The organism is Siphonobacter sp. SORGH_AS_0500, assembly GCF_031453245.1.
Taxonomy (GTDB): Bacteria; Bacteroidota; Bacteroidia; order Cytophagales; family Spirosomataceae; genus Siphonobacter.
Genome location: NZ_JAVIYT010000001.1, coordinates 954,902 through 1,012,572, shown reverse-complemented (window position 1 = coordinate 1,012,572; position 57,671 = coordinate 954,902). Strand labels below are relative to the sequence as shown.

At 45.6% G+C, this 57,671-nt stretch carries 49 protein-coding genes and 2 tRNA genes (1 of these 51 cut by a window edge); 24 read left to right on the top strand and 27 right to left on the bottom strand.

Going from position 1 to position 57,671, the window contains the following annotated elements:
* The 9 genes from QE357_RS04265 to QE357_RS04225 all read right to left on the bottom strand — a co-directional run.
* Nucleotides 1–369: the 5' end (the start) of an inositol oxygenase family protein gene (locus QE357_RS04265; RefSeq protein WP_309706094.1), read on the bottom strand. 507 nt of this gene lie to the left of the window's left edge; only the first 369 of its 876 coding nucleotides appear in the window; the start codon lies at nucleotides 367–369; the stop codon falls past the left edge of the window.
* Between the two features lie 138 nt (nucleotides 370–507).
* Complete coding sequence (locus QE357_RS04260; protein ID WP_106635134.1) at nucleotides 508–2,118, bottom strand: sodium/sugar symporter; 1,611 nt, start codon at nucleotides 2,116–2,118, stop codon at nucleotides 508–510.
* A 175-nt stretch (nucleotides 2,119–2,293) separates the two neighbouring features.
* Nucleotides 2,294–3,427, bottom strand: a complete 1,134-nt coding sequence (gene lepB / locus QE357_RS04255; RefSeq protein ID WP_307142130.1) for a signal peptidase I — start codon at nucleotides 3,425–3,427, stop codon at nucleotides 2,294–2,296.
* Nucleotides 3,428–3,501: 74 nt separating this feature from the next.
* The gene (dapB, locus tag QE357_RS04250) at nucleotides 3,502–4,221 is read right to left on the bottom strand and encodes a 4-hydroxy-tetrahydrodipicolinate reductase (protein ID WP_106635131.1); all 720 of its coding nucleotides are present in this window, start codon (nucleotides 4,219–4,221) and stop codon (nucleotides 3,502–3,504) included.
* Between the two features lie 137 nt (nucleotides 4,222–4,358).
* The gene (locus QE357_RS04245; RefSeq protein WP_106635130.1) at nucleotides 4,359–4,973 is read right to left on the bottom strand and encodes a DUF5683 domain-containing protein; all 615 of its coding nucleotides are present in this window, start codon (nucleotides 4,971–4,973) and stop codon (nucleotides 4,359–4,361) included.
* Between the two features lie 73 nt (nucleotides 4,974–5,046).
* Complete coding sequence (locus tag QE357_RS04240) at nucleotides 5,047–5,958, bottom strand: ParB/RepB/Spo0J family partition protein (RefSeq protein WP_106635129.1); 912 nt, start codon at nucleotides 5,956–5,958, stop codon at nucleotides 5,047–5,049.
* A 65-nt stretch (nucleotides 5,959–6,023) separates the two neighbouring features.
* A complete protein-coding gene (locus QE357_RS04235) occupies nucleotides 6,024–6,803 on the bottom strand; it encodes a ParA family protein (protein ID WP_106635128.1) in 780 nt (259 codons plus the stop codon).
* 198 nt (nucleotides 6,804–7,001) lie between these two features.
* Complete coding sequence (locus QE357_RS04230) at nucleotides 7,002–8,024, bottom strand: SPASM domain-containing protein (RefSeq protein WP_309711315.1); 1,023 nt, start codon at nucleotides 8,022–8,024, stop codon at nucleotides 7,002–7,004.
* Between the two features lie 107 nt (nucleotides 8,025–8,131).
* Nucleotides 8,132–9,907, bottom strand: a complete 1,776-nt coding sequence (locus QE357_RS04225; protein ID WP_309706084.1) for a cytochrome c peroxidase — start codon at nucleotides 9,905–9,907, stop codon at nucleotides 8,132–8,134.
* A gap of 189 nt (nucleotides 9,908–10,096) precedes the next feature.
* Here QE357_RS04225 and dprA point away from each other — a divergent pair, with 189 nt between their 5' ends.
* Nucleotides 10,097–11,194: a DNA-processing protein DprA gene (dprA, locus tag QE357_RS04220; protein WP_106635126.1), complete on the top strand. Its 1,098-nt coding sequence runs from the start codon at nucleotides 10,097–10,099 to the stop codon at nucleotides 11,192–11,194.
* A 72-nt stretch (nucleotides 11,195–11,266) separates the two neighbouring features.
* Entirely contained in the window at nucleotides 11,267–12,091 is an 825-nt protein-coding gene (locus QE357_RS04215; RefSeq protein WP_309706081.1) for a DnaJ domain-containing protein, read from the top strand.
* Nucleotides 12,092–12,671: 580 nt separating this feature from the next.
* Here the strand turns inward: QE357_RS04215 and pyrE are convergent.
* The gene (gene pyrE / locus QE357_RS04210) at nucleotides 12,672–13,319 is read right to left on the bottom strand and encodes an orotate phosphoribosyltransferase (RefSeq protein WP_307142124.1); all 648 of its coding nucleotides are present in this window, start codon (nucleotides 13,317–13,319) and stop codon (nucleotides 12,672–12,674) included.
* A 207-nt stretch (nucleotides 13,320–13,526) separates the two neighbouring features.
* On the opposite strand from pyrE, the gene QE357_RS04205 reads away from it, so the two are divergent.
* On the top strand, nucleotides 13,527–14,216 hold the full coding sequence (locus QE357_RS04205; protein WP_106635123.1) for an NUDIX hydrolase: 690 nt from the start codon (nucleotides 13,527–13,529) through the stop codon (nucleotides 14,214–14,216).
* A 55-nt stretch (nucleotides 14,217–14,271) separates the two neighbouring features.
* On the opposite strand, the gene namA is transcribed toward QE357_RS04205, so the two are convergent.
* The 5 genes from namA to QE357_RS04180 form a co-directional block, all read right to left on the bottom strand.
* Nucleotides 14,272–15,336 carry an NADPH dehydrogenase NamA gene (gene namA / locus QE357_RS04200; RefSeq protein ID WP_106635122.1) on the bottom strand — a complete coding sequence of 355 codons (1,065 nt, stop codon included), beginning with the start codon at nucleotides 15,334–15,336 and terminating at the stop codon, nucleotides 14,272–14,274.
* A 94-nt stretch (nucleotides 15,337–15,430) separates the two neighbouring features.
* Complete coding sequence (gene coaD, locus QE357_RS04195; RefSeq protein WP_106635121.1) at nucleotides 15,431–15,889, bottom strand: pantetheine-phosphate adenylyltransferase; 459 nt, start codon at nucleotides 15,887–15,889, stop codon at nucleotides 15,431–15,433.
* 52 nt (nucleotides 15,890–15,941) lie between these two features.
* Nucleotides 15,942–16,781 (bottom strand): DUF3822 family protein, encoded by an 840-nt coding sequence (locus QE357_RS04190; RefSeq protein ID WP_309706075.1) that lies wholly within the window; start codon nucleotides 16,779–16,781, stop codon nucleotides 15,942–15,944.
* 141 nt (nucleotides 16,782–16,922) lie between these two features.
* Nucleotides 16,923–17,300, bottom strand: a complete 378-nt coding sequence (locus tag QE357_RS04185; RefSeq protein WP_106635119.1) for a hypothetical protein — start codon at nucleotides 17,298–17,300, stop codon at nucleotides 16,923–16,925.
* Between the two features lie 135 nt (nucleotides 17,301–17,435).
* Nucleotides 17,436–18,680, bottom strand: a complete 1,245-nt coding sequence (locus tag QE357_RS04180) for an ABC transporter permease (protein ID WP_307142122.1) — start codon at nucleotides 18,678–18,680, stop codon at nucleotides 17,436–17,438.
* Nucleotides 18,681–18,886: 206 nt separating this feature from the next.
* Here QE357_RS04180 and queA point away from each other — a divergent pair, with 206 nt between their 5' ends.
* The 11 genes from queA (at nucleotide 18,887) to QE357_RS04125 (ending at nucleotide 28,769) form a co-directional block, all read left to right on the top strand.
* A complete protein-coding gene (queA, locus tag QE357_RS04175) occupies nucleotides 18,887–19,942 on the top strand; it encodes a tRNA preQ1(34) S-adenosylmethionine ribosyltransferase-isomerase QueA (RefSeq protein ID WP_106635117.1) in 1,056 nt (351 codons plus the stop codon).
* A gap of 49 nt (nucleotides 19,943–19,991) precedes the next feature.
* Nucleotides 19,992–20,678: a 2-C-methyl-D-erythritol 4-phosphate cytidylyltransferase gene (locus tag QE357_RS04170; RefSeq protein WP_307142121.1), complete on the top strand. Its 687-nt coding sequence runs from the start codon at nucleotides 19,992–19,994 to the stop codon at nucleotides 20,676–20,678.
* Between the two features lie 248 nt (nucleotides 20,679–20,926).
* Entirely contained in the window at nucleotides 20,927–21,889 is a 963-nt protein-coding gene (locus QE357_RS04165) for a YitT family protein (protein ID WP_106635115.1), read from the top strand.
* 607 nt (nucleotides 21,890–22,496) lie between these two features.
* Nucleotides 22,497–22,868 (top strand): BlaI/MecI/CopY family transcriptional regulator, encoded by a 372-nt coding sequence (locus QE357_RS04160; RefSeq protein WP_106635114.1) that lies wholly within the window; start codon nucleotides 22,497–22,499, stop codon nucleotides 22,866–22,868.
* Nucleotides 22,869–22,968: 100 nt separating this feature from the next.
* Complete coding sequence (locus QE357_RS04155; protein WP_309706070.1) at nucleotides 22,969–24,201, top strand: M56 family metallopeptidase; 1,233 nt, start codon at nucleotides 22,969–22,971, stop codon at nucleotides 24,199–24,201.
* Between the two features lie 95 nt (nucleotides 24,202–24,296).
* Nucleotides 24,297–24,722: an energy transducer TonB gene (locus tag QE357_RS04150; protein ID WP_307142118.1), complete on the top strand. Its 426-nt coding sequence runs from the start codon at nucleotides 24,297–24,299 to the stop codon at nucleotides 24,720–24,722.
* Nucleotides 24,723–24,860: 138 nt separating this feature from the next.
* Nucleotides 24,861–26,162, top strand: coding sequence for a tetratricopeptide repeat protein (locus QE357_RS04145; RefSeq protein WP_309706067.1), 1,302 nt, complete (start codon nucleotides 24,861–24,863; stop codon nucleotides 26,160–26,162).
* 102 nt (nucleotides 26,163–26,264) lie between these two features.
* A complete protein-coding gene (locus QE357_RS04140) occupies nucleotides 26,265–27,080 on the top strand; it encodes an energy transducer TonB (protein ID WP_309706065.1) in 816 nt (271 codons plus the stop codon).
* 209 nt (nucleotides 27,081–27,289) lie between these two features.
* Entirely contained in the window at nucleotides 27,290–27,613 is a 324-nt protein-coding gene (locus QE357_RS04135) for an isoamylase early set domain-containing protein (RefSeq protein WP_307142115.1), read from the top strand.
* Nucleotides 27,614–27,919: 306 nt separating this feature from the next.
* Complete coding sequence (locus QE357_RS04130; protein WP_106635108.1) at nucleotides 27,920–28,273, top strand: hypothetical protein; 354 nt, start codon at nucleotides 27,920–27,922, stop codon at nucleotides 28,271–28,273.
* Between the two features lie 103 nt (nucleotides 28,274–28,376).
* Entirely contained in the window at nucleotides 28,377–28,769 is a 393-nt protein-coding gene (locus QE357_RS04125) for a gamma-glutamylcyclotransferase (RefSeq protein WP_106635107.1), read from the top strand.
* Here QE357_RS04125 and QE357_RS04120 read toward each other — a convergent pair.
* The 5 genes from QE357_RS04120 to QE357_RS04100 form a co-directional block, all read right to left on the bottom strand.
* Nucleotides 28,766–29,431 (bottom strand): response regulator transcription factor, encoded by a 666-nt coding sequence (locus QE357_RS04120; RefSeq protein ID WP_232793546.1) that lies wholly within the window; start codon nucleotides 29,429–29,431, stop codon nucleotides 28,766–28,768. The two genes, QE357_RS04125 and QE357_RS04120, sit on opposite strands and share 4 nt — an antisense overlap.
* Nucleotides 29,428–30,237 carry a sensor histidine kinase gene (locus QE357_RS04115; protein WP_106635105.1) on the bottom strand — a complete coding sequence of 270 codons (810 nt, stop codon included), beginning with the start codon at nucleotides 30,235–30,237 and terminating at the stop codon, nucleotides 29,428–29,430. Before QE357_RS04115 ends, QE357_RS04120 begins: the two co-directional genes overlap by 4 nt.
* Nucleotides 30,238–30,250: 13 nt before the next feature.
* Nucleotides 30,251–30,400, bottom strand: coding sequence for a hypothetical protein (locus tag QE357_RS04110; RefSeq protein WP_157830186.1), 150 nt, complete (start codon nucleotides 30,398–30,400; stop codon nucleotides 30,251–30,253).
* Between the two features lie 3 nt (nucleotides 30,401–30,403).
* Nucleotides 30,404–31,057, bottom strand: a complete 654-nt coding sequence (locus tag QE357_RS04105) for a hypothetical protein (RefSeq protein WP_106635104.1) — start codon at nucleotides 31,055–31,057, stop codon at nucleotides 30,404–30,406.
* A 118-nt stretch (nucleotides 31,058–31,175) separates the two neighbouring features.
* Nucleotides 31,176–31,511 carry a hypothetical protein gene (locus QE357_RS04100; protein WP_309706059.1) on the bottom strand — a complete coding sequence of 112 codons (336 nt, stop codon included), beginning with the start codon at nucleotides 31,509–31,511 and terminating at the stop codon, nucleotides 31,176–31,178.
* Between the two features lie 282 nt (nucleotides 31,512–31,793).
* On the opposite strand from QE357_RS04100, the gene QE357_RS04095 reads away from it, so the two are divergent.
* Entirely contained in the window at nucleotides 31,794–33,068 is a 1,275-nt protein-coding gene (locus QE357_RS04095) for a replication-associated recombination protein A (RefSeq protein ID WP_309706058.1), read from the top strand.
* 214 nt (nucleotides 33,069–33,282) lie between these two features.
* Here the strand turns inward: QE357_RS04095 and QE357_RS04090 are convergent, their stop codons facing one another.
* A complete protein-coding gene (locus QE357_RS04090) occupies nucleotides 33,283–33,663 on the bottom strand; it encodes a DUF423 domain-containing protein (protein ID WP_307142112.1) in 381 nt (126 codons plus the stop codon).
* Nucleotides 33,664–33,853: 190 nt separating this feature from the next.
* Between QE357_RS04090 and QE357_RS04085 the strand changes: the two genes are divergently transcribed.
* On the top strand, nucleotides 33,854–36,523 hold the full coding sequence (locus QE357_RS04085; RefSeq protein WP_309706055.1) for an MGH1-like glycoside hydrolase domain-containing protein: 2,670 nt from the start codon (nucleotides 33,854–33,856) through the stop codon (nucleotides 36,521–36,523).
* A 146-nt stretch (nucleotides 36,524–36,669) separates the two neighbouring features.
* Here QE357_RS04085 and purH read toward each other — a convergent pair whose 3' ends face one another.
* From purH to QE357_RS04055, 6 genes are all read right to left on the bottom strand, one after another.
* A complete protein-coding gene (gene purH / locus QE357_RS04080) occupies nucleotides 36,670–38,205 on the bottom strand; it encodes a bifunctional phosphoribosylaminoimidazolecarboxamide formyltransferase/IMP cyclohydrolase (protein ID WP_106635100.1) in 1,536 nt (511 codons plus the stop codon).
* A 148-nt stretch (nucleotides 38,206–38,353) separates the two neighbouring features.
* Nucleotides 38,354–38,424 (bottom strand) — tRNA-Cys (locus tag QE357_RS04075).
* A 379-nt stretch (nucleotides 38,425–38,803) separates the two neighbouring features.
* Nucleotides 38,804–40,582 (bottom strand): 30S ribosomal protein S1, encoded by a 1,779-nt coding sequence (gene rpsA / locus QE357_RS04070; protein ID WP_106635348.1) that lies wholly within the window; start codon nucleotides 40,580–40,582, stop codon nucleotides 38,804–38,806.
* A 991-nt stretch (nucleotides 40,583–41,573) separates the two neighbouring features.
* The gene (locus QE357_RS04065) at nucleotides 41,574–41,990 is read right to left on the bottom strand and encodes a hypothetical protein (protein ID WP_309706051.1); all 417 of its coding nucleotides are present in this window, start codon (nucleotides 41,988–41,990) and stop codon (nucleotides 41,574–41,576) included.
* Between the two features lie 103 nt (nucleotides 41,991–42,093).
* The gene (locus QE357_RS04060; RefSeq protein ID WP_309706049.1) at nucleotides 42,094–43,767 is read right to left on the bottom strand and encodes an IPT/TIG domain-containing protein; all 1,674 of its coding nucleotides are present in this window, start codon (nucleotides 43,765–43,767) and stop codon (nucleotides 42,094–42,096) included.
* A 48-nt stretch (nucleotides 43,768–43,815) separates the two neighbouring features.
* Nucleotides 43,816–46,683, bottom strand: coding sequence for an outer membrane beta-barrel protein (locus tag QE357_RS04055; protein ID WP_309706047.1), 2,868 nt, complete (start codon nucleotides 46,681–46,683; stop codon nucleotides 43,816–43,818).
* Between the two features lie 320 nt (nucleotides 46,684–47,003).
* Between QE357_RS04055 and QE357_RS04050 the strand changes: the two genes are divergently transcribed.
* The 8 genes from QE357_RS04050 to QE357_RS04015 all read left to right on the top strand — a co-directional run bounded on the left by QE357_RS04050 (nucleotide 47,004) and on the right by QE357_RS04015 (nucleotide 57,301).
* On the top strand, nucleotides 47,004–49,364 hold the full coding sequence (locus QE357_RS04050; protein WP_106635347.1) for a M1 family metallopeptidase: 2,361 nt from the start codon (nucleotides 47,004–47,006) through the stop codon (nucleotides 49,362–49,364).
* Nucleotides 49,365–49,496: 132 nt separating this feature from the next.
* Nucleotides 49,497–49,570 (top strand) — tRNA-Pro (locus QE357_RS04045).
* A 479-nt stretch (nucleotides 49,571–50,049) separates the two neighbouring features.
* A complete protein-coding gene (locus QE357_RS04040) occupies nucleotides 50,050–51,717 on the top strand; it encodes a carboxypeptidase-like regulatory domain-containing protein (protein ID WP_309706043.1) in 1,668 nt (555 codons plus the stop codon).
* Nucleotides 51,689–52,678: a TonB-dependent receptor domain-containing protein gene (locus QE357_RS04035; protein ID WP_309706041.1), complete on the top strand. Its 990-nt coding sequence runs from the start codon at nucleotides 51,689–51,691 to the stop codon at nucleotides 52,676–52,678. The genes QE357_RS04040 and QE357_RS04035 overlap by 29 nt, the downstream gene beginning before the upstream one ends.
* A gap of 73 nt (nucleotides 52,679–52,751) precedes the next feature.
* The gene (locus QE357_RS04030; RefSeq protein ID WP_309706039.1) at nucleotides 52,752–54,092 is read left to right on the top strand and encodes an MFS transporter; all 1,341 of its coding nucleotides are present in this window, start codon (nucleotides 52,752–52,754) and stop codon (nucleotides 54,090–54,092) included.
* A 12-nt stretch (nucleotides 54,093–54,104) separates the two neighbouring features.
* Nucleotides 54,105–55,295, top strand: coding sequence for a glycoside hydrolase 100 family protein (locus QE357_RS04025; protein ID WP_309706037.1), 1,191 nt, complete (start codon nucleotides 54,105–54,107; stop codon nucleotides 55,293–55,295).
* Nucleotides 55,296–55,306: 11 nt separating this feature from the next.
* A complete protein-coding gene (locus QE357_RS04020; protein ID WP_307142099.1) occupies nucleotides 55,307–56,185 on the top strand; it encodes a carbohydrate kinase family protein in 879 nt (292 codons plus the stop codon).
* 123 nt (nucleotides 56,186–56,308) lie between these two features.
* Nucleotides 56,309–57,301: a LacI family DNA-binding transcriptional regulator gene (locus QE357_RS04015; protein ID WP_106635091.1), complete on the top strand. Its 993-nt coding sequence runs from the start codon at nucleotides 56,309–56,311 to the stop codon at nucleotides 57,299–57,301.
* The last annotated feature ends 370 nt before the right edge of the window (nucleotides 57,302–57,671 follow it).

The window sequence follows — 57,671 nt, the reverse complement described above, 5'->3', positions numbered from 1 at the left end:
GGGATGGCCATCGGCCCGAATGGCTTCTGAGGTTTGGAGTAAGTGCTGCAACTGATCCAGTTCAATGTCGGGATCAGAGTCGTCCACGAGGGTATTAAGAAAATCAAAAGCTTCCCAAATGGGCATTTCTTTCCGATCGAACTTCAAAAAATCCGCTTTTTTTTGCTGAACAAAATCATACGTCTGATAGGTGTGATTCAGTCGATAAAACTCACGAACGGTATCACGCTCGGGGTTTTCATAATTTCTGAATTCATCTTTCGCTTTAGCCGTTTGCTGAGGTTCGGGGTAACGCTCGAGTACGTCATCCTCCCACACATCCAAACTAGCCAGCGGATTCTTTTCTTCAGCAGTGAATTCGGTTTTCATTGTAAGCCGGTTTTGTAAGGTAAGAAATAGTTTTTTGCTCTTGAGATTGAATGAGTTACCATTCTTTTCAAAGGTAATAGAATTTTATAATTACTGAATCATACCACTATAATTTTGCACAATTCAAATACTAAGCTTTTACCAGAATACGGTATACAAAGCCGCAATAATTCCCCAGACTAATACCGAGAACACCACGAAAGAGGGTGAAATGCGAAACATACTTCGCGTTAAGGTAAGGCCTTTGGGGTTAAACTTACTGGCGGAATCCAGTAGGGACACTACAACCATAATACTCACCAGAATCAGGAAGCACCAGCCCGTACGGTGGAGAAAAGGAATTGGCGTTTCAGGAACAAACTTGAATAATAAGGCCAGGGGAATCGATAAGCTCGCTGCCACCAGAGCCGCCGTAGAGGTCGTTCGTTTCCAGAATAAGCCCAGGAAAAACAGGGCGAAAGCTCCGGGAGTCAGGTAATTCGAATATTCCTGAATGAATTGGTAGGCCTGTTCCAGTCGTCGCAACTGCGGAGTAATCATGAGGGCAATCGCGAAAGCCACCCAAACCGCAATACGACCAATCCAGACCGTCTGCTTTTCAGAAGCGTCTTTATTGAGAAATTTCTTGTAAATATCCAGACTAAAAATGGTCGAAATACTATTGCATTTACCCGCCAGGGAAGCCACAATAGCGGCAGTCAAGGCTGCAAAAGCCAGACCTTTCAATCCGTTCGGCAGCAAATTCATTAATGTGGGATAGGCATGATCGGGTTTGACATTTCCCGCTGCATCGACCATTTCCTGTTGGAAAGCTCCATTCTGGTAGAGTACATACGCCGCAATGCCGGGAATCACGCAGATCATGGGTATAACTAACTTCAGAAAAGCCGCAAACAGAATTCCATTACGGGCCGTGGGTAAATCAGCCCCTAGAGCCCGCTGTACAATGTATTGATTGCAGCCCCAGTAATTCAGGTTATTAATCCACATACCACCAAACAACACGGCCATACCCGGTAATTCGTAATAATACTGATGCCCTTCCGAGAAGATCATGTGAAAATGCCCGTCAGCGTGGGTTCGGAGTAAGCTTAATCCATCCATGACGCCACTTCCTCCCCATTGATCCGAGACCATTTGCAAAGCCAGAAAGGTTACCGCTACACCACCCATGACTAACACTACCACTTGAATCAGATCGGTGTATCCAATTACTTTCATACCACCCAGGGTAATGAAAATGGCAAATAGAGCCAGTCCAAACATGCAATACGTGAATGGAACCCCCGAGATGGTTTCGACCGCTAAAGCTCCCAAATACAGGATGGAAGTAAGGTTAACAAAGACGTAAAGCAACAGCCAGAAAATCGCCATGATTGTGGCCACTGTGTCATTATACCGCTGCGACAGAAACTGTGGCATGGTATAAATCTTGTTTTTCAGGTAAATCGGGATAAAGAAAATGGCAACGATAATCAAGGTAGCCGCCGACATCCACTCGTAGGAAGAAATGGCCAGCCCCATCGCAAAACCCGAGCCAGACATGCCAATAAAGTGTTCAGCCGAAATATTCGAGGCAATCAGCGAAGCTCCAATGGCCCACCAGGTCAGAGAACCTTCGGCCAGGAAGAAATCTTTGGTGTTGATTTCACTGGACTTTTTCCGACGATAAATCCAGTACCCGTAGAGGGAAACCAGTAGAAAATAGATCAAAAAGACACCGTAATCAATACTTTGCAAGCCCTGCATTTCGGTTGTAAAAGTTTTAGGAGGTTAGAGATAAATCCTTTCAGGAAGATGAGTGGGGTATCGGACCACAAAATAGGATTATTTATTTAATTATTTATCTCAAACTCATACAACCTACTAAAAAAGCCCGTGCTGGTTTTCAGCACGGGCTTTCAGTTATGATCGATGAAATTACTTAATCAATCAGGCGGAACAGACGTTTCCAACGGATTTTATTAAGGAAGGTTCCTTCGGGATCAAGTGACATCCAGACGAATACAGCCTTACCCACGATATGATCGGAAGGAACGAAACCCCAATAACGCGAATCGGCTGAGTTACTGCGATTATCCCCCATCATGAAGTAATAATCCTGTTTGAAGGTATAAGTCGAAACTGCCTGACCATTGATTTTTACCGAAGTACCATCAATTTCTACTTTATCATTGTATTCGTAGTTTTCAATAACATCGCGGTACAAAGCAACATTTTCAGTAGTCAACTGAATGGTTTCCCCTTTTTTAGGAATTTTGATCGGACCGTAATTATCCCGATTCCAGTTAAACAAAGGAGAGTTAGGATAAACACTGAGATCCTGCTGACCTTTAGGGTATATCAGTGGCTCTACCTGAAGTCCCATGTCCTGAAATTGCTTCACCACTCCTGCACTCGTGGTTACATCATATCCCGTTAGGACCGTTTCTTTACGCACGGAATCAATGTCAAAATGTTCAGTCCAGTTGCGTGATTCGTTCTGACGATTCCAGATATCGTATTTCAGAAAAAACTTTTGGTCCAACTGTTCTTTCGTATGAACGAAATACGGTTCAAGCATCTTTTCGGGATTCTCCATCGCCTTGCCATTGATCCATACCTGCGTATCACGAACTTCCACAACATCGCCGGGAATACCAATGCAACGCTTGATGTAATTGGGACGTAGATCAGCCGGCAAGTGTAGGGAGTCAGGGTAGTTGAAAACCACAACATCGCCATTTTTCACGCTTGAAAAACCGGGCAGGCGGTACATGGGTAACTTGATCCAGTCGAGGTACGAATCAATATTCGTTCCCCAGATTTTCTGGTGGGTTAAAGGAACCTGCAAAGGCGTTTGGGGCGTGCGGGTTCCGTAGTGCAACTTACTTACGAAAAGAAAATCACCCACTAACAGGCTATTTTCCATCGAAGGGGTTGGAATGGTATAAGCTTCCAGAAATAACCAGCGAATGAGCGTAGCCGCTACCACTGCAAACGTGACCGAATCAATCCACTCGCGAAAGGCCGATTTTTGTTTTTTAGGCTGACCCTGCTGAGCCGTTTTTACTTCCATTATCTTTTGTTTTAGGTGTTGGTTGTTAGGTATGGGTTGTTAGATATGCTGACAACCCATAACCAGCAACTACATTACTCTTCTCCTAATAAATCATCCATTCCGAACACGCCTACTTTACCTACCAGCCATTCAGCGGCTACGACTGCCCCGAGGGCGAAACCCTGACGATTGTGAGCGGTATGTTTAATCTCGATGGAATCCACTTCTGACTGATACGTAACGATGTGCGTTCCGGGCACTTCACCTTCCCTAACGGCATGGATCGGCAAGGTAGTTTGTCCGTCGCCTTCTTCCAATACCCATTGGGATAAACGGTCATTCGTTTCCAGAATTCCTTCGGCTAACGTAATCGCGGTACCGCTGGGAGCGTCAAGTTTATGAATATGATGGATTTCCGTCATTTCCACGCTGTATTGGGGATAAGGACTGATTAACTTGGCCAGTCGCTTATTGATACGGAAAAACAGATTGACGCCAATGCTATAGTTGGAAGCGTAGAAGAAAGCTCCGCTGGTTTTAGCAGTGAGGGCCTCAATTTCGGAGCGATGTTCAAGCCAGCCGGTCGTTCCGCAAACGGTGGGTAAGCCCTGACCAATGGAATCTTTCAAATTTTGCAGAGCCGCCGAGGGGTGACTGAACTCAATAACCACATCAGCGGTCGCGGGAGAAAATTCGGAAAAACTTTCCCGATTGGTTTCGTCAATCCGACCTACAATTTCGTGGCCACGTTCCTGAGCAATACGTTCAATGACTTTGCCCATTTTTCCGTAACCTAAGAGTACTATTCGCATATTAATTCTTGTATGAGGAAAGTTTGAATGTAGTTTGAGGCTGTTTGAATGTCTAAGAACGTGTGAAAATCTTCAAACTTTATTCAAACTAATCAAACGATTTCAAACCTGTTTTATCAAACAACATTCAAACTCAGTTACTTAAATGTATAAACGGCAGTAATGCCAATGGGCGTACTTGCGTAATCCGTTCGAACGCCGGGTTTAAATTTCAGGGAAATATCGTCGGTATTATCAAACGTTTTTAAGTGAGCCGAAACATTCGCTTCCACCAACTGAAAGGCATATAAAACGACACAGCCAATGATGGATAAATCGCGTTGGCGGCGATATTGTGCGGTTGCTTGTCGTAACTGATTTTCAGTCAATGCTGGATAATAAGTATTTCCAATTTGAACCGGAACCGTTGTAGCCTTCTCATTAAGCAGGGTTTGCCAGCCTCCAATAGCATCCTTATACCGTATCTGGTTCCAATGGATGGCATAAGCTAACCCACCAAAACCAGCATAAATGATAGGAATCGTCCAATATTGACGGATATAAGCCTGCCCTAAACCAGGCAAAGCCAAAGATTTGTACGTTGCGTAGCGAGGAACAATATTCAGAGGCTTTTTGAGCTTACCCTTCGGAGCCGGAATCGTCTTTACCAGCGAGTCTACACCCACTTTGGCGATCTCCAGCGAATCCACTTTTTGAGCGAAGGCCGACTGGGTTAACCCTAAAAACAATACGAAGTAAAGCAGATATTTCATGGCTATCGGAAATTGAAAGGCCAAAGAACGCTCTGAATTACTTCGTATCACTTCTAAAAACTGTTAAATATTCTTATGATAACTCACCTAAAGCACCAATGATTCGCTCCAGATCTTCCTGATTGGTAAAGGGAATGCGAATTTCGCCTTTGTCTTTTTCGTCCGATTTGATCGAAACCTTTGAACCAAAGAACGAAGATAAACGGAACTGAATATTCCGAATTTCCTGCTTCAATGGTACTTTTTTCGTCTTCGAATCCGCCAGTTCAGGGTTCTGAATTTTACGAACTTCCTCTTCTACCCGCCGTACGGACCAGTCTTCATCGACAATGCGTTTGAACAAACTTAGTTGTGTATCAACGTCGTCAATGTTAATAATGGCCCGGGCGTGACCCATTGAGATTTTATTATCCCGCAGGGAAGCCTGAATCACTGGAGGAAGTTTCAGCAGACGAATGTAGTTATTAACCGTTGTCCGGTTTTTCCCTACGCGGTCGCCTAGTTCTTCCTGACGGAGGTTACACTCCGAAATCAGCCGCTGATAACTCAGAGCGATTTCGATGGCATTCAGGTTTTCGCGTTGGATGTTCTCAATCAGAGCCATTTCCAGCATTTGCTGGTCATTGGCCGTCCGAACGTACGCAGGGATGTGCGTTAACCCGGCCCGTTTGGAAGCCTGTAATCGCCGTTCGCCAGAAATAAGCTGATACTGATCACGGCCTAACTGGCGAACCGTGATTGGCTGGATAATACCCTGAATTTTAATCGATTCCGCCAGTTCCAGCAACGATTCCTCATCGAAATGAGTACGCGGCTGGAAAGGGTTGGTTTCAATAAAATTAACATTAATCTCGTTCATGGAGCTAATGTGCTCCAGAGCCGATAGTGGGGTGGCACTGGGCCGGCTATTGACCGAGTCTGAGTCCTGTAATAAGGCTCCCAGACCACGTCCTAACCCAACCCGTTTTTTATTGGTGTTATTCATATCTTCCTTCCCTGTTCAGACTTAGTCGTTCGAGGTTTTCGTTGCTCTAAATCCTAAACACGTTCTCAATCAATAGTTACTAAGCCATTTTTGGTAAGAATTTCCCGAGCCAGATTCAGGTAACTAATGGCTCCCTTCGAGTCAGCATCATGGGCGATGGCGGGAACGCCAAAGCTGGGAGATTCCGACAAGCGAATGTTACGGGGAATGATGGTATTAAACACCATATTCTGGAAGTGAGCCGTTACCTCATTCACCACCTGATTCGATAACCGTACCCGCAGGTCGTACATCGTTAACAAGATCCCTTCAATGCTTAGGTTGGTATTCAGGCGACTCTGAATAATCTTGATCGTATTGAGCAGCTTGCCTAAACCTTCCAGAGCAAAGTATTCGCACTGAACCGGAATAATAACCGAATCAGACGCCACGAGGCTGTTAATGGTGATCAGACCCAGCGAAGGCGAGCAGTCAATGATTACGAAATCGTAATCATCCCGAACGGAAGCCAGAGCTTCCTTCATTTTCTCTTCCCTGGTTTTCAGGTTAATCATCTCGATTTCAGCACCGACCAGATCAATGTGCGAAGGAATCAGATCCAGGTAATCAATGTCGGTTTGAATGATAATATCGGAGACGTTAATTCCATCGACCATGCATTCGTAGATGGAATTCTCAATTTCTTTCGGATTGAAGCCCAAGCCTGAAGTAGAGTTTGCCTGTGGATCGGCATCTACAATCAAAGTTCGGTACTCCAAGGTTGCCAAACTAGCGGCCAGGTTAATCGTCGTGGTGGTTTTCCCGACGCCCCCTTTCTGGTTGGCAATGGCAATTACTTTGGCCATACGTTAAACTCGGTGCGTTAGAATTTCAAAGATGCGAACATTCAGTCGGATTGCCTAGGAATGTTCCACGAAAGTTTCACGCAAAAAAAAATAAGTAGACTCCCGGAAAGTCTACTTATTGAAAATCAGTTACTTATTACTATAAATATTGATGTTACTAATTTATGAAATCTATTTAATAGCCTGAAAAAGAACTCATTACCCCCAAACTTTCGTTCCCTCCGTACAATTTTTACACATTTCTATTTCAGAACGACTTCGTATCAGGGAAGCCCGAAACTGTTCGTATGCTTTTGACTTCCAGAGGCTTTTAAAGGACTGTTCTTTCAAATCTCCCAACCGATACTCTGCGTCCTTATCAAAACAGCAGGGAACTACCAGCCCGTCCCAGGTAATGACGCAGCTGTGCCACATTTTCCAGCAGTGATCCACAAACTTATTTTTGATGCGATACTTCCCGTCAGCTTCTTTGGCGTACCGGGAATATTTGTCAATCGTCGGAATCAGCGGATCGCCGTCTTCGTAATCGTAAATCTGAGCGGTTTTCAACCCCACTTCGTCTACGCCCAGCTCAGCCGCCAACTGCCTCACCTCTTCAATCTGATGTTCATTGGGCTGCACGACCAGAAACTGAAAAATCACGTGTGGCGTTTGAGACTTCAGCTCTTTTTTCCACTTCAGGATGTTTTTTGTTCCTTCGATCACCTTGTGCAGTTTTCCCCCTACCCGGTATTGCTGATAAACTTCCTGCGTTGTACCATCAATGGAAATAATCAACCGATCCAACCCACTTTCAACCGTTTTCTTCGCGTAGGAATCCGTCAGGTAATGGGCGTTGGTGGAGGTAGCGGTATAAATTTTCTTTTGGGAAGCATACTGAACCATGTCCAGAAATTGCGGGTGTAAATACGGTTCGCCCTGAAAATAGAAGATCAGGTACAGTAGCTCATCTCCGATTTCATCCATGGTTCGTTTGAATAAATCTCCTTCCAGCATCCCCGTCGGACGCGTAAAGGAACGTAACCCACTCGGGCATTCGGGGCAACGCAGGTTGCACGAAGTCGTCGGCTCAAACGATAAAGCAATAGGTAAACCCCGGTGAACCGGCTTTTGGGTAATCTTGGATTCTATATAACTGGAGACGACTTTGAGGCCATTCCAAACCCGTTTGGCGTTGAGTTTGGAAACAAAATTAAGCCCGTCGACAAGATTTCGATTGATCATAGGTTTGTAGCGAACGCAAATGCCTGCTTACATTTCAGAATCGGCATTCGTGAAAGGCTAACTGCATTTCTTGGTGAATTATTCCAGAGTGGCTCTGAAATTTTCTATTTCTGTGAATCAGGTACATCGGTCAAAGTTTTCATAAACAAGACCAAATCGGCCTTTTCCTGAACGGTTAATCCCAGCGGTTCGGGCGGCAAAGTCTGGTTTGGAACGTCCAGCCCAATGCCCTGACCACCGCCCCGATCATAAAACTCCACGACTTCCTCCAGGGTTTTAAAAACGCCGTTATGCATGTAAGGAGCTGTATGTTCAACATTCCGTAGCGTCGGCGTTTTAAAGGCATAACGTAATACACTGAAATTGGCGATCTTTCCAGCTCCCCAGTCGGAGTCCAGCGTGGGGTGATCCAAATCAGCCTGAGCCGGAACACCTAATACTTCCACATCCGAATGTTCATAGGAAGGCGGTAACATACTATTTGTCAAAGGCATGAAATGGCAGGTAGCACATTTCGCCTTTCCGGCAAAGAGATTTAATCCGCGTTTTTCTTCGGCAGTAAGAGCATGGGCATTACCCCGCATAAACTGATCAAAACGGGAGTCCAGCCGGATCAAGGAGCGTAAGTAAGCCGCCAGAGCGTTCATAACCTGATCTGACTTTACCTCCGAACCATACGCTTTTCTAAAGGCTTCCTTATAACTTTTGTTCTGAGATAACTTAGATACAGCGATTGAAAGCGAGCCATTCATTTCCAGCGGATTTTTCATCACATCCGCAATCTGCATTTCCAGCGAAGCCGAGCGGGCATCCTGAAACAAAGTCGCCTGCAAGGCTACATTCCAAAGCGTAGGAGCATTTCGGGCTACGGTTCCCTGATGATCCAGGGTCTGACTTTTCGGTAACCCATCGGTAAAAGCCTGCTCGGGCTGATGACAGGTCGCACAACTTCGCTGCCCATTTCCCGAAAGTAAGGGCTCTTTAAAAAGCTTTTCGCCCAGGGCAATGCGGCCTTCGGTTGCGGGCCATTCGGGTTGCGGACTGTACAATTCGGGTTGAAAAACGTCTTTATCAAATATCCACCAGGCATCCGTTGCAAGAAAACGACCATTGTCTCTTAACGCCGGAATCCCAAACCGTTGTTGATCTTTCTGCAACGACTGGCACAAGGGACGCAGGCACTGAGTCAGAAATTCAGCCCGATCGAAGGTATCAAAATCACCTTTTAAAGCGGCTTTGGTTTTCTTTAGATACGCTTCCGTTTCAGCACTTACTTCATAGGCATTAATCAAATCCTCGCAGCCTTCCAGCGAAGCCAGGGCTTCGGGCAAGGAGTAATGCACCACGGGTGAATCATACCCCGTAATTCCCAATGTACCTATACGAGCCAGTTCGAGCCGCAGGGCATCCCAGAAATGCACCGTCTGTAACTCATTGAGCCAGGGATGTTTGGCTACTAGTCGGGCGTTGGCCTGCAATTCTTCGCACTCCTGTTGCAGCTCATCCAGCCGGGTTGTATCCAGTCGGGGAAAAATGATTTCTTCGATTACCTGAAACCCTGTCGGTTCGATCAACAACTGATCTTCCATTTCAACTTCCTCTACGGGCGGGCCATTCATCTGCCGGGCCATGATGGGGTCATACCCCTCCACCAGCCACTCGATTCGCTTGTAGGCAAGCCGGGCTTTCAGAAAAGATTCACGGGAGTTTAGGGTATCCAGGGGATAACTTCGTTCGAGGCGTTCGGTGGCCCGGTTAAATTCTGCCAGTCGCTCGCGAAAACGTTCTTTCAAGTCATCTGCCTGCGTACGTTCCGACCGCCAGGACGGTAAGGTAGGCAAGGCTATGATGAGCAGTAAACAAATCCATAAACGGGGCATATTAAAGCTTGAGTTTGGGAAGGATACGTGCCTTTCTACTTCAAAAGTACCGCTCTTTAGCCATCAAAAATGCCTGCTCAGAAAAATCATGATTAATTAATCAGCCTGACCGTTCAGGTATTAATCAAGCCATTATGATTATTTATACTCAAAATTATTCAATTTTATCAGCCTTTATTTAGTAACTCTATGTATTCCGAACGATTCTACCAATTGGCTTTATGGCTTACGCCTGGTGTGGGTGATATGCTTACTCGTTTACTGGTCTCCAACTGCGGGTCGGCTGAAGCCGTTTTTAAGTTACCTCCGGGAAAACTTCAGAAAATCCGGGGTATCGGTGACTTATTATCCCGAACCATTGCTGCTAAGACTAGCTTTGTTCAGACCGAACAAATGCTTCAACGGCTGGACCAGGGTGGTTATACTTTTCTGTTTTTTACGGATAAAAATTACCCTCCTCGTTTGAAATCGCTTTACGATGCCCCGGCTGTGCTTTTCTTTAAAGGGCAGGGAACTATGAACCACCCGCGAACGGTGGGTATTGTAGGCACCCGCAAAGCAACAGATTATGGCCGTCGCCTGACTGAAGAAATAGTGGAACAACTAGCCCCTTACCAACCGGCCATTATAAGCGGACTAGCCTACGGCATTGACATTACTGCTCATAAAGCAGCCCTGAAATATGATTTACCCACGTTTGGAGTAATGGCCAATGGGCTTGATACGATTTACCCGGCAGAACACCAGAAAACGGCTTTTCAGATGCAGGAACTGGGCGGTATTGTGTCTGAACAACCCTTGGGTATCAAACCCGACCGACGTTTTTTTCTAAATCGAAACCGGATCATTGCCGGGCTTTCTGACGTGGTACTTGTGATTGAATCGGCGAAGAAAGGCGGAGCGATGGGAACGGCAGAGTACGCGAACAACTATAATCGGGATGTTTTCGCTATTCCGGGTAATCTGAAAAACCCCGGTTCGGAAGGCTGTAATTTCCTGATTTATCACAACAAAGCCCAACTCTTTCTTGATGTGCCTTCGATGGTGGACAGTTTGAATTGGGGTGAACAATCAGCTAATGCTAAAGATCACTTACAGGATTTGAGCATGCTTTCACAGGAAGAGAGTCAGATTATGAGCTTATTACGAGATGCTGGTTCTCAGCACATTGATGATCTGGCCTGGCGATCACAGATTCCCATGGCTAAGCTGGCTTCTTTGTTACTTAATTTGGAATTTCAGGGTCTTATCCGAAGTCTGCCCGGAAAAGTGTATGGACTTTCTTAAGTTTGGTTCATGGTTTCGGTTCATGAAATACCTTTCAGTGGAAACCTTCGTTCTAAGCAAAATCAGAGACTATTGACACATTACCAACAACTTGGCGTTTCAAGAACGGCTTCAGCCGAAGAAATCAAGCGAGCGTATCGTCAGTTGGCCGTTCGCTGGCATCCCGATAAAAACCCTAATCATTCGCAGGCGGAAGAGAAATTTAAAGCAATCAATGAGGCGTATCGAGTTCTTTCGGACCCGGCATTGCGGGCTTCGTATGACTTCAAACTAAATTCTGCTCAAAGGACTCAAACGCAAACACCACCCCCGCCGCCGAAACCCAAACCTGCTGCCCCGTCACCGCCGCCCTCATCACGATCGACGTATCGCCGCTGGCTTATTCCGGGCGTTTCGCTTCTGATCCTCAGCGTTATTATTGGTTTTTTCGGGTTGCAGCAATATAACCATAAACAGGCCGAACAGGAAGTAGCTCAGGCTACGCGGATGCTGGTGGATGAGGACACACTAGCCGCTTTGGGAAAACTGAACATGGCCATTGTGCATGATGATCAGCTCATGCTTGCTTATCGATTGCGAGGCCAAGTGTTGTTACACTTGCGGGAATTTGAAAAAGCATACGGTGATTTATCCACGGTATCCCAGCAAACTTTACCCGAAGAAGGGCTGGAAATGGAACTGGCTACTTGTAGTTATTACCTGAAAAAATACGCTCAAAGTCGCAGTCACCTCAATAAAGCTCTGCGAAGTAACCCGGAAAATGGAAAGCTTTTTCAGATGCGGGGAACGAATTTCTGGCTGGAAAAAGATAGCCTCCGGGCCTGCGATGACTGGCAACAGGCCGTTCGTTTAGGAGAACAGGAAGCCGCAGCGTTAATGAATAAGTACTGTCGGTAAAAGAGGTGTTAGCCTACGGTTTTAATGAATTCATTAACATCAGAATCGTTTGTTAGGAGATTTTTCCCGTTAGGCATCCACGTAGAGAAGCGACTTCATGGCGTCTGGCCGAGAAATGGAAGTCCATTTAAATGGTAACCAAAGCCGCCGCTCCTGCCTTGGCTGGTGTCCTCACCCGCCATTACTAAAAGCCTAGTGGTTGGTGAGGACACCAGCCAAGGCGAGGGCATGTACCTCATACGAAAAACCCCGGATTTTCATCTAGGGCTATCCAGCCTGGGTCCATCCAGACCGGGACTATTCATATTTAACCCCTCCGGGGTTAGGGTCTCCATTTTCAAACAACTCCCCTACCTTTAGCAGACAGGCTGGTGAGGACACCAGCCAGGGGAAACCTGGGTTGTCACCCCGGATTTTCATCCGGGGCTATTCATATTTAACCCCTCCGGGGTTAGGGTCTCCATTTCAAAACAACTCCCCTACCTTTATGGGTTTTCTCTTTCCAAACTGAAAACTGAAAACTGAAAACTGAAAACTGAAAACTGAAAACTGAAAACTGAAAACTGAAAACTGAAAACTCCTACTGCTTCCAGGTTTCAGGAGCCTGACGCCATTCTTTTAGTGTAGTTACCTGATCTTCGGTGATGTATCCAAGCGGTAAAGCGGCCTGCACGAGAGCATTATAATCACTCAGGCAACGAAGTTTTACTCCGGCCTGCTCAAAATTCTGTTCGGAAATTGGGAATCCGTAGGTGAAGATAGCCGCCATTCCTACGACCTCAGCTCCACCTTTGCGTAAAGCTTCAACGGCTTTCAGAGAACTGCCTCCCGTTGAAATTAAGTCTTCAATAACCACTACTTTCTGTCCCGCTTCCAGACGACCCTCAATCTGATTACCCATGCCATGATCTTTGGGTTTAGGACGAACGTACAGAAATGGCAACCCTAACACATCCGCCACCAAAGCTCCCTGAGGAATACCCGCCGTGGCTACTCCTGCAATGGCGTCTACACCTGCGAATTCATTCTTAATCATTTCGGCTAACGCATCTTTGATATACGTCCGAACGGAGGCCGAAGAAAGCGTAACGCGGTTATCGCAATAAATGGGTGATTTCCAGCCAGAGGCCCATGTAAAGGGCGATTCGGGGCTTAGACGTACTGCTTTTACTTCCAAAAGCATTTCAGCCACGCGAGCGGCTACGGTTGATGAGGGTACGAGTTCCATGCCACAAAGGTAGGAAATTCTGTCCGTCGTCGAGGAGTTGCACTGAAGTTCCCTTCCCTTTTTTCAGTCCTTTCTTTGACAAACAATCCTTAACTTTATCCAACCTAAGGAACCATTTGAAGGCTTATCTTCTTTATCAGTTTCCTACTTCTGGACTTTACCACACTTCCTTTATCTTTGTATTACTAACCATTTAGAGAGAGATTCATGGTCCTGTTTATCAACGACCGTCCCGTAAAAATTACTGATGCTCAACGAGCCAATCTATTACGGGAAAAGAGTGATTTTGACGTGGTCATTGATACCCGTCTGGAGGGAATTAAAACGGATCAGCTTCACGGTCATGTTTTGATTCTGAATGCTTCACTAGCGTCTCTGGAACGTTTAATGAACATTTTACACGATGAACATCCTGCCGCTTTACAAAGCATTCTGGTACAAGTAGCCGATCAGAAAGCAGCTGAAAGCCGGTTAAAAAGTTACTTCAAAGTGGTTAAAGCCGCCGGTGGCGTAGTTTTTAAGGATAATAAAATCCTGTTAATCTATCGTCTGAAACGCTGGGATTTACCCAAGGGCAAACTGGATCCGGGTGAAAAATCAAGAGGAGCTTCTATTCGCGAGGTGAAGGAAGAAACGGGTGTGGATGCAGAACTTGTCGATAAAATCTGTACGACCTGGCATACGTACACGCACAACGGTAACCGTATTCTGAAACGAACCAAATGGTATCAGATGAATTGCCTGAGTGATGAAAACATGACTCCGCAATGGGAAGAAGACATCGAGAAGATTAGCTGGATGTCTAAAAAAGAAGTGCAGAATGCGATGGTCGATTCCTATAGCTCCATTCGCTATGTTTTTGAGCGGCTCTGGAGTACGGTCCCTGCCAAAAACTAAGGTCATTATTAACTTCCCGAAAGCTTATAACTTTCGGGAAGTTGTTTTTTAGAGCTTATCGTTTTGCCCGCTCGTATTGAGAAGGCCATTTAATTTCGTCTCCGAGAACCTTCGCGGCATGAATCGGGAAGTAAGGATCTCGCAGCGATTCACGAGCAATGAAAATCAGATCGGCCTGACCCTTCTGAAGAATTTCTTCGGCCTGCTGAGCTTCGGTAATGATACCTACGGCTCCGGTTTGTACGTCTGCCTGATTTTTGATCTGATCCGAAAAAGGTACCTGATAGTTCGGCCCCGCCTGAATCTTGGCATAAGAAGCCAGACCTCCCGACGAAGTATCAATGATATCTACGCCTTTTTCTTTAAGGATTTTGGCCAGTTGAACGGACTGCTCAACATCCCAGCCATTCTCTACCCAATCCGTTGCCGAAACTCGTACAAACACGGGTAACTCTACGGGCCAAACGGTTTGTACAGCTTCCAGAATTTCCAGTAGAATTCGGATTCGATTTTCGAAACTACCGCCGTACTCGTCGGTGCGGCTATTACTAAGAGGCGAGAAAAACTGATGAATTAAGTACCCATGAGCCGCATGAATTTCCAGCACTTCATAACCCGCCCGGAAGGATCGGGCAGCGGCATCTTTAAAGTCAGCAATCACTTTTTGAATACCCTCTTTATCCAGAGCCGTTGGCTGAACATCAGCCTCCTGAAAAGGAATGTTACTTGGAGCAACGGGTTTCCAGCCCCCTTGCGTTTCGGGTACCTGCCCCCCTCCATCCCAGGGACGAAATACGCTGGCTTTGCGTCCAGCGTGAGCCAGTTGAATACCTGCCACAGCTCCCTGCTGACGAATGAAAGAAGTGATTTGCTGTAATTTTTCGATGTGCTCGTCTTTCCAGATCCCCAGGTCTTCGCGAGAAATACGGGCTTCGGGAGAAATTGCCGTGGCTTCCTGAATAATTAACCCGGCCCCACCCACGGCCCGTGAGCCTAAGTGAACCAGATGCCAGTCATTGGCAAAACCATCGACGGATGAATACTGGCACATGGGAGAAATCACGATTCGATTACGAAAAGTGATTTTCTTGAGCGTCAGTGGAGAAAATAATAGTGACATATTCGGAAAGATGTTTAAACCTAAGTAGTAAATAAGTTAGGATAAACTTCCGTTCCCGAGCGAGCAAATTCGAACGTTAGACGAGCCTGTGTGTCTAGAGATCTTTCACCGAATAGGGCAGATATTGATCTACGCTGGCTCCATACCGATGCAAATCCCGGATGATGGTACTGGAAATGGGAGCTAACTCCGGCGAGCAAATCAGGAATACTGTTTCCAACCCTTCGTATAGATCCCGGTTAACCTGGGCAATACTGTTTTCGTATTCGAAATCCGTTGTATTTCTGAGTCCTCTCAACAAAAAGGAAGCGTTGTATTCTTTAGCCACCCGGGCCGTTAAGTCCTGGTAAGGAACTACCTGAACCGGTTCATTAATAAAGGTTCGCTGAATGGCCCGTGTCATTACTTCCACCGAGAAATACCGCTTTTTGCTGGTATTATGTCCAATACCGATGATAATCTCGTCGAAGAGCTTCAGGCCCCGTCGTACAATATCTTCATGTCCTTTCGTGAAAGGATCAAATGAACCGGGGAAAAAAGCGATTTTCGACATAACTAAAGGATGGGGTTAAGAAAGCAGGGAGGGTTACAGGCATTTCGATTGGCTAGCTCAATAAAGTAGCTACGTGATAGAAAATCGGGGAATCTCCGGGCAGGCGGGGAATGGAAACCGCATCAGGTAAGCCCAGCGACAGATTTTTAATGTGATTATAAAGCCCTTTGTAGGAGTCATCCTCTTCCGTCACCACGCCAAAAACCCAGGCCGGAATTTCTTCCGCATCGATTTTTAATTCATTCATTACAAAAAGTACGTAATAAACTAAGTCAGAAGCGGCCCGGTATACAAAGCGATTGCAGTAATGGAGCTTCGTTTCATTCACATAGACCAGCGTGGCTGCCTGTTTTTCTACGTAAATCATCAGTCCCGTACTTTTCAGTTTGGAACTTAATTCCAGCAGAAGATCAGATTGATGAAAAACCTGAATTTTTTCCAGCGGATAAATATCAAGAATCCAGTCCGAAAACAGCGTTGGGAAAGCAAATAGATTAGTAGCCTCCCATGTCGGATGTAGCGTATGCTGAACCGTCTCCTGGCTAGTCACCTGACCACGGGCCAGTGACAACGTGCGAGCAGCATATTCCTTCTTGAATAGGGCCGTCGGTACCAGGGTAAAAGATTGGTTATTGACAATGAGCCGAATAGACTTCCAGAATGTTTTTTCAGCAATGGGATGCTTGCTGACAATCTCCTGAATCTGAGCCAGGTATTCTTGTTCTGAAGTCGTTTCAGGTAAAGCGAATTCGTCCAGCCACAGACACAGATTATTGACGGGATCAATAATACTAATCTGAAAATCCTTGGGATTCAGAGCCAGGGTAAGTATATATGAACTAACCGAGGTTAGTAAAAATGCCTCCTGCCGAAATTGAAAAGCGGGGGTCATACGCCTATGGATTGATTACTGATGGTTCGTTACCCACAGTTAACTAAAGCAGTAACCGGGTATTAAAGTACCAAAACTATCAACATTTCGGCAAAGATTCGTTTCTAGTGTTGCACCAGCCCCCCTTTTTACCTTCAGCTTTTAGCGGCCATCGGCAAATTCAGCCTTCGTTACGAAGAACTTGGTTTCGCCGTCAAAGTCAAACTGGAAGAGTTTTTCTTCGTAAAAAAGCGTTACCCGTCTTCCCGAACGCAGAGCTTCGTTAATGGTACTAATCGTGGAATCCTTCCCATTATCGACACTGAACTGCCATTTTTCAGCGTTCATTTGGCCCGTTCCTTCCGAAAAACCACCCAGTAATAGCTCTCCTTCCCAGGTCTTAAAGACATAACCCCGTTTACTGAAGCGAGTGATGGTTCCTGCTCGTTCGCCTTCCGAATAATTAATTTTTGTAAGAATCCAGAAAACGACCAGCGTTACGACGGCCAGAATCAATAATACTTTACCAAATGTTTTCATTTCAGGTTGAATTGTTTAGGTGCCCTACTCAAGGATATGAGTAAAAGGAATCATTTAGACTCAAAGAAAAATATCTTCGTTGAATTATTAACCATTTTTCAGGCGAAGTTCCCTAAAAAACATTGCCAACTCTGTTTACTTCGAGCGGATGGCTAATACGGGGTCCATTCGGGCGGCAATCCAGGCTGGAATAATCCCCGATAACAAGCCAATACTACTCGATACGACCAGGCCAATAACGACGTTTCGTAAGGAAAGCTGAATGATTAATAAATCCTGCGGGTAAAACGTTAATACCCAAACCCAGAGAATGCCGACCATACCTCCAATCAGACTCAGGAAAATGGCTTCGAAGAGAAACTGGAACAGAATAAAGTAGGTTTTTGCCCCCAATGATTTCTGAATTCCAATGAGGCTGGTTCGCTCTTTCACCGAAACGAACATAATATTGGCAATCCCGAAGCCTCCGATTAATAAAGAAAAGAGAGCAATAATAATCCCGGCTCCGCGAAGGGCACTAAAGATCGTTTCCACCAGATTCTGAATGGCCTCGGGGCGATTAAGGGAGAAGTTATCTTCCTGATAAGGCTTCAACCCGCGTTTGCTCCGCATGAGCCCCGTTAATTCGCCTTCAAGTTCCTGAAGCTTTTCGTCCCGATCATATCCTTTTATGGAAATATTAGGTTCTGAGTATCTGGTGTGAAAGAGTTTTGAGAAGGATTTATAAGGAATGTAACAACGGATGTCTGGCTTGCCACCGATCTCAAACATGCCCGTACCAATGCGTTCTATTACGCCAATTACCTGAAACCGCAGTCCTTTAATCTGGACAAATTTCCCGACGGCTTCCTGAAAAGGGAACAAATTAGCCGCCACATCCGCCCCGATAACGACCACGTTTCGGGCGGCCTCTTCTTCCATCGGACTGAAATAACGTCCTGATTCAACGGGTAAATCTGAAATTTGGTTGTATTGATAACTAATACCCCGCACGCCAGCCGTCATGGAATTATTCCCATTTTTGATGGTCTGGCCACCCCGTCCGTCCGAAATGGCAACATATTGGGCGTTTTCAAGGTTACGTTCTAAGAACTGAAAATCAGAATAACTCGGAGCAGGCCGCCGGAAAAATTTCCACCAGGCATAATCCGGGCTGCTGTAATCCCAGGACCACTTGGAAACGAAAATGGTATTACTGCCCGTAAAACTCAGGCTTTCCCGAATGCTGCTTTCCAGTGAGTCGACCATGGTAAAAACGGCAATAATTGAAAAAATACCCACGCTCACGCCCAGTAGCGACAATACGGTTCGTAACAAATTAGAACGTAAGGCCTGCCAGGCAAAGCGAAGACTTTCGAAAACCTGCCGAAGAAATTTCATGTTTATGAGTCTATCTGAGGTGCAAGTTTCAAAGTAGAAATCATTCCAAATGTTTTACAAGAAAAAGTTGGTTCAACTATACTTTTTAAAGGTTAAACGGAATACCGCTTTTTAAATATTTTTTATAAAATTTCCAAAAAAGCTTGACATTCGGCCTTGATAAAGTGCATATTTAGCCAACACTATCTGGTATCTAGCTGAATTCCATGAAGTTATCCGAATTTAAATTTGATTTGCCGCAAAATCTCATTGCCCTCCATCCAGTCGAACGCGGCGAAGCACGACTGATGGTAGTTAATCGTCAAACCCGGCAATTCGAACATCGAAAATTCGGTGATATCGTGAATTATTTTGGCGAAGGCGACACGATGGTTGTGAACGATACTAAGGTTTTTCCAGCTCGTTTGTACGGTAGCAAGGAAAAAACCGGAGCACAGATTGAGGTATTCTTACTCCGTGAGCTAAATCGTGAACATCGCCTGTGGGATGTGCTGGTAGACCCGGCCCGTAAAATTCGGGTGGGTAACAAGCTGTACTTTGGCGATAGCGATCTGGTAGCAGAGGTAATCGACAATACCACTTCGCGGGGTCGTACCATTCGTTTCTTGTACGATGGCGACCACAATGCGTTGATGAAAGCCATTCACGAGCTGGGCGAAACGCCTCTACCCGAAGAAATTAAAAGTCGCCGGAAAGCTACGGATGAAGACCGGGAGCGTTACCAAACCATCTTTGCGGATGATTCGAAAGTAGGAGCCGTAGCTGCCCCTACCGCCGGTTTGCATTTCACGAAGAATATCAAGAAACGCATGGAGATTAACGGCACCGACTTTACGCCGATTACCCTTCATGTAGGTTTGGGCACTTTCCGTCAGGTAGACGTAGAAGATCTCACCAAGCACAAAACGGATTCTGAGCCTTACTTCATTCCTGCACAAACAGCGGACGTAGTTAATGCTTCTCTGGACGCCGGAAAACGGGTTTGTTCCGTAGGGAATACGGTATTGAAAACGCTGGAATCGTCGGTTTCTGCGAATTCACGACTGAAACCAAGCGAAGGCTGGACGGATCGTTTCATTTTCCCTCCTTACGATTTCAAAATCAGTAATGCCTTGTTAACGAACTTCCATTTACCAGAATCCGTACTGCTCATGGGCGTGTGTGCCTTTGGTGGGTATGACTTGATGATGGAAGCGTACCAAACGGCCATTAAGGAAAAATATAAGTTCTTCAGTTACGGCGATTTAATGCTGATTCTGTAATTGGCTCGTTAGCTATGGGCTGGTAGCTGATAGCTAACAGCCCATAGTTATGAAACGATACGTTATCCTCGTTGCTGGTGGCAGCGGCAGTCGCATGGGCGTTTCATTGCCCAAGCAATTCTTATCTCTTGCTGGAAAACCCATCCTGATTCATACACTGGAGCGTTTTCTGGAGTATTCTCCCGATCTACAGGTTATTCTGTGTTTGCCCGCCGACCAGTTTTCCTACTGGGAACAGCTTCGTAAAGAATATCCCCTGCCCTTTTCTCAGCCTATTATTGAAACGCCCGGCGGAGCTACTCGTTTTCAGTCAGTTCGCAATGGCTTACAACAGGTTACTACAGATGGACTCGTGGCGGTTCATGATGGTGTTCGTCCGCTGGTTCCAGTTTCGGTGATTGCCCGTAGTTTCGAAGTCGCGGCAGAAAGCGGTACAGCCATTGCCGCCGTTGCGGCCAAAGATTCTATTCGTCTGGTTACCGAAGATGCGGGGAATAGTGCTCTGGATCGTTCTAAACTTCGCCTCGTGCAAACACCGCAGACGTTTCAGGTTTCCCTGCTCAAAAAAGCTTTTGAACAGGCCGAAAGTCCTTTATTTACGGACGATGCCAGCGTAGCCGAAGCAGCGGGTTACCCCATTCACCTGCTGGAAGGTTCGTACGAAAACATTAAAATCACGACGCCCGAAGACCTCGCCTTCGCAGAAGCTCTGCTGAAAGGCAGCTCTTTAGCTTAACGTTTTTTCTTATTTTCTCCATTATCAGGCAGTTACGTAGTTTTAAAGCGACTGAAAACAATACAGCTTTTTCTGATTCTTTCTTTAAATCAGATGCTTAATTTGTAATTAACCGGATTAGAATTTTCTAATCTTCTGTGGATAAGTGCGTTTTAGCGGGATAGAGTAGGATAAAATCGATATATTTACTATACTATCCATAGCGGAATAGTTAGTGTTTTCTATTCATCACCTTCTCAATTCGCTCTATGTTACACAATACTTCACCTCCATTGCGGCTCCCCGGCGTTACTATTACTCATCGCTCGCCCTTCCGCCGCTTTTTTTATCATCAGGTTCGAAACTTTCGCACGCTGAATCCAAAGCAGGTCACCAAAGATACCCTTCTCATCGTCTTTGGGATCTTCACTGCAGCGGTAGGGCTTCGTGGCTTTTTATTACCCAGTCACTTTCTGGATGGTGGCGTTACCGGGATTTCCCTACTCGTACGTGCTCTGACCGATTGGAATCTTTCCATTTTGCTGGTCATCTTTAACATCCCCTTTATTTTTCTAGGCTTCCGACAGATTTCGCTGGGTTTTGCCATTCGTACGCTGTTTGCGATTATTGCTCTGGCTCTCTGTCTGGCCTTTTTGGAATTGCCCGTCTTCACGCACGATAAGCTGCTGATTGCCGTCTTTGGAGGTTTCTTCCTGGGAGCAGGTATCGGGCTTTCCATTCGGGGGGGCTGTGTATTAGATGGAACAGAGATTCTGGCCTTATACCTGAGCCGTAAAACCGGATTTACCGTTGGGGACATCATCATGGCCATCAACGTCTTTATTTTTAGTATCTCTGCCCTCTTAATTAACGTAGAAACCGCTTTGTACGCCATGCTGACGTATTTTTCAGCCTCTCGTACAATTGAATTTATTATTACCGGCCTGGAAGAATATACGGCCATTACTATTGTATCCGAAAAAAGTGACGCCATCCGCCGCATGATTGTGAATGAAATGGGCCGAGGTGTTACCATGTATAAAGGCCAACGCGGCTTCGGCAAACGTGGCGACCGTGAAGGAGATATTGATATTGTATATACCGTTATTACTCGCTTAGAAATTACCCGGCTGAAAAACGCCGTTGACAAAATAGATAACCAGGCGTTCATTGTGCAGCACAGTATTCAGGATACCAAAGGTGGCATGATCAAAAAGCGGGCGTTTCATTAATTAACCTCGAAAACCAATCCCCGAACAAGCGAAGGTCCGGGGATTTTTTTATAGCCTTTTCCTGAATACGAGACTAATTAAAGTAGCAGGCCTTTGTTAGCCCGTATTTCTAACGCTTAGTTCAGCCATCCACAACTGTGTCGCGGACGAACACCTCTGGAATGAGATTGCCTCTCGTTCCTACAGTAACGGTTGGTTCCACCTGCCGTCCTTCAGAAATTGGCTAGTCTTTCGTCGTACGCTCCATCAGTGCAGGTGTCACGATTCGCTTTAGCGTCCGACGATTAGCATAAATTTTAGATGGTCTCTTAAGATCGCTTCCGTTTTTTCGTTAATACAGAAACAAGTCCTTGTCATTACCAGCGAAAACCAGATATTAGCTGGTAATTGACTTTCTTTCAGCGAATTATTATTCTTTAGAATAGGTTACCTACTCAGAAGTTTTTCATTCCGTTTCAGTAAAACCCCACCTGATGAAATTTTTTTCGCACAAAACGAAAAAAATAGTTGTAGAACTAAAATATTAGTTTAATCTTTGAATCAAGTTATTATTCTCTGATACAAAATCGGGCGAAAGTTCCTTTTGTATCCAAACGCAAGAACAATTATGGTTGAAAAAGAACTTACCCGGGCCGAAGAACAGATTATGCACGTACTCTGGTCTCTTGAGAAAGGTTTTGTGAAAGACGTTCTTGACCAATTGCCTGAGCCTAAGCCAGCGTATAATACCGTTTCCACCATTGTTCGCATTCTCGAACAGAAAGGCTTTGTGGGGCATAAAGCATACGGCAAGTCACACCAATACCATCCGTTGATTACTAAAGAGCAATACCGCACCTTCGCAACGGAGAAATTGATGGAAAGCTATTTCGGTAATTCGATCGGTAGTCTGTTTTCCTTTTTCGTAAAGAAAAAGAAAGTAGAACTCAACGAAGCTGACGATATCCTCAAGATGATCGAGCAAATGAAACAAAAGTAAGAATCCGGTTTAGAGTGTGAACCGGATTTACACTCTAAACCGATTCGACCGCTTTCCAACCCTCTCACCTTTAGACGACCGCTGAGGCCATCATACAACTATGAATTGGTTGCACTATCTCCTGCAAGTAAATCTGTATTTGGCTGGATTTTATGGGTTTTATCGCCTGATCCTCCGTAAAGAAACGTTTCATCAGTTGAACCGGAGTTTTCTGCTGGCGGGAACCGCACTGGCCTTTTTTATCCCGGCCATGCAGTCCGACTGGATTCGTACCTGGCTGCTTACCCAGCAGGTAAACGAGTCGCTTTACACCTATTATAATCCCGGCGTCGTTTTTATTACCCCTGATTACCTCGATAATTCCCGCTCGGCACACCCCATGGCCTGGGGTCATTTGTTAGCCGTTGCTTACCTCTGTGGGATTTTGATTCTGCTGGGCAGATTTGCGTTTCGACTCATGCGACTGGGCGATCTGGTTCGCTATCGAACGAATCGCAAAGTAGATCAGAATATGGCGTTTGCTTTCTTTAATCACTTTTTCGTAGGAAAGAATCTGTCGAATCGCCGCACCATTGAAATGCACGAGCGAGTACACGTTCGCCAGTTACACTCAGCTGATGTGATCTTCTTTGAGCTGATTGCCATCATGAACTGGTTTAATCCGGTGGTGTATTTCCTGAAACAGGACATTTGCCTCATTCACGAATACCTGGCCGACGAAGTAGCCAGTCGGCTGGAAACCAGCCGGGCAGATTATGCCATGCTATTGTTCTCGCAACAGTTTGGCGTTCAGCAGATGGAGCTAGCTCACACCTTCTTTAATAAATCTTTTCTCAAAGCCCGGATTTCCATGCTGAAGCAAAAGCCTTCGCAAACGTCGGCTCTGGTAAAATACGCCCTGATTGTTCCCGTTTTCGGATCGATGATCTTTCTGGCAACGGCTTGTGCTCAGCAAGAAAAAAAGGAGGAACTCGTCATTATTCCCATTGAAACTCCGGCACAAACGAATGCGAAGGAGGAAGTTTTTACCGTAGTTGAAAAGCAGGCTCAGTTTCCAGGTGGTGACTCAGAAATGTACCGATACCTTTCTCAGTACGTCAAGTATCCGGCTGCGGCTCAACGAGCGAACGTTGAGGGTAAAGTTTTTGCCAGCTTTATAGTTGAGAAAGACGGTTCCATCGCCGATGTAGAAATTATGAAAGGCATTGGCTTTGGCTGCGATGAAGAAGTATTAAGAATTATGAAGGATATGCCTAAATGGAAGCCCGGTTATCAGTCAGGCCATGCCGTTAGAAGCCGCTTTAATTTACCCATTACATTTACCATGGAATAGCCCTCCTGGCTCGGTTTCGAGTACGACTTTTTAGGTAATAAGTGACGACTATTCTAGTCGAAGTGATTATCCCCACTTATTAAACGTTTATTGTTATGCGTTCAATCGTATTCGTATTCGTACTTGGATTCCTCAGTTTTATTACCCAGGCCCAAAGTCCTGCTCATTACGCCGGTGGCCGATCGGAAATGCTAAAATTTCTGGCGAAAAACACACGTTACCCCACGGCTTCGCAGGAAGAAAATGCTCAGGGTATAGTAAGGGCCTCGTTTACAGTGGGTAAAGATGGAATCATTCAGGAAGCGAAAGCCAATGGGGAGAATTCCGGCCTTTCAGAAGAAGTTTTGCGGGTAATTCAAACCATGCCGAAGTGGCAGGCAGCTAAAGATAAAAATGGTCAACCGATCATTAGTACCCACGAATTAGTATTTGCGTTTGTTATTGACAGCAAAAATGCAGCCATTACCCGATTGCCAGAAGCCGAAAAAGCGGATCTGGTAGTGACTACTTACCGAGATTGATAAATCATCCACCTAACCGTTCTATTGGTAACTAATAAGTGAGATACCCTAGCCGTTTGATGTTTTGAGTTAACGGGTTAGCTACTAACTCTCCACTCAAAACTCATCAAACCATTCATTACTAACCTCTGATAATGTATGAAACGACTTTTACCTGTCCTGGCATTTTTGCTGGGAACCTACGCTGCTTTTGCCCAAATGCCAGTAGATGCTTACGCAGAAGCCCAGCGATTGGTACGTTCCGGCAATTACTCGCAGGCCATTCCTCTGCTTCAAAAACTTAGTGAGACAGATTCATTAAATAATAATCTGGCACTGGAACTTGGAATCGCTCATCAACGAATTGGGAATTCGCTGGCGGCCCGCCGAACCTACGAACGCATTCTGAAACGGGATACTTCCCAGCGGGATGCCCTGCATCAGTTAGGAATTCTTTTCGAGAAAGACGCTCAATACCGCAACGCCCTGGCTCAGTATCAGAAACTCATTCAGATGGACTCTTTGAATGGATATTTCCAACGGCAAGCGGCCCTGCAATACGACCGACTGGAGCAGGATGAGCAGGCAATCATTCATTATGAAAAGGCTTTAAAGATCAATCCAGAGGATCGGGAGTCTTTGGCGGAACTGGCTCGTCTGTATCTGGACCTGAATCCCAATAAGTACCTAACTATTGCGGGGGAATATATTGAACGCGGGCTCGCGAAAGATTCCACTTCCATCCGTTTTCTATTACTGAACAGTCGGGTTGATTTTCGCCTGGCCCGATTCGAAGCCGTGGTGCAATCGCTGGAAAAAACGATGGCTATGGGCGACTCAACCGCTTATTTTCAGCGAATGCTGGGGCGGGCCTACTATGAAACGGGCCGATTTGATAAATCGATTTTTACCTTCAATCGCCTGATTAATCTGGGAGAAGAAACCGAGCATAACTACGGTGGACTCGGCACGGCTTATCTGTTGCAGGCAAAAAAAGATTCTTCTACGATTTTTAATATTAATTCTTTCAGACGTTTCGATCAGGCCGTTCGACTGGCTCAAACCCGCGTACCGGATTATCAGATGGGCATGGCGGATCTTTACGAACTGGAGAAACAACCTTCTTCCATTAAAACCGCCATAAAGCAGTACCAGGCCATTTTTAACAATTTCAGACGTCCGAAGGCCGTTTTCCGGCTGGCTCAACTGAACGATACACATCACATCAACGCCGAACTGGCTCTGCTGTATTACGAGGAGACACTCAGGCTCTGTAAAAACGTGTATTCGAGAAAGTATAGCAGCCCACAGGATCGCCTGGATTGTATGGCGGTTGATAAAGCAGCGGCCCGACGGCTGGCAGAACTAAAACCGGAAAAGGTAATTATCCTCCCCGCCCCCGTCGCTGTTGTCGCCCAGGATACTAGCCATAGTATTCCTGACACGCTCAAAAAAGACTAACACCCAAACCTAACCTTTCCTTCAACCTTTACAATCATCTCTAACATAGCCCACTTGCTGGGCTTTTCTTAAACCCCAATCAACTAAAAATTTAGTTAAACTATGGAAACCCTGCAAACTTTAGAGGATTACGTATTCTCCAACCGAAATCGGAGCTATGGAGCCTACGAACTGCGTCAGGTATACGGAAAAAATATCCGCCTGGCTCTGTTGATTGGTGTTAGCTTCTTTCTGCTCACGGCGTTCTCACCTTTGCTTTTCGCAAAAATTACTAAACCAGAAATCGAAGTAAAAGCTAAGCTATTAACGAAAGATGTCATCATCGAAGAACCCGAACCCTTACCAGAGCCACCCGTAGTTACTCCTCTGCCTCCAGTGGAGACGCAACCCGTGAACACTTATAAGTTATTACAACCGGAGATTACGCCCGATGTACTTGTCAAAGAAGAGGTAGACGTTACCCAGAAAATGTTGCAGGATCATCAGGCGGGAAGTCAGACCGTTCTGGACGGCAGTGATATGCCCGCGGTGGTAGATATTTCTGATCATACGGGAGGAATCAAAAATGCAATTGTTGAAATTAAACCATCCGCCGACAACGATGCTCCGCTGTTAAATGTAGAAATACAACCTGAATTCCCTGGTGGTATTGAAGCTCTGAATCGTTTTTTACAGAAAAATCTGCGTTACCCTACGCAGGCTCAGCAGGCTAATGTTTCGGGTAGAGTTTTTGTTTCTTTCGTAGTAGACCGGGACGGTAGTATATCACAAATCGAAGTTGAGAAAGGCATCGGCTTTGGTTGTGATGAAGAAGCCCGACGCGTTTTAAGGGAAATGCCTCGCTGGAAACCCGGTCGTCAACAGGGTCGGTCTGTTCGGTGCAGATTCCATTTACCCATTGCATTTACTTTAGAATGAGTCGATTACGATGAACGGAATTTAACTGTCTGATTTAGTAGAAAGTTAGCTTCCGTTCATTTCTAACTTTTTAATCTACGGTAAATGAAAATAGAATTATCCCAATAAAAAATTTAAAATTGGATATTACCGTGCTTCACTTTATATAAAATTCTGATAGTCAGTTGTTTTATTGTTCCGTTGCTTGCATATTTGTTTCGGAAATCAAAATGAATAATCCAACCATGAGTCTGTCTAAGCAATCTCTCAAAAGCAAGCCAATCACTAAGGTAACCTTCTTAGTTCCTGCTGAATCTGGCAAAGGAGCAGAAAAAGTAGCAGTTGTAGGTGAATTTAACAGCTGGGATGTAAACGCCACGCCTTTGAAAAAACAAAAGGATGGATCGTTCAAAGCCACTGTTGAATTAAGCACAGGTAAAGAATATCAGTTCCGTTACTTAATCGATGGTACCAATTGGATCAATGATTCGGAAGCTGATAAGTATGTATCCAGCGGTGTCTCATTCGAAGAAAACTCAGTCGTAGTATTGTAAATTTTTCGATCTTCTCTATACCCTTCCCCGGCTTTAATAAAAAGTTGGGGATTTTTTTTGTCTGTTCTGCAACGTTTTTCCTTTCCATTGCATCCTTATCCTGTAAACGCTTCAATAGACCGGATACAAACAAATTAGTAAAAAAATAGGTACCATGTATTGCAAAGTACCTAACAACACCTATCTTTGTATCATCAGGGTAAGCTATTGAAACCGAGCTATCATCCGTTCATCCGAAATTGCTGGTAAAGCTCATCCTGAATTTGTTACTTAGAATCACCGTCTGACTTTAACCTTCTTTCAGCTATGAAGTTCTTTGGTTTAGCTTTCCGAAAAATTTCCTTTTTGCTGGTTCTTATAGGCCTGTTTAATGTTCAGGGTTTTGGCATGGGCATGCCCCATCGCCTGTATAATGGTAAAAGCCTGGTAAACCAGCTGGCCAAAAAAACCAGCACGTTTGTACAACCAACCCCGAAAAAAGATCTTTCAGAAAACGCAGCGAATCTAACTTCTTATCCTAAAGTTGCCCGTTCGCTCATGAATATTGTCCTTGACTGGGCCATTCAATTGTTCCTGTCTCAGGAAGATGTCACGATACATACCTACCCCGGCCTGAAGAGCACTCCTCTGACGGATTCTGTCTATTGCCGGGCTTCATGATTTTTTTAGTTTTGGTTAAGGGTTAGTTGGACAAAGCCGCTCACTTGAGCGGCTTTGCCTTTACAACCAACCCCTGGAGTTCAATCTTGCTTCTCATCCCTCTATGCATTATCTATTCGTATACGGTACCCTACGCCGTACGGCTGATCACGCCATGCACCAGGTACTGAAAAATCAGGCCGAGTGGGTTGCCGACGGCTCCGTACCTGGAAAACTTTATTTGGTGGACTGGTACCCCGCGTTGATTTCAACAACGCAGCATGAAGAGCGGGTACAGGGAGAGGTGTATTTATTAGCTAATCCTGAAAAAACCTTCTCCGAATTAGATCCTTACGAAGGGTATTATCCCGATGATGAAGCTCATTCTGATTATTTACGACAGCAGGAGACTGTTCAACTCAGCGACGGCTCTTCTGTCACGGCCTGGGTTTATGTCTACAATTTACCCATCATTGGCCTCTCCCAAATTACCAGTGGTGATTTTATGAAGCGTTAATATAACCCGTTTTTCACGGCGTACACGACCATCGCTGCCGTGTTCTTTGCCCCAATTTTTTCCATAATTCTAGTGCGATGCCCTTCTACGGTTCGGTCGCTCAGAAATAATTTGGCGGCAATCTGGGCATTCGTCAAGCCACTACAAATGAGCTGAAGCACTTCCAGTTCGCGTTCGCTTAAGGCAGGCTGAGCCGTAAAGCTGGGCTTCTTGGTTTTGGCTTTATCCAGCATTCGGCGGTGCATTACCTTATTGATAAAGGCTCCGTAGTAATAATTTTCCTTCACAACGGTTTGAATGGCTTTTACTACTTCATCTGGATCGCTGTCTTTAATGATATACCCATTCGCCCCAAGCTCCATCAGGTGAGCTACAAAGCCGTCATCATCGTGCATGGAGATAATGATGATCTTTACGTCAGGGAAGCGAAGGCGAAGTTGTTCCGTAGCCTTGATGCCATCCATTACGGGCATTTGCAGGTCCAGCAGGATTACGTCGGGAGCTTCGAAGGCCATTTGGGTTAGTAAATCCTGACCGTCCTGGGCTTCAATAATGACTTTGATCCCGTCGTATGTATTAAGAATATTAGCCAAACCCCGCCGAAAAAGTGCGTGATCATCAGCAACAGCAACTCGAATTTGATCAGTAATAATTGACATCATGGGTTGGAATGGAGTAATGGAATTTCTATAACGGTATGCATCCCTTCACCGGGTGAAGTCTCAAAAATAACGTGACCGCCCACAACGTTGAGGCGACTTTCAATATTTTTCAAACCCAGCGAAACCGTCTGTTGCTGAGCTTCTTTCAGATTAAACCCAACGCCATCATCACTAAAGGTTAACAACACGCGATGAGGTTTAAACAGAAGGAATAACTCAATGCGAGAAGCCCGGGAATGCTTCAGGCTGTTATGGAGTAGCTCCTGGGCAATGCGAAAGAGTGTAAATTCAATGGAACGTTCGAGTCTTTCGCCTTCACCCTGGCATTCCAGGTCAATAGCAATAGCCGGGTTGGCTAGTTGAAGCTTTCGTACCAAATCATGCAAAACGGCTACCAAACCCAATTTCTCGAGAGCAGGAGGCTGAATATCTTTGGTGATGCGTCGAACGTTTTCTACGGCCTCTTCGAGTAGCTTCTTCGTGTGATCGGCTGTTTCTTTGGATTCTACGCTATCATCCAGGTGTTTCGTTACCTGCGAAAAACTCATCCGTGTGGCGGAGAGTAAGGTGCCGATATCATCGTGTAAATCTGCTGCAATTCGCTTGGCTTCTACTTCCTGCGAGCGAATACTTGCTTCCAGTAACGCTTTCTGGTGTTGTTCTTCGAGTTGCCGAACCTCCTCCTTCTGCTTATCCTGCCTGCGTTTATACAACACTAGAAATAATACGATGAATATCGCCATCAAAAGCATGATGGCGATGCCGGCAATTAAAGCTAAACGGACGCCTCCCAGCGAAATATTCATCGTTGACTATAAGCTATTCTTTGAATTGATTCAACTCCCAATGTTGCTCCACTAATTTTCGGTGTAGAAACCAGACTAACCCTATAATGACGAGTGAAAGACTAATCATACCAGAAGAACCAATAATAATAATTTCTCTCAAATGCAGTTGAATATAGTTCATCACTTAATTAGGTTGGATTTTTATTACTGATTTTTTCTGAGCTAATCCTATGGTCAGAAGAATATTATAGAAAATATTCAGCCATTTAATCATATCCCATAAGTCCCCCATCGTATCCATATCTGCAATGATATACTTCCCGAAAAGGAACACAAAAATGGTTCCTGAGAAGAAAATCAGAATGCCCGCACTAATCCAGAACATGGGATATTTCGTCAGGACGGCTATTTCCGGTTGCTTTAGTAAATCGTAAAAGAATAACAGTACGTAAGTAATCAATAATGCGTTGGACAAACTCCAGCTTAAATCATCGTAGGCGTGCGGATCAATGAGACAACGAACGGTAGCTAGTAAATCAAAGGCAACAATTGAAATCAGAACTATTCTTTTAAACAGTTTAGTTTTAATGAATTTTACGTATAATAAGCCTAATAACGTAACCTCCAGGATTGTATATATATTATACCCAATCATGTTACCCTTAGAGTTCATGAAAAAAGTGATTTCTCCCCAGGTTTCTACCAGAACAGATGCCGTTAAGTATCCTAGTAATAATTTATAATCTTCTTTGAGGTAATGAAATCTTAATAACCCTACTATGAAAGGTAATAAGACAAAGGCAATAGAAATGTGACGCAACCACTCCTGCGAACTCATAGAAATAGATTCAGATTATAGATTCATAAATATAGAGGTCTTCCATTTTTTAAAACCAGGTGATCCTATAAAATAAAAGCTGGATTGGGAGAATTCCCCCAATCCATTCAATTGATTACTAGCCTTTTCCCGGAGGAATGGTTCCAACTCGATCGGCAGCATAATCGCCCCCATCTTCCTCTCCGCGTTGAGCCGAAGCATCGTTTCGCAGAGGAATCCGATTTCCATCCTTATCAGAAGGATACAAGACGATGTTGACTTTACCGTCCTCAAATTCTCCAAAGAGAATTTTAACGGTGTCCACACCTTCAGGAGCCAGCAATTGTTCAACAATGTTTCTACCGACAATAAAACCTTCCAGTTGACCCGGATGCATTTTCTGGTAACGGGCTATCAATTCTTCGGCTTCTTTAAAAGGAATTAACTCGCCCGTAGGTAAGACTGAATCTGCCATATGTTAAGTAGATAAAGGGAGATTATGTAAAGTATTCATTAACAATACTTACCTAAGAAGGCAGCATGGTTACCTAAGTAAATTTGCACCAAGTTTTTTATATTGACTTTTACCAAGAGGTAAATCGGGTAATTACCCGCATAAAAAAAGGTGAAAATACGTAAGCATTATTACTCAAAACACCTGCTTTTGGGCTTTACTGTCTCCTACTGGCTCGTTTGTTTGTATTTTGCTTATCTATTTTTGAAGTACGAAAAGCCTGAAGATAAACCTGCCTAGCTTATGCAACCACTTGCGGAACGCATGCGTCCGAAAACAATCGATGAATACATTGGTCAACGTCATTTATTAGGACCGACCTCGGTGCTAAGGCAGGCGATTGAAGCTCAACGCATTCCCTCCATGATTTTATGGGGCCCGCCGGGTGTGGGTAAAACAACGTTAGCGACGCTGATCTCTCAATCGCTGAAAGTTCCATTTTTTAGCCTTTCTGCTATCAATTCGGGAGTTAAGGATATTCGGGAAACCATTGATGCTGCCTCTAAACAACGTTTTTTTAGCTCAGCCAGTCCCATTCTGTTTATCGACGAAATTCACCGCTTTTCCAAGTCTCAGCAGGATTCATTACTTGGGGCCGTAGAACGCGGCATTGTCACTCTCATTGGGGCTACTACCGAAAATCCTTCCTTTGAAGTAATTCCGGCTTTGCTCTCCCGCTGTCAGGTATACGTCTTGAAATCGATTGAGAAAGAAGACCTCATCGAAATGATTAATCGAGCTTTACAGCAGGATGAATTTCTGAAAGATCGTAACATTCAGGTGGAAGAATACGAGGCAATACTACAGTTATCCGGTGGTGATGGTCGGAAATTATATAATGTACTGGAGCTAATTACCAACTTTCAGCGAGCCGGCGAGCCACTTCTGATTACCAACGAATTGGTCTTCGATAAAGTCCAGCAAAACATTGCTTTATACGACAAAGGCGGCGAAGCTCATTACGACATCGCTTCGGCTTTCATTAAATCCATTCGCGGTTCTGACCCCAATGCGGCGATTTATTACCTGGCCCGGATGCTGGACGGCGGAGAAGATATTGAATTCATTGCCCGCCGTATTCTTATTTCAGCCGCAGAAGACATTGGTTTGGCCAACCCTAATGCTCTATTACTGGCCGAAAGCTGTTTTCAGGCCGTTAAGGTGCTGGGATTGCCCGAAGCCCGCATTCCCCTGGCTGAAGCAACGATTTACTTAGCCACTTCGCCCAAAAGTAACTCAGCGTATTCAGCCATTAATCAGGCCTTGGAGCTAGTTCAGAAAACCGGGGCCCAGCCGATTCCCTTGCACTTACGAAATGCTCCAACGAAACTGATGAAAGAACTGGATTACGGGAAAGATTATCGCTACGCCCACCAGTATAAAGGCAATTTTGTGGAACAGGAATTTTTACCGGAATCACTGAAAGGTACGAAGCTATTTGATCCGCAGGGTAACGCCGCTGAAGAGAAGATCAGGGAGCGACTGAAGGCTTTATGGAAAGAAAAATATGGGTATTAAAGGGTTTGAGTGCATTCGAAGTGGTTTGATATGGTTCTTTTCAGCGTATAAAGTCTTCCCCGGGTTGGATAGCCTTGGGCTATTCTTAATTTAATCCCGCTGGGGTTTTGCTGACCCTTACCCTACTGTATTGATAACCTCCCCAATGTTTGAACCTTTGGGGAGGCTATTTTCAACTCCTGGAGCCTACATCAAACCACCTTAAACGTATGCACTAAGCCTTTGTTACCTGATAAGCCAGAATTAACCAGCCAATGATGAGGGACGTTCCGCCGATGGGAGCCACGGCTCCGAAGGCTTTAATACCGGCAAAACAGATCGTATACAGCGAGCCGCTAAAAATGATTACGCCAATCAGAAAAGCCCAGCCCGCCCAACCTAAGCCTTTTTCAATGACTGGTAATTGATTAATTAATAATCCGATGGCCAGTAAAGCCAGGGCGTGATAAAACTGGTATCGAACTGCGGTTTCAAAGGTATCAAACCGACCCGTTGCCACTAACATAGGCTTGAGTGCATGGGCTCCGAAAGCTCCCAGCCCTACGCCTAACGCTCCCAATAATGAACCCGCCAGCAGGGCAAATTTTGCAGTCATAGAAAAATATACGTTTTAATAAGAAAATTTGAGCTATTTAGGAGTATCCTTTCGGCTACGCTCCGAGAGCGTAAATTTCGGGTACGATTGTTACATTTCTCTTAATAATAACGAGCAAAGGCGTAAGTTTTTATTCTAATTCCGTTCTTTGTTCATATTCCCATTCAGAGACTATCTTGATTCATAGCTTATGATTGTAGAAAAAATACGACTTTCCCAACGTGCGGATAACAAAGGCTGGAAAAAGTGGGGGCCATACCTCGCTGAACGTCAGTGGGGTACGGTACGAGAAGATTATTCATCGAATGGCGACGCCTGGAATTTTTTCTCGCATGATACTGCCCGCAGCCGTGCCTACCGCTGGGGCGAAGACGGCATTGGTGGCCTTTCCGACAATAAGGGTCACATCTGTTTTGCCTTCGCTTTCTGGAATCATAAAGATGGCATTATCAAAGAACGTCTTTTTGGTTTGACCAACCCCGAATCGAATCACGGAGAAGATGTCAAGGAATTATACTATTACCTCGACTCCACTCCAACGCACTCGTACATGAAAATGCTGTATAAGTATCCACAGCAAGCTTTTCCGTACGAACAGATCTTGCGGGAAAACCGGAATCGGAATCGCGAACAACCCGAATTTGAATTAATGGATACGGGCGTTTTCGATAAAAACGAGTATTTCGATATGGAGATGGAATACGCGAAGGCCGACGAAAACGACATTCTCATTCGCCTGACGGTACATAACCGTGGCCCTAAGGCGGCTCCCATTACGGTATTACCTACGCTTTGGTTCAGAAATACCTGGATATGGGGTTATGAAAACTACAGTGTGCGTCCGATGCTGACGGGTTACTCCAAGTCGCTCATTGACGTTGACCATAAAATTCTGGGAAAATACAAACTCTACATCGAAGACGCGGATTCGCTGCTTTTTTGCGAAAACGAAACCAACTTCGAACGCGTTTTTAATAGCCCTAACTTCTCTCCTTACCCTAAAGATGGAATTAACGATTATGTCGTTTCCGGTGGTAAGAAAAAGACGGTTAACCCCAATCATATCGGGACTAAAGCTTCGGCGAAATTTACCCGAAAAGTAGCCGCAGGCGAAAGCTTTACCGTTCGTTTACGCTTTGCTAATTATTCCAATCACGAGCCTTTCGAGGATTTTGATACCGTTTTCAACCAGCGAATTCAGGAAGCCGACGAATATTACGACGATCTTCAGAAAAACGTCAAAGATGCTGAACTGAAGAAAATTCAGCGTCAGGCGTATGCGGGTATGCTCTGGTCGAAGCAATTTTATTACTACAACGTCAACGAATGGCTCAATGGTGACCCCGCCATGCCCAAGCCCGCTCCCGAGCGGAAGTTTGGCCGTAACCGCACGTGGCGGCACATGTATACCGCCAATATTCTCTCCATGCCCGACAAGTGGGAATATCCCTGGTTTGCGGCCTGGGATCTGGCCTTCCACTGTGTTCCCCTGGCCCGCCTGGATCCTGACTTTGCCAAGCGTCAGTTAGCCGTAGTTCTTCGGGAGTATTACATGCACCCGAACGGTCAGATTCCGGCCTATGAATGGACTTTTTCGGACGTAAACCCTCCCGTACACGCTTGGGCTACCTGGAAAGTGTATGAGATTGACAAGCAAATGAACGGGAAGGGAGACATTGGTTTCCTCGAACGCGTCTTCCATAAATTGTTACTCAACTTCACCTGGTGGGTTAACATCAAGGATGAACAGGGTAACAACATCTTCGGCGGTGGTTTCCTCGGCATGGATAACATCGGGGTGTTTGACCGCTCCGCTCAGTTACCCCTGGGCGGGCATTTAGAGCAGGCGGATGGTACGGGCTGGATGGCCATGTACACGCTGAACATGCTACGGATTGCCTGTGAAATTGCTCTGGAGCGTTCAACTTATCAGGATATGGCTTCGAAATTCTTCGAACACTTCCTGCACATTGCCGGAGCCATGAAATCGCTGGGCCGTGAAGAAATTAGCCTTTGGGATGAAGACGACCAGTTTTATTATGACTTGTTGCACATTCCAAATGGACCTAGTATGTTACTGAAACTCCGGTCAATGGTAGGGCTGATTCCACTGTTCGCCGTTGAGGTTCTTGACCCTGACTTGCTGGAACGCTTACCTGATTTCAAACGTCGGGTAGAATGGGTATTGGCAAACCGCCCGGATTTGGCTTCGCTGATTTCCCGCTGGTACGAACCCGGTAAAGGCGAAACCCGTCTGTTGTCGATCATTCGTGGTCACCGGATGAAGATGATTTTGAAACGGGTATTCGACGAAGCTGAATTTCTCTCCGACCACGGCGTGCGTTCGCTTTCCAAGTATTACGCCACCAACCCTTACGAATTTCGGGTGGGCAATGAGGTATTACGGGTGGCGTACACGCCCGCTGAAAGTACCGGAGCCATGTTTGGGGGTAACTCCAACTGGCGGGGTCCCGTGTGGTTCCCCATGAACTTCCTGATTGTGGATTCCTTACTCAAATTTCATCAGTATTACGGAGATGATTTCGAGATTGAATATCCGACGAATTCAGGACAACTGGTCACTATCAAGGAAGCCGCCTTGGCCGTTGCGGGCCGTCTGATTAAAATCTTTACGCCTGATACCCAAACTGGATTACGTCCTTACCAGCAGCAATACAGTAAGTTTAATACCGATCCGTATTTCAAGGATTGCTTGCAATTCTTTGAATACTTCAACGGAAATGACGGTTCAGGTCTGGGAGCCGCTCACCAAACGGGCTGGACGGGTCTGGTAGCGGAGTTAATTGAATACGTGCACACGCTTCAGCAGACCGTCGAGGCGGAAATTGCAAAGTCATAACGTTTTATAACGAATGAAGGCCTTTTCTGAATCGGGAAAGGCCTTCATTCGTTAGGGGCTTTATCCCAGCAACGATTTCTATAGAACATAAAAAAGCGTCCCTCTCCGAAGAAAAGGACGCTTCCCATGCTTGGGGTGACAAGCTATTAATGTTTGAAGTGACGAACGCCCGTGAAGACCATTGCCATTCCATTTTCGTTGCAATAGGTAATGGAATCCTGGTCACGAACAGAACCGCCGGGCTGAACCACTGCCGTAATACCCGCCTTGTGAGCAATCTCCACACAATCGGCGAAGGGGAAGAACGCGTCAGAAGCCATCACTGCACCGTTCAGATCAAAGCCGAATTCAGCCGCCTTCGCAATAGCCTGTTTCAGAGCATCTACGCGAGAGGTCTGCCCTACGCCACTGGCCAATAACTGGTTTTCTTTCGCCAGAACGATGGTATTGGATTTCGTGTGTTTACAAACTTTCAGAGCAAACTCCAGAGCTTTGTATTCGCTTTCAGTCGGAGCTTTTTCCGTTTTAGGCGACATTTCCGCTGCCGTTTCCGCTACGTTATCTTTATCCTGAACCAATACGCCATTCAGGATAGTCTTGAACATCTGCTTTGTTGGCTGCACTACATTACGCTTCAGCAGAATGCGGTTCTTTTTAGACTTCAGCAGATCAATAGCATCCTGATCAAATTCAGGAGCAATCAGGATTTCCATGAACAGTTTGTTCAGTTCTTCCGCTACGGCAATATCCACTTTTGCATTCGTAGCCACTACGCCACCAAACGCCGAAACGGGATCGCAGGAAAGAGCATTCAGATACGCTTCTTTCGCCGTAGGAGCCGTAGCAATACCGCAGGCGTTCGTATGCTTGATAATGACAAACGTAGTATCCGTAAATTCATCAATCAATTGCACGGATGCGTCCACGTCAACCAGGTTGTTATAGGAAAGCTCTTTGCCGTTCAGTTGCTCGAACATGCCTTTCAGATCGCCGTAGAACGTTGCCGACTGGTGAGGGTTTTCACCGTACCGTAAAGAATTGGCAGGTAACTGCTTGAAGTTAAAGATATCAGCGGCACGACCCGTGTACGTCTGGCCTGCAAACCACTGGTAAATTGCTGAATCATACTGAGAAGTAACCCCGAACGCCAGCGTAGCAAAGTAACGACGTAACTCAAGGCTGGTCGTGGCCTGATGTTCGGACAAAATGCGAAGTAACTCCGCATATTGAGAACGGCTGGATACGATCAGAACATCTTCGAAGTTTTTAGCCGCTCCACGAATCAGCGAGATGCCACCGATGTCAATTTTTTCGATGATTTCATCTGTTGAACCACCCGCTGCTACTGTTTCTTCGAAAGGGTATAAATCTACTACCACCAGATCAATGGGAGCGATTTCGTATTGCTCAGCCGTTTTAACGTCGTCTTCGTTATCCCGACGGTACAGAATACCACCGAAAATTTTAGGGTGCAGGGTTTTTACCCGGCCACCGAAAATAGAAGGATAACTGGTCAGTTCTTCTACGGGAGTTACAGGAATCCCCATTTCCTCGATGAATGACTGGGTACCGCCCGTTGAATACAATTTAACCCCCTGAGCGTGCAGAGATTCAACAATAGGAGCTAAGCCTTCCTTATGGAATACAGATAGAAGAGCGGAAGTGATTTTCTTGTGCGACATGGATTCGTCGATTAAAACTCAGTTTGCAGTTTCGAGTTTACAGGGGGCTTTGGCTTTATCCTTAAACTCCTTGCCAATGGCTATTACTTCCCAAAAGAATTGAGTATGAATAAAAAAACCCCGAGGAAAGCTCAGGGATTTTTTAGGGAGGTACCAAGCGGATTCGAACCGCTGTAGGAGGTTTTGCAGACCTCAGCCTAGCCTCTCGGCCATGGTACCTTGTTATTTCTCAAAAGCTCTTCCGCTCTTGAGGCTGCAAAAATAGGGCGAAAATTGCGTTTTCCATCCGTTTGCCTCTTTTTTTTTATTACTTGTTAACTATTTTTTCATAAAACTCTGACTAATAAGTATTTAAAAATATATTTTCACATAGGTAGAGACGTCGATTTATCGCGTCTCCTACTCGGTCAGTTTTTAAATCATTTGCTTTCAAAAAAGAGACGCGATAAATCGACGTCTCTACGAAAGATAACCTTCGATAAAATTGTAGACGTTTCGGATGGGTGTAACTATTCGACAGTAATCAAATGATGGATAATAAAGAAGGGCGAGCCTTTCGGCCCGCCCTGTCTTAAGCGTTATTGAATCGCCTGTGGAATTAGTTTCCGCGTTCCATTTGCTCTTTCAGAGCAGCCAGAGCGTCCAGATCGCCAAGAGTAGACTTTTCAGCAGCAGCCGTTGTGTTGGTTTTCTCAACCGCTTTCTGCGTCTTCTTCTTCTCTTCAACTTTCACTTCTTCCTTCGCATCACTCCAGATTTTAGAGTGAGATACAACGATACGACGTTCTTCTTTGTGGAATTCAATTACTTTGAAGTCGATAGACTCACCTACTTCAGCATTTGATCCGTCTTCTTTCGCTAATTGCTTGATCGGAGCTTGTCCTTCGATACCGTAAGGAAGCTCGATTTGAGCTAACTTGTCAGACTTAGCAATGATCGTTCCTTTGTGTACAGAACCGATCGTGAAGATGTTCTCGAAGGTATCCCATGGGTTTTCTTCAAGTTGTTTGTGGCCTAATGAAAGACGACGGTTTTCAGCGTCGAGTTCCAGAACAACCACATCCATTTTGTCACCTACTTTCGTGTACTCAGAAGGATGCTTGATTTTGCGAGTCCAAGACAGGTCAGAAACGTGAACCAGACCATCGATTCCTTCTTCCATTTCCAGGAACAGGCCGAAGTTAGTCAGGTTACGAACGGTTCCTGAATGTTTCGTACCAGGAGCATATTTAGACAACAGCTCTGTACGAGTCCAGGGATCAGCCGTCAGTTGTTTGATACCTAAAGACATCTTGCGTTCAGCACGATCGATCGTCAGTACTACTGCTTCGATTTCGTCACCTACTTTCAGGAAGTCCTGAGGATTACGCAGATGCTGAGACCATGACATTTCTGACACGTGAATCAGACCTTCTACGCCAGGCTGAACTTCTAAGAACGCACCGTAATCGGCTACGTTCACGATTTTGCCTTTCACGCGGGCACCGGGCTCTACTTCGGCAGGAAGTGCTTCCCAAGGATGAGCAGTCAGTTGCTTCATGCCGAGAGAGATACGCTTCTTGTCTTCGTCGAAGTCCAGCACAACCACCTGAATACGTTGGTCCAATTTGAGGACTTCGCTTGGGTGGTTGATACGACCCCAGGAGATATCGGTAATGTGCAGCAGACCATCTACACCACCCAGATCGATGAATACACCGAAGTTGGTCATGTTTTTGATCACGCCTTCGAGTACCTGACCTTTTTCCAGGTTCGTCAGGATTTGCTGACGTTGCTGCTCCAGATCTTTCTCGATGAGGACTTTGTGGGAAACGACTACGTTATCATTAGCGTAGTTGATTTTCACCACTTTTACTTCCATACGCTTGCCAACGAAAATATCGAAGTCGCGGATGGGTTTAACGTCAATTTGAGAACCGGGTAAGAAGGCTTCTACACCGTAGATATCTACGATCAGACCACCTTTCGTCCGACGCTTCACAAAACCATCGATTACGAGGTCTTGATCCAGAGCTTTCTGAATATTATCCCAGGCAGTGATTACCTTCGCTTTCTTACGAGAAAGGATCAGCTGACCGTTAGGATCTTCCTGATTTTCGATATACACTTCCACTTCATCACCAGCTTTCAACTCGGGCATGTCGCGGAATTCAGCACGGGGAACCATCCCGTCTGATTTGAAACCAATGTTTAAGATTACTTCACGATCCGTAACTCCAACAACGGTACCTTTAACAACTTCTTTCTCAGCTACCTGACTCAGCGTACCTTCGTACAGAGCAGCTAATTCATCACGCTCAGCTTTAGAGTAACCACTACCAAAGCCGCGATTGTCCGCGTGATCCCAATCAAAATCAGTTACTTGTGGTTTTGCCATAATAAGAATTTGGCTCGCCCTGGATACATCAGCCGACCGGGCGAAGAGCCTGCTGAACTTTAGTGAATCCGTTTTTTCAAAACGGAATGCAAAGGTAGTCATTTTTACTGATACTGAGCAGGTAATCTTCAAAATATACGCTCTTTTTTTCCGTCCCTTCTTCTTTCTCCCATTCGTATTGATGCTAGCACACCCTACGCTGTCTCTTGCCCTGAATCAGCATACTTAGCTTCCACATTGTTTCAGGTTATACTTTACCAAAAGTCGTTCCTTCTTCAAAAAATACGCAGACGTAACCAAAAATCCGATTAATCGACTTAACTATCATCATCAGCCGTTAGAATTCGCCGTAGGTACCCGCTGGCACGACTTAGTTCGAAGCGGCCAGATCATCTGCTCCATCCCTCAGGCTGAACTAGACGCTCAACCTGGCTTGTATTCGCAGGATGCAGGGGATTAAGTGACATTTTCTTTTTTATTAACGCAAAACTCCGACAGGTTTTCTGCCGGAGTTTCTGGTTTATAACTTATTTTAAGCTATTAACTTTTCCAAAACCTCAAATATTTCTTAAGCCATAATGAATAAATAATGCCGTATGTAAGGCCTGCCATTAGCCAGGATATTAAAGTCAAAGTATAGTATTTACCTTCACGTGCCAGGAAAAATAAAAGGGTTCCATAGAACCCAAAACACCCCATACTCAAGATAACATAATGAAATTTATTCTTTATTTTAAAGTAATTAATCAAACTATGACATGTTCCTATAGGAAACAGGTAAAAGAGTAACATTCCATAAAAAACAAAAACTATAAATGTGTCCAGCGAATTATTTAAATAATCTGTTTCATATGCTTTGCCTAATGTATCTATTAATCCATCGTAAACTAAAGCATGGAACCAAAGGGTGATTAATACGGCTATCAATACCTTAAAAAATATTCTTCCCATCGTTATATAGCTAAATGTAGTTTTAAAATGGCTTTAATTACTAATTCTTTTTCCTTACCCAAAGACCATCTATTAGCCCATACAGCACACCTGTTACTCCCAGCCCTATTATATCTATTAACCAAAAGTTACTTCTCATTAACCTAAGAGCCAAGAATACGAATGCTCCTATACTTCCAGTAATACCCGCTCCGATCACTAAAGCCCAAAGCGATTGAATCTTAAAGCGATAAACTATTAGATGATACATAGCGGGTATCGCCAGATAAGCTGGAAAGAATAGCAGAACGATATACAGATAAACAGACAGAATATGTCCCCCTAAAGCGTACGTTCTTGGTTCAGAAACATAGGCTGCTGCTCCGCCGTATTTAGTATCAGATCCTACTGAAAAAACTACATATACGAACAAACAGAAGTAGAGATTAATCAGGATTTTAAAGAAAGATTTCCACATTATTTATCTAGTTAAGAGTTTCGTATTTTCTTTAAGTAAAAGAAAAACCGGAGACAGAATCCCCGGCTTTTCGAGCAACACCAATATGAAAAATCCGTAATGACTATTTATCGTAGTTTGTATTCTGTGGATTGAAGTTGGTCCAACCCGCGGTCCAGTTATCCGTAGCATTGAAAGCTCCACGGTAATTTACTTTCTGGAAGAAGGAGTCAGCACCTTTACCCGTCCAAACTGCACCACTTAATAAGGGCGAAGAAGAAGCCACTGTAAAGGCAGGAGAAGTTAAGTTGAAGTTATTCGCATTCAAACCTAACGTACCCAGGTTAGCAAGCGTAACGATCTGGTTAGCATATTCAGTAGTAGTAAAGAAAGCCGTAGCCTGATCAGCCGTTACTCCGTTCGCTCCATTTACAGGTGTATTCATATTTGCTAATACAATACCACGCAATTGCATCCCATTTGAAGTAGCGTTTGCCAAAGTCGTCGTTCCATCCAAACGGAACCCTTCTGGGTAACCTACCAGCAAGCTATTGAAAATGCTGATGGAGGTGTTACGACGTAAGTGCATCCCGCGTCCAAAAGAACCAGAACCATTGGATGTAGTAGCGGAACTAGGAGTACCCTGGAAAACGAAGTTACTTACGTTAGCAAATATTGCCCCTGTTAAAGGAAGACCATTATTCACGTCAGTAGCAGGCGTACCTGGATCAAAGTTATCCGACTCGAAACCGTTTGAAGTAGACTGGTCAGCTACGTTCGGATCACGCATAGAAAGAGCAAACTGTACTTTTCCAGAATACCCCCAATCGGTATCCCAATCATCGTCAAAGCCACGGAAGGCAACCAGATATTTAGCATTTACCGTGCCGCCGAACCACTCGAATGAGTCGTCACCGGAGTAAGAAACCTGTACGTTTTCGATCGTTGTACCAGATCCTACACCGTACATCGTCAACCCGTTAATTTCTGAGTTTGCCGTGTTGGATAACGCAATACCGCCAAATTCAATACGTACATATTTCAGGGTACCTGAGTTATCCGCAGCATCACTATACGTTCCTGTGGTTCCAGAGATACCTCCCTCAAAGTTTGTAGCACCTGGACGGTTGATTGGAGCTTTACCGATTAATACTACACCACCCCAGTCACCGTAGTTACGGCTTCCAGCGGCTTTCGAGGAAGTAAAGACGATAGGCTGGCTGGCAGTACCTACGGCCATTAATTTAGCACCAGGCTGTACGATTAGCGTTCCGCCTTTTTGCTGGCCTGAAGGGTCCTGAGCAGGCAAACCACCCTTGATAATGGTACCGGGCTGAATGGTTAACGTTACGCCAGATCTAACGTAAACAAAACCTTTAATCAGGTATACCTTAGAAGACTCCCAGGTAGTGCTTGTTGTAATTTCATTGGATACTTCAACTACTGATTTGTTACCTAGCGTAAACGATGCAGAGCTGGTAACCGCTGCTTTTGATCCAATTTTAACTGTAATCGGACCATCCTGAGCACCCGTAGGAACAGTGGCTACGATAGATGTAGGAGCAATCGTTTTGATTTTAGCTACAGAGCCGCCAGTGAAGGTTACTCGAACACCCGTCGTATCGCTACCGAACTCAGTACCAGTAATGGTGATATCCGAACCTACAGGACCGCTGGTTGGGTTAACCGAAGCAATCGTCACTACCGGAGCCGGAGAGTCGTCGTTGTTACAGGAAGCGACGGCGAAGCCAGCCACAATGGCCAGCATTACAAACCTTGCTTGTTTAAAAAGTTGCATGACTTTTAAAGTAGTTATAGTTAAAACATTCGTAATTAAAAATCCTGATTATGGAATCACTGTACGGCGACCGAAGGTGTAAACCAAACTAAGTGTACTATAAGAACCACGTTTGAAGCTACGGATGGTCTGATCGGCATGAGCCGTTTGCGAGGTTACGTCTTTATCGATTTTTGCGTTACGATTGAAATCCTGGCTTAGACGAACCGACTGATTGAGTAGATCCTGAATGCCTAAACGCACTTCCCAACGCTTGCTAAAGGTCTTGCTCACGTTCAGGTCAATGATGTTCCGGGGCATTTCATAAACGGTTGGGCTATTCACGTTACCAACAGCGAAGATCCGAGGGCCTGCCACGTTATACAGAACGTTTGCCTGCCAGCCGTTTTGATTGGCATAATACACGCCAGCATTAATCAGATAAGGAGACTGATTCATCATGGCTCGTTTCTTGTCGGTAATTCCAGTCAGGTCGTAGTTCTGAATTTCACCAGATAAATCAGGAGCAGCGACTACATCACCCAGGTTAATCGTACTCTTAATCAGCGAAACGTTTCCTACCAATGTCAGGTCTTTCAGGAAATTTACACCCGTAGAAGCCAGTGATTTCCGAAGCTCTACTTCTACCCCGTAGTTAGTAGCATTATTGGTATTAATGAAGGTATAAGCCAGACCGTTAGCCTGAGGTAATAAGAAGTTTTCGATGGGGTTCTTAAACTGTTTGTAGAAACCGGTTACCGAAATCAGTTCGCCCTCCGAAGGATAAAATTCCCACTTGGCATCTACGTTTTGAATGTTCGTTGTTTTCAGTGTCTGGTTTCCACGTACGTCAGCGTTCAGAGCGAAGTCGTAGTAGCTAAAAGGAGCCTGCTCGCGGAATTCAGGACGGTTTACTGTATACGAGTAAGCCAGACGTACATTTTGTTTATCATTCAACTTATACGTAAAGTTCAGCGAAGGAAGCGGACTAAAAATCTTTTGATTAACCAGGTTTTTCTGCAGAGGATTGCTTAGCGTCCGCATGTTATACTCACCCCGGAAGCCAAGCGTCAAACTGGTTTTGGGGCTAAAATTAACGTCACCTCCTACGTAACCAGCCAGGTACGTGTTATGAGCAGTATATGAATCAATGGCCTTGGTTCCATCCAGAATTGAGTAATACCCTTCTGCTCCACCGATGTTATTGTTTGCAAAAACCTGACCGATAGGTAATGTATTAATGGCCTGGACATTACCTTGTCTCTGGTATCCGTAAAAACGAGCATTGAAATCCCGGTCTTTTTGTTCGGCATAGAATCCGTATCTCAATACGGCAGGTTCACGATCAGCAGGATTACCAAATTTCGTCTGAACATTTACCGCTGCGGAGTACAGATATTCGTGCGTTTTCGACCAGAAGCGTCCTGATTCAAGCGGACTAGGGTTGTTAGGCGTAGATACTGAGAACTCATTCTGAGGTCCTTCGCTCACTTGCTCACGTTGGTAGCGAACCCGTTTCCAGTCAGGCTCCCAACGACCCGTATAACCTAACCCCGTCATCCAGTCGAGTTTCGTTTGTTCACTCAGGATATGCTCTCCAGATAATTGGCTGGTCAGGATACTACGGTTTTCAAAACGCTCTGAGTACGAAATAATGTCACGAGACTCAATTACGTTTTCACCATTCCGAACAATCGTTTCAGTATTACCTAACTGATTAAAGAGCGTTTTCCACTCTAAAGAGAATGAAGGCGAAAACTTGAAGTTCCAGTTATGAAGTATTCCTAATCGGGTATTTCGCTGATAAGTAGCATCATTATACTGCTGGGCAATGTCGTTTGCTACCGTACCATTATTATACGTTTTCAATGCGATATTAGCGAACTGATTCGTCATTGAATAGTTAATACTAGTCAGGTTACTGATGCGAGTCTCTCCTACCTCAAATCGACGACCCAGGTTGAAAGCGAAACGCATATCTGGAGCAACGCTGATATTTTTTAATGCCCAGCTATTAGGGAACAACTGAGCATATGAAGCTCGTAATGCAGAAGGTAACGTATTGAATGTGTTAGCGTCGGTAGGGAAACTGGAAGGAATTTGCTGACTTTTATCCCATAGACCTAACCACGCCAGACTTCCCCGGTCGTGGGTCTGAACATTTCTAAAAGTCGTATTTCCGCGATACCCTACGGTAAATCCTACGTCGGTAAAATTCTGATCGGGTTTACGTTTTGTATAGATTTTAATAACCCCACCGGCAAAATCGCCGGGTAACTCAGCCGCACCTGATTTGAAGATAATCATGCGGTCCAGGATATTACTGGGAATGAGGTCAAAAGAGAAAGCTCTTACATCTACTTCCGTAGAAGGGGTAATCATATCGTTGACCATTACCGTATTATAGCGAGAACCTAAGCCCCGAACCAGTACAAAACGGTTGTCAACAATAGAAATTCCAGGAACCCGACGAATGGCCGCAGCCGCATCGCGATCCTGTGATTTCTGGATTTGCAGGGAAGAAATACCTACGGCAATGGGTTTGAATTGTTTGATTTCGGAAATAACAGCTACTTCTGTATTAGTAGCCCGACTCGCCCGAATGACGACGTCTGAAAGATTTTTACCTTCTTCCACTAATTCCGTCTCTAAAACGGTTGTGTTTCCGGATTCTACGCGAACATTTGGAATTTCACGGGTTTGGTAAGAAATGTACGTCACAAAAACCTTGTGTGTACCTGTGGGAACATTACTGATCACAAACGAGCCGCTTACATCGGTTTGTGTTCCCAGGTTAGTGCCATCGATTCGAATCGTTGCACCGATGATGCCTTCTTTGCTTTTAGCATCGTTGATTTTACCTCGGATACTACCCGTTTGGGCCATGGTGACCAGTGCGGTCAGGGAAAGGAACCAGGTAAAAATTAGACGTTGCATAATCGTCTTTGAGGGTTTCATAAATTTTAGTTTTCGATATTGGTATTTGCTGGTGCAAAATTCGTTCGGGCGTATTACCTGAGTTTTTCGGCAGTTTTAACAGAAAGTGAAGTTTAAGCCAGGGTCAGTTAACAATTTGGTAATACAATAGCCTCTTGGCTTAGAACCACTTAGGGTTAGCAGGCTCTATTTTTAATCCTATTTTTATCTAGTTGTCGCAGAAAAAGTCCAAGTCGCCGAAGGCTCATTGCCTTTTGCTCATTTTTGCCAAATTTTCTGTATATTTCGACCACTGTTCACCTAATTTAGCTTCATCACGGATGAGACGATTGATTCTGGCCATCGGCGTTTTTTGTGCAGGATGGTCTTCAGTGTATGCCCAACGGGGCAATCTTCCCTCAGCGGAGTTCAATGCGAACACGCGATTTGAACAACTCGGCACCGCCCTGCCTACCCCCAACTCGACGCGTGCTGCTTCGGGAGCTCCAGGAAAAGAATACTGGCAGCAACGGGCTGATTATGACATTAAAGTAGAATTGGATGATGCCAACCAACGCATCATCGGAACGGAGACGGTTACCTATTTTAACCATTCTCCCGACGATCTGCCTTACCTCTGGATTCAGCTGGATCAGAACCTGTTCAAGAAAGACGCCATCGGAGCCACAACGCAGTTGGGTGGGGTTAATCCACAGGGTATGTCAGCAGGTCAGTTAACGAAGCTGGCGGGTACGTCGACGAAAGAGTACGGCTATAACATCACTTCGATCAAAGACGCGAAAGGGAACCCGCTGCACACGGTGACTAACCACACCATGATGCGGATCGATTTACCTACGCCTTTGAAGCCCAATCAATCCGTTAGTTTTTCGGTCGAATGGAATTACAACATCACGGAATACTATGGTCGCTCGGGTTATGAGTTTTTCAAAGACGGTAACTACAATTACTTTATCGCTCACTGGTTCCCCCGCATGGCGGTTTATGACGACGTAAACGGCTGGCAACACAAGCAATTCCTGGGTCAGGGTGAATTCACCGTGCCTTTCGGAAATTATAAAGTAGCCATCACTGCCCCCAGCGATCACATCGTAGGAGCAACGGGCGAGTGCCAGAACTATTCGCAGGTGTTATCCAAAACGCAGATGGATCGCCTGAACAAAGCGAAGAAAAACTTCAAGGAGCCTACGTTGATCGTTACGCAGGAAGAAGCCGTAGCCGCTGAGAAGAACAAGGCAACGGGCAAAAAAACCTGGGTTTTCAAAGCCGATAATGTTCGTGACTTTGCCTTTACCAGCAGCCGGAAATTCATCTGGGATGCCATGATGACGAACGTACAGGGTAAAGACATCCTTTGCATGAGTTACTTCTCGAAAGAAGGGAACCCCCTGTGGGAAAAATACTCGACTCAGGTGATTGCTCACACGCTGAAGAGTTACTCTGCCCGTACGATTCCTTACCCCTACCCTGTGGCTATTTCCTGCCACGCAACGCCCGGTGGTGGAATGGAGTACCCCATGATTTCCTTCAACGGTGGTCGTCCTGAGCCCGATGGAACGTATTCAGAGTCTGTAAAATACGGGATGATTGGCGTTATCATTCACGAAGTAGGTCACAACTTCTTCCCCATGATTGTGAACTCCGATGAGCGTCAGTGGTCATGGATGGATGAAGGTTTGAATACCTTCTGCCAGTACCTGGCCGAGCAGGAATGGGATCGTAACTACCCCAGCCGTCGTGGTGAGCCTCAGTATATCGTTGATTACATGAAATCCGCTCCTAACACGCAGGTGCCTATCATGGCTTCTTCGGATAACATCATGCAGTTTGGTCCTAATGCTTACGCAAAACCTGCCACCGCTCTGAACATTCTGCGGGAAACGGTAATGGGTCGTGAATTATTTGATTACGCCTTCCAGGAATACGCTCGTCGCTGGGCCTTCAAACATCCTACACCTGCGGATTTCTTCCGTACGATGGAAGATGCTTCCGGTGTGGATCTGGACTGGTTCTGGAAAGGCTGGTTCTACGGCGTTGAACCCGTTGATCAGGATTTAGCGGAAGTAGAATGGTTTGCCATTGATGCCATGGACCCAGCCATCACCAAGGCTGCTCAGAAAGCTGCCGATGAAAAGAAACGCCAGACGATGGCCGTACAACGGAATAAAAAAGACATCAAACAGACCGTGGTTGAAGCCAATCCGGCGATGAATGATTTCTATAATAGCTACGACCGTTATGCCGTTACTGAAGCCGACAAAAAGAAATACGCCGATTACCTGGCTACTTTATCTGACGACGAACGTAAGTTATTAGAGTCCGGTAAGAATTTCTATACCTTGAGTCTGAAAAACAAGGGAGGCGTTCCGATGCCCGTTATTCTTCAGGCAAAGTACGAAGATGGCACGACGGAAGTATTCCGTTTCCCCGCTGAAATCTGGCGGATGAACGATGTCAGCATCAAAAAGGTAATTCCAACGGATAAAAAAGTAGCTCAATGGACGCTCGATCCCTTCCTGGAGATTGCCGACATTGATACCGAGAACAACAGCTACCCCCGTCAGGCAGCACAACCGACCCGTTTCCAGATGTACAAACAACGTCAGGGAGGCTCTCAGCAACCAAACCCGATGCAACAACAGCGTCAGGGAGCCAGCGGAGCCGTTGGAGGTCGCAATTAATTTTCTTTGATTACAAGGTGGTAATCAACCCTTTAGTGTCCCGAACCAAGTTCGGGACACTTTTTTTTAGAAATTTATCGGGCTCAAGTTGCGGAAAGGGCATTTTTACCCCTATATTTGCACCCACATTTTCGGGATGTGGCGCAGTCCGGTAGCGTACTTGCATGGGGTGCAAGGGGTCGTGGGTTCGAATCCCGCCATCCCGACTTTACAAAAACAGACCTGCTCAGTAATGAGCGGGTCTGTTTGTTTTTAAGGCTTTTACTCTTCGCAGAAAGTTGCCAGGAATAGCTAATAAAACTGGAATGCTGAGCCCAGATTCTATTCCTTTCTGAAGCGAATCCTGAACTTACACAAAATGAATGCCGATTCTGTAAGGTTTGCTTCGGAGTTGATCACATCTTTCATCCTTCCGAAAAAACCATAGTTGTTACGGCCTATTTCATTGTACTGACAGACCAAAAAATCTTGTTCTTTATCAATAAAGATAAGCGAAGACTAGCCTTCCTGTTTTTCTAACTTCAAGTCTAATTCATCTTTTTTAAATGCAATAAAAAAAATTTCAGCCTGCAAACGTTTGCGAAATCATTTCCGCAAACGTTTGCAGAAAAGTTTAACAAAAACGTGTTTTAATTATATTTTTCTTTTTATTCTATTTGCTCCCCTTAGGCAAATGAAATAAAAAATGAAAAAATTATTATTTACTCTACTGCTCCTCGGGGGATATACCAGTTTCGCACAATCAGTTGTTGCCACTCTGAAAGGGCGGGTACTGGGCACTAAAAATGAACCCCTCATTGGTGCCTCTATTGTCTTGTTACCTGACAATAAATATTTTATTACTGACCAGGACGGAAACTTTACTCTGGAAGGTCTTCCTGCCGCCAAGGATGTCAGGCTTAAGTTTTCCTATTCTGGGTATACCGCTACGGAACGAGTAGTTGATTTAAGTTCGGGAACGGCTCCTAATTTGGTCGTTGTTCTTAAGGATGATCCACTCGAATTATCCGCTGTAGTAGTTACTGGTGTAGCGAATCCCGTTTCCAAGCTGACCTCCAGTGTCTCGATCAGTACGATTAAAGTGGACGATATCCAGAAGTCATCGCCTCGTACTACGGCTGAAATCTTTCGTACCATTCCCGGTATTAAAGCTGAAGCCTCAGGAGGTGAAGGTAACACCAACATCACTGTTCGGGGTGTACCCATTTCTTCAGGGGGTTCGAAATACCTGCAACTTCAGGAAGATGGTTTGCCCGTATTGCAGTTCGGAGATATTGCCTTTGCTACTTCCGACATCTTCCTGCGAGCGGATCAGACGCTGGCTCGGGTGGAAGCTATTCGTGGCGGTTCCGCATCTACACTGGGAACAAACTCACCCGCTGGTATCATCAACTTTATCAGCAAAACGGGTCAGAAGCAGGAAGGAAGCATCGGCATGAGTGCGGGTCTTGATTACGGCAATTTCCGCACGGATTTTAATTATGGATCTCCTATCGGCAATGGTTTTCATTTCAACGTAGGTGGCTTCTACCGACTCGGCCAAGGACCTCGGACGGCTGGTTTTACTGCCAACAACGGCGGTCAGCTTAAAATGAACCTGACGAAAAATTTCTCGAATGGGTATGTTCGTCTATACGCTAAGTACCTTAATGACCGGGCTGCTTCGTACATGCCCATGCCTATCCAGGTAACTGGAACGAATAGCCATCCTACCTATTCCGCCGTAGAGGGCTTTGATCCCAAGCACGGATCCTTGCAGAGTCCTTACCTACTACATGATTTGGGTTTGGGCGTAAACGGCGAATTACGTCAGGCTAACGTAGCCGATGGAATGCATCCCGTCTCTTCTTCGGTTGGTGCAGAGTTTAGCTTTGATTTGGGCGAAAACTGGTCCATCGAGAGCCGGGCTCGTTATTCACTCAATAGTGGCCGTTTCATCTCTCCTTTTCCGGGCACAGCGGGTAGTACATCATCTATGCTGAGTGCGATTGCAGGTGCTCAGGGCTGGAATCTGAACAATGCACGACTGACTGACGCCATTACAGGAGCTGCTTTTACGGGTAGCCGGGCCATGATTATTCACATGTTCGATGTGGAGCTGAACAACCTTAATAATTTCGTTAACGACTTCAAGTTGAAGAAAGATTTTGGAGCAGGTTCCGTAACGTTTGGTTTCTATAAAGCATACCAGAATATTGCCATGTCCTGGGCTGTGGAATTCTTACCTGACTACCCTGTCAGGCAAGGGACTGCGGCCCCTGGATATTACGAATGCCAGTGGCACGCGACTTACGCAAAACGGCCAGTTTGCTTATGGTGTACCCTTGTGGGGAAATCTGCAACGGGACTATAACACGGCTTACAATATGTCCGCTCCTTACGTAAGTGGCTCCTGGGAAGTTACGCCATCCCTCAACGTTGATGCCAGTGTACGCTGGGACTTTGGTCAGGTTAACGGTACCTATAGCGGGGGAACTACGGTACGTAAGGATATGAACAATGACGGCGTCATTCTTGCTTCGGAAGAAAAAGTGGCCTCTATTGACTACGCTAGCACTAAACCCGTCAACTATAAGTACAATTACGGTTCATTCTCGCTGGGAGCCAATTACAAGCTTCAGGAAAATCAGTCGGTGTTTGCCCGTTACAGCAGCGGTGCCACTACGAAAGCTGACCGGATTCTTTTCACTAGTAACGTTTTGGCTGACGGCAGCATCCGTGGCGTGAAAGATCAGATTGATCAGGCAGAACTTGGCTATAAAGGAAATCTGGGCTTCGGAGGATTATTCGTGACCGCTTTTTACTCTCGCGTGAACGAGCAGGGGGGCTTTGAAGCCACTACTCAGCGAGTGATAGCCAACCACTACCGCTCGTTTGGTCTGGAGATTGAAACTATTGTGAAGCTGTCCAAAGCCTTCACGATCAATGCCAGTGCTACACTGACCGACGCTAAAATTACGCAGGGTGCTAATCAGGGTAACTTCCCCCGCCGCCAGTCTCCCTTTATCTTTACCCTTCTGCCCAGCTATACGGCGGGTCCCCTGTCCATCGGTGTAAGTACGATTGGAACTGCAGGTTCGTATACGCAGGATGTCAATCAGTTAAAGATGAAAGGATACGTTATTTTCAATCCGTACATCAACTACCGATTCAGCTCTTTCCTCACGGGAACCATCAGTGGCAACAACATTACCAATACACTGGGGCTGACGGAGGCCGAAGACAGCTCCATTACAGATAACGCTACCAATATTGTTCGGGCACGATCCATCACGGGTCGTACCATCTCAGCCAGTTTATTATTAACTTTCTGAGTATTTACCGGGCGGGGGGAACGTCCTCCGCCCGTTTTTTTCTCCATTTCATCCCCCTTGCCTTCCAGCACGTATGGCATTTATTAAGCCCCCGCTCAGTTTCAGGTCCATCATCAATATGAATGTGGGCTTTTTCGGCATTCAATACAGTTTTGGATTACAGCAAACCAACATGACACCGCTGTATTCCTACCTGGGAGCCAATCCGGATGATATTCCCCTGTTAAATCTGGCTGGTCCCATGACGGGGTTGATCATCCAGCCCATTGTAGGAGCCATGAGCGATAAAACCATCAGCCGCTTTGGCCGACGGGTTCCTTACTTCATGATCGGGGCTATTTTTTGTAGCATCTGCCTACTCCTGATGCCTTTCAGCCGAACACTATGGATGGCAGCGGGTTTACTGTGGATTCTGGATGCGGCTAATAACATTACGATGGAACCGTACCGGGCTTTCGTCAGTGATAAACTTCCACCCTCCCAACACGCTACGGGTTTTTTAACCCAAAGCTTTTTTACCGGCCTGGGCATTACCCTGGCCAACCTGACGCCCAGTTTGCTGGTCGCTTCGGGGCTGATTCTTGAAAATAGCCGCAGCAGCAATCACATTACCTACACTACGTACGCGGCCTTTCTCATTGGGGCCGTGGCCTCCCTTACTTCGGTCCTTTACACAATTTTTACCACGAAAGAGTACCCCTTAACCGAGCAGCAGATTCAACAGATTAAACAAGAAACCCATCACGGCATCGGTTATATTTTTCGGGACATTGCTCAGGCCTTTCAGGACATGCCTCCACTGATGCGGCGATTGGGCGTGGTCTATCTTTTCAACTGGTACGCCATGTTTGTTTACTGGCAATTCATCACGTTGTGTCTGGCCAAAACCATTTTCAATACCCAGGACCCTAACTCACTGGCTTTTAGCTCGGCTCAGCTACTAACGGGGAAGGTCAATGCCACCTATAACATTGTGACGTTTTGTACGGCTTTCCTGCTGGGCTGGCTAGCCAAGAAAATCAGTCCAGTGGGTATCCACACGTTGAGTTTGCTGTTGGCAGGAGTTGGCTTGCTGGTACTACCACTGATTTCCAATACCTCCCTGCTCTTTCTGCCAATGATTGGTTTCGGAATTGGCTGGGCCAGTATGATGGGAACGCCGTACGTCATTCTAGCCGGAAGCATTCCCGAAGAAAAGACGGGCATTTATATGGGTATCCTCAACATGTTCATTGTGATGCCAATGATGCTGGAAACCCTGACGTTTCGCTACATCTATCGGTATGTGCTCCAGGGTAATCCCGTATATGCCATCTACTTTGCGGGCGTACTGATTACAATAGCGGCGGCATTGACCCTCACGCTGAAAATGGGCCGCACCCGCCAGCCAGAACTGGCGTATGCTTCACGCTAATTAACTGCTTTCATGCTATCTATTTCCGATTACGAACGCAGTCTGCATTTGCTGCAGCAAGCGGCAACCCCAACGGGATTTACCGCTGCCGTTCATGAACACGACAACTACAAACGCGTCTGGACCCGCGACGGCGTCATCACGAGTCTGGCCGCCCTGGCCAGTCAGGACCCTGCCCTGATCCAAACGGCAAAGGCGACCCTTCAGACCTTGTTCGATCATCAGCATCCGGTGGGGTTTATGCCCAGCAACGTTACGCCCGGTACAAACGCTGTTAGCTACGGCGGTACCGTTGGCCGGGCCGACAATCCTTCCTGGGCGGTGATTGGCCTGCTATTCTATACGCTTCATACGGGGGATACGACCCTGGCCGACCAATACCAGCCCCAGGTGCAAAAGTGTTTGTCAGTACTGGAAGCCTGGGAATTCAACGGAAAAGGTCTGATCTACGTCCCCCAAAGTGGCGACTGGGCCGACGAATACATTCAACACGGCTACATTTTATACGACCAGTTGCTTCGACTCTGGGCACTGGAGCTGGCGGCAGCCTATTACCATGATCAGGCTTATCGTGAAAAAGCTCAGCAGATTCGCTCACTGCTGCAAGTCAATTTCTGGTACAGTGAGCGTACTACCGGATTATATGCCGCCAATATGGTGCACCAAATGCCGTTAGTGCAGAAACCATACTGGTTGTTGGGGTTCAATCCCGCCCGAATCTATCCGCAGTTCGATCTACAGGCTAACGCTCTGGCTCTGCTTTTGGGACTGGGTACGCCGGATCAAAAGGTGACCCTGATCAACTTCATCCGGGCATCTTTGCAGTCCCAGCAGGATTTGTTAGCTTCCTTTTCTCCGGCCATTGAAGAAGATACTTTTTTCATGGAGGAACTCCGGCATAATCACGCCTATGGGTTCAGGAATTTTCCCCATGAATTTCATAACGGGGGGTTATGGCCCGTCTGGAACGGCTTCCTCGTTGCTGGACTCATGGCCTGTCAGGAAGTAGAATTGGCCCAGCAGGTAACCGAATACATCCACCGAGCCAATCACAAACATACCTCCGCCGCTTCCTTCGGTTTTTACGAAAATCTACACGGGTTAAGCAAGGACCCCATTGGCGTTCCGCTCTGTACCTGGAGTGCCGCCGGAGCCGTAATTGCCGAACTAAGCTTATCTGGATTTTCTTTTTCGCTTATCTAATCCACTAACTCATGCAATCTTACGTCCTTGTTATAGGGGAATTACTAATAGACGCCATTAGCTGTGAATATGTAGATCATTTGGGACAGGCGGCCTCCCTTAGCCTTCATCCTGGCGGAAGTGCTGCAAACTTTTGCCGATTCCTTCATACTTATCAGGTTCCAACGCGACTGGTTGCTGCAGTGGGTCAAGATGGACTGGGCCGTCAACTAATCGATCATTTACAAAGCATTGGCCTCGATACCTCATATGTAGCGACGGTGGCTCAGCACGCCACGTCACTCATCGTTGTAGGTCGCACAAAGGGTACGCCCGATTTTATACCGTATCGGGGTGCCGATGCTCAGATTGCTCCCATTACCGACGATTTGATTGAGCCAGCAGGCCTACTGCATACCTCTGCCTTTGCCCTGAGCCAGCAACCCGCCCGTGACACCATTTTACAGGCTTTCGACAAAGCCGCTCAGCGAGGCATTCCGGTATCGATTGACTGGAATTACTCCGAAAAAATCTGGGCGAATCCTGAGGAGGCCCGCCAGACCTTGGAGAAGCTACAAATGTTTAAACCTTTGTTCAAATTCAGTCTCGACGATGTAAGCCGAATGACGGGCGAGCCCATGAGCATTGTGCAGGCGAAAGTATACTTGTCCAATCTCCAGTCCAACGTAGTATGTCTTACCTGCGGCGGGGATGGAGTGTGGTACAAACACGCTCAGGAAGACTGGCAATACTTACCTGCTCAAGCTATTTCCGACATTAAAGATGCTACGGGGGCGGGCGATGCGTTCTGGGCGGGCTTCGTTAAGGCGTATCTACGAAATAGTCCTCTGGCCATATGCGTTCAGCAGGGTATTGATACTGCCTCCCAGCGATTGAGAGGAATACTCTAAGTAGAGTGTGATTGTATCGTGCTAAATTTTATTTATTTTGCACTATTTTACAAAATAAATTTCTTTCCGCTCGAAACGATTTATACCTACTGACGAGTAGCGTAAATTGTAGATACAATCCTCATGAAAGCTGAACCTACCACACTACGAAAACTTTCTGAACTTTTAGGCCTGAGTATCAGTACCGTATCCCGAGCACTTAAAAACCACCCGGATATTTCTGAAGCCACTAAAAAGAAAGTGTGGGAATTGTCAGCCGAACTCGACTACGAACCCAATACCTATGCCGTCAACTTAAGGACCAATCAGAGCAAGCTCTTTGGGGTGATAGTTCCTTCCATATCCAGCTATTTTTATAATTTCTTTCTGGCATCTCTGGAAGAAGAAGTGAAAAAGCAGGGATACTCGCTGCTGATTTTGCAGTCCGGGGATGATCCGGTTATGGAGTTATTTAATCTGAAGGTATGCAAGGAAAATCGAGTAGCTGGAATCTTCGCTTCTCTGACGTCCGAAACCAAAGACATTAGTGCCTTTCTCAAGCTAGCCGAACATTCCATTCCGGTTCTGTTTTTCGACAAGGTTCCTACCTGGGAACCTTGTCTTAAGGTATGCCTGGCCGATGAACAGGCGGCTCGTCTGGCGGCTCAGGCACTCATTGCCCAGAAAAAACAGCGAGTATTGGCTTTGTTTGGTCATCATAACATGTCCATTTCCATGATTCGTCGGCAGGCTTTCCTCGATGAACTGGAAAGCCAAGGCGTAGCGTATCAGGCTCTTGAAGTCACCAGTCAGACGCACGCCTATCAACAAACGTATCAGATGCTTACCTCGGACGCTTCCTTTGATACCATTTTTTCCATGAGCGACGAAATTCTTCTGGGTGTGTTAAAAGCGGTTCAGCAATCAGGCATTCAGGTACCAACTCAGGTAGGTATCATTGCGATCAGCGACGGCACCATTCCTCAGAACTATTATCCCGAAGTTTCCTACGTAGAAACCAGTGGTCGCAAACTAGGAAAACAAGCGATTGCCGCCATGTTTGAATGCATGCATTACGGACTAACCGCTCAGCAGTGGATGGTAGAATCTGTGTATGTGTCTGGGGGGACGCTGTAACTGTCTCTCTTGAGATTATTACCTGTCTTACTTCGCTATTAATAGTGAATCTACTAGTTTAAGGCACATTCATTCTATTTCTCCACAGATTCAGCTGGAATCAAATTGGCAGCAGTCTTTTAACTTCAGTATATCCGCTACTAGAAACCAGTATATAATTACGGGGCTGAAGCAGCCTTTAACTAATTGGAGTATGCCCTTTACATTTAAACTAATCTACTAACCTGATAGAAATATTAAAGTATATACTCAGCTAACGCAAGTAAGTTGGAAGAACAGCCCACATACTACCATGGTAAGTATGGTTGATTTTAGAATCAACTGGATGCCTAACTACTTGAAAAAATGGAATATCGAAACGTTTGCGAAT

What these genes read in the sequence shown, in the direction of transcription:
- QE357_RS04260 (WP_106635134.1), bottom strand. Translation starts at nt 2,118, where the DNA reads ATGCAGGGCTTGCAAAGTATTGATTACGGTGTCTTTTTGATCTATTTT.
- lepB (WP_307142130.1), bottom strand. Translation starts at nt 3,427, where the DNA reads ATGGAAGTAAAAACGGCTCAGCAGGGTCAGCCTAAAAAACAAAAATCG.
- dapB (WP_106635131.1), bottom strand. Translation starts at nt 4,221, where the DNA reads ATGCGAATAGTACTCTTAGGTTACGGAAAAATGGGCAAAGTCATTGAA.
- QE357_RS04245 (WP_106635130.1), bottom strand. Translation starts at nt 4,973, where the DNA reads ATGAAATATCTGCTTTACTTCGTATTGTTTTTAGGGTTAACCCAGTCG.
- QE357_RS04240 (WP_106635129.1), bottom strand. Translation starts at nt 5,958, where the DNA reads ATGAATAACACCAATAAAAAACGGGTTGGGTTAGGACGTGGTCTGGGA.
- QE357_RS04235 (WP_106635128.1), bottom strand. Translation starts at nt 6,803, where the DNA reads ATGGCCAAAGTAATTGCCATTGCCAACCAGAAAGGGGGCGTCGGGAAA.
- QE357_RS04225 (WP_309706084.1), bottom strand. Translation starts at nt 9,907, where the DNA reads ATGCCCCGTTTATGGATTTGTTTACTGCTCATCATAGCCTTGCCTACC.
- dprA (WP_106635126.1), top strand. Translation starts at nt 10,097, where the DNA reads ATGTATTCCGAACGATTCTACCAATTGGCTTTATGGCTTACGCCTGGT.
- pyrE (WP_307142124.1), bottom strand. Translation starts at nt 13,319, where the DNA reads ATGGAACTCGTACCCTCATCAACCGTAGCCGCTCGCGTGGCTGAAATG.
- QE357_RS04205 (WP_106635123.1), top strand. Translation starts at nt 13,527, where the DNA reads ATGGTCCTGTTTATCAACGACCGTCCCGTAAAAATTACTGATGCTCAA.
- namA (WP_106635122.1), bottom strand. Translation starts at nt 15,336, where the DNA reads ATGTCACTATTATTTTCTCCACTGACGCTCAAGAAAATCACTTTTCGT.
- coaD (WP_106635121.1), bottom strand. Translation starts at nt 15,889, where the DNA reads ATGTCGAAAATCGCTTTTTTCCCCGGTTCATTTGATCCTTTCACGAAA.
- QE357_RS04190 (WP_309706075.1), bottom strand. Translation starts at nt 16,781, where the DNA reads ATGACCCCCGCTTTTCAATTTCGGCAGGAGGCATTTTTACTAACCTCG.
- QE357_RS04185 (WP_106635119.1), bottom strand. Translation starts at nt 17,300, where the DNA reads ATGAAAACATTTGGTAAAGTATTATTGATTCTGGCCGTCGTAACGCTG.
- QE357_RS04180 (WP_307142122.1), bottom strand. Translation starts at nt 18,680, where the DNA reads ATGAAATTTCTTCGGCAGGTTTTCGAAAGTCTTCGCTTTGCCTGGCAG.
- queA (WP_106635117.1), top strand. Translation starts at nt 18,887, where the DNA reads ATGAAGTTATCCGAATTTAAATTTGATTTGCCGCAAAATCTCATTGCC.
- QE357_RS04170 (WP_307142121.1), top strand. Translation starts at nt 19,992, where the DNA reads ATGAAACGATACGTTATCCTCGTTGCTGGTGGCAGCGGCAGTCGCATG.
- QE357_RS04165 (WP_106635115.1), top strand. Translation starts at nt 20,927, where the DNA reads ATGTTACACAATACTTCACCTCCATTGCGGCTCCCCGGCGTTACTATT.
- QE357_RS04160 (WP_106635114.1), top strand. Translation starts at nt 22,497, where the DNA reads ATGGTTGAAAAAGAACTTACCCGGGCCGAAGAACAGATTATGCACGTA.
- QE357_RS04155 (WP_309706070.1), top strand. Translation starts at nt 22,969, where the DNA reads ATGAATTGGTTGCACTATCTCCTGCAAGTAAATCTGTATTTGGCTGGA.
- QE357_RS04150 (WP_307142118.1), top strand. Translation starts at nt 24,297, where the DNA reads ATGCGTTCAATCGTATTCGTATTCGTACTTGGATTCCTCAGTTTTATT.
- QE357_RS04145 (WP_309706067.1), top strand. Translation starts at nt 24,861, where the DNA reads ATGAAACGACTTTTACCTGTCCTGGCATTTTTGCTGGGAACCTACGCT.
- QE357_RS04140 (WP_309706065.1), top strand. Translation starts at nt 26,265, where the DNA reads ATGGAAACCCTGCAAACTTTAGAGGATTACGTATTCTCCAACCGAAAT.
- QE357_RS04135 (WP_307142115.1), top strand. Translation starts at nt 27,290, where the DNA reads ATGAATAATCCAACCATGAGTCTGTCTAAGCAATCTCTCAAAAGCAAG.
- QE357_RS04130 (WP_106635108.1), top strand. Translation starts at nt 27,920, where the DNA reads ATGAAGTTCTTTGGTTTAGCTTTCCGAAAAATTTCCTTTTTGCTGGTT.
- QE357_RS04125 (WP_106635107.1), top strand. Translation starts at nt 28,377, where the DNA reads ATGCATTATCTATTCGTATACGGTACCCTACGCCGTACGGCTGATCAC.
- QE357_RS04120 (WP_232793546.1), bottom strand. Translation starts at nt 29,431, where the DNA reads ATGATGTCAATTATTACTGATCAAATTCGAGTTGCTGTTGCTGATGAT.
- QE357_RS04115 (WP_106635105.1), bottom strand. Translation starts at nt 30,237, where the DNA reads ATGAATATTTCGCTGGGAGGCGTCCGTTTAGCTTTAATTGCCGGCATC.
- QE357_RS04110 (WP_157830186.1), bottom strand. Translation starts at nt 30,400, where the DNA reads ATGAACTATATTCAACTGCATTTGAGAGAAATTATTATTATTGGTTCT.
- QE357_RS04105 (WP_106635104.1), bottom strand. Translation starts at nt 31,057, where the DNA reads ATGAGTTCGCAGGAGTGGTTGCGTCACATTTCTATTGCCTTTGTCTTA.
- QE357_RS04100 (WP_309706059.1), bottom strand. Translation starts at nt 31,511, where the DNA reads ATGGCAGATTCAGTCTTACCTACGGGCGAGTTAATTCCTTTTAAAGAA.
- QE357_RS04095 (WP_309706058.1), top strand. Translation starts at nt 31,794, where the DNA reads ATGCAACCACTTGCGGAACGCATGCGTCCGAAAACAATCGATGAATAC.
- QE357_RS04090 (WP_307142112.1), bottom strand. Translation starts at nt 33,663, where the DNA reads ATGACTGCAAAATTTGCCCTGCTGGCGGGTTCATTATTGGGAGCGTTA.
- QE357_RS04085 (WP_309706055.1), top strand. Translation starts at nt 33,854, where the DNA reads ATGATTGTAGAAAAAATACGACTTTCCCAACGTGCGGATAACAAAGGC.
- purH (WP_106635100.1), bottom strand. Translation starts at nt 38,205, where the DNA reads ATGTCGCACAAGAAAATCACTTCCGCTCTTCTATCTGTATTCCATAAG.
- rpsA (WP_106635348.1), bottom strand. Translation starts at nt 40,582, where the DNA reads ATGGCAAAACCACAAGTAACTGATTTTGATTGGGATCACGCGGACAAT.
- QE357_RS04065 (WP_309706051.1), bottom strand. Translation starts at nt 41,990, where the DNA reads ATGTGGAAATCTTTCTTTAAAATCCTGATTAATCTCTACTTCTGTTTG.
- QE357_RS04060 (WP_309706049.1), bottom strand. Translation starts at nt 43,767, where the DNA reads ATGCAACTTTTTAAACAAGCAAGGTTTGTAATGCTGGCCATTGTGGCT.
- QE357_RS04055 (WP_309706047.1), bottom strand. Translation starts at nt 46,683, where the DNA reads ATGCAACGTCTAATTTTTACCTGGTTCCTTTCCCTGACCGCACTGGTC.
- QE357_RS04050 (WP_106635347.1), top strand. Translation starts at nt 47,004, where the DNA reads ATGAGACGATTGATTCTGGCCATCGGCGTTTTTTGTGCAGGATGGTCT.
- QE357_RS04040 (WP_309706043.1), top strand. Translation starts at nt 50,050, where the DNA reads ATGAAAAAATTATTATTTACTCTACTGCTCCTCGGGGGATATACCAGT.
- QE357_RS04030 (WP_309706039.1), top strand. Translation starts at nt 52,752, where the DNA reads ATGGCATTTATTAAGCCCCCGCTCAGTTTCAGGTCCATCATCAATATG.
- QE357_RS04025 (WP_309706037.1), top strand. Translation starts at nt 54,105, where the DNA reads ATGCTATCTATTTCCGATTACGAACGCAGTCTGCATTTGCTGCAGCAA.
- QE357_RS04020 (WP_307142099.1), top strand. Translation starts at nt 55,307, where the DNA reads ATGCAATCTTACGTCCTTGTTATAGGGGAATTACTAATAGACGCCATT.
- QE357_RS04015 (WP_106635091.1), top strand. Translation starts at nt 56,309, where the DNA reads ATGAAAGCTGAACCTACCACACTACGAAAACTTTCTGAACTTTTAGGC.